Here is a 47,702-nt window from a genome sequence, read left to right on the forward strand (position 1 = left end):
TGGAGCGGGTGAAGGGAATCGAACCCTCATCATCAGCTTGGAAGGCTGAGGTTTTACCACTAAACTACACCCGCATATAGAATTGTTATTTCCCGAATGGTCGGGAAGACAGGATTCGAACCTGCGACCCCTTGGTCCCAAACCAAGTGCTCTACCAAGCTGAGCTACTCCCCGTATAATGGCGCGCCCGAGAGGAGTCGAACCCCTAACCTTTTGATCCGTAGTCAAACGCTCTATCCAATTGAGCTACGGGCGCATCTATTAAAGCAACTCTTATATTATAACGATCTTAAATTCAAATGTCAATAACTTTTTTGGTGCGGCCGAGAGGACTTGAACCTCCACGGGGTTGCCCCCACTAGGCCCTCAACCTAGCGCGTCTGCCATTCCGCCACGACCGCTTAATAAAGCGACAAGTAACATCATACCAAAACGAGATGCTTAATTCAATGGTAATTAATGGTGCGGGTGAAGGGAGTCGAACCCCCACGCCTTGCGGCGCCAGATCCTAAGTCTGGTGCGTCTGCCAATTCCGCCACACCCGCATATAAAATTTAAGATGGTGAGCCATGAAGGACTCGAACCTTCGACCCTCTGATTAAAAGTCAGATGCTCTACCGACTGAGCTAATGGCTCATTAAAAATGGCTGGGCTAGCAGGATTCGAACCTGCGAGTGACGGAGTCAAAGTCCGGTGCCTTACCGCTTGGCTATAGCCCAATAACAAATGGCGGTCCCGACGGGAATCGAACCCGCGATCTCCTGCGTGACAGGCAGGCATGTTAACCGCTACACCACGGGACCATCCATAAAAACCGTCGGAAATAAAAAAAGTGACCCGTACGGGATTCGAACCCGTGTTACCGCCGTGAAAGGGCGGTGTCTTAACCGCTTGACCAACGGGCCATTGTTAGAATTTTCTGGCGGAGAAGGAGGGATTTGAACCCTCGCGCCGCTTACGCGACCTACACCCTTAGCAGGGGCGCCTCTTCAGCCACTTGAGTACTTCCCCAAATATGGCTCCGCAGGCAGGATTCGAACCTGCGACCGTTCGGTTAACAGCCGAATGCTCTACCACTGAGCTACTGCGGAATAATAATAAACTGATCAATAAAACAGTTAACATCTTATCGACTCTTCATATTATAAAGACGCGGACTATAAAAGTCAAGAATCTTTTTAGAAGAATTTATTAGCCGCTTGTCCTGTATTGACCTGCGACAATTATTAAATATAAAGCGTACTTAATCTAATGTCAATTCTTTTTTGAACACTAATTTTCCTTTGCATTTACCGCAGACATATTTCTTCGTATCAACTTTTCTTTTTCTCTGATAAATTTGGCAGCATTCTTTGCACACATAAACAAGAATCTTAACGGATTTTTTTGTTTTAGGGCGATCAGGCAAAGCTGAACAAAATCGGGGTGCTCCCACTTTCTTCATTAGCAGTCTGAAATCCTGATCACGATGTTTATATCCTTTTCCCTCTAAGTGCAAATGATAATGACAGAGCTCGTGCTTAATAATTCCCACTAATTCTTCAGGTCCAAGCTGCTCATAATACTTTTTGTTAATTTCAACATGATGTGAATTCAGCATATATCTTCCGCCAGTCGATTTTAGGCGTGAATTAAAATATGCCTGGTGGCAAAAGGGCTTGCCGAAGCTTTCTAATGATATCTTTTCAACAAGTTTCTGAAGCTCCTGGTCATTCATCTCAATGTTTTCCTCTCTTATCGTAAACATGACAACCTATTATAGCATACATTATATATACCTTTTACAGCTCTGAACTCCTTGCAGAAAGAGGGAGCCATTTTCAGATTCCAATCAACGGGAGGTAAATTGTATGCCTGTATGGTTTCAAAATCAAATCCAGCGTGCTTTTTATGAAAAAGACCGCTATCAGATCAAACTGCTGAATCAGTGCTGGTTTTTCTATAGAAAGAAGCATTGCTCATAAAGGCACTAATGCCCGCCGAACAATCCAGTCCCAATGCTGAAAATCCTTAGTCAAGCGAACTCATCATTAGTTATAAAAAGCATAAGCCAAATCACGCCAGAAATAGTGATTTCCGGTGTGATTTAGCTTATGACGACTCGAAAACTGTGAAATTATTAGCTTCTATTAATTAGAATGGCCCAGCATTGTTAAAGCGACTCTTCCCTTGTGTTTATCAACAGAGTCCACCCAGACTGTTACCACATCACCAACGGAAACGACGTCCAGCGGGTGTTTAACAAATTGGCGGCTGAGCTTGGATATATGAACAAGACCATCCTGTTTGACTCCAATATCGACAAAGGCTCCGAAATCTACAACATTCCGCACTGTCCCTTGCAATTCCATTCCTTCCTGCAGGTCTTCAAGCTTTAGAACTTCTTTTTTCAAAAGAGGCTTCGGCAGCTCATCACGCGGATCTCTTTCAGGTCTCATTAAAGCGTCAATGATATCCTTCAATGTCAGCTCACCGATTTCAAGCTCCCGGGCTGTCCGGCTGATATCTATGCCTTTGAGCGCCTCCCTTAGCGATGGTGAGCCAAGGTCATTTGATTTAAAGTCGAGATTAGCCAGCAATTTATTTACTTCTGCATATGTTTCCGGATGAATTCCCGTCCGGTCCAGAGGCTCTTTTCCATCGATAATCCGCAGGAAGCCTATTGCCTGTTCATAGGTTTTGGCACCAAGTCGGGGGATTTTTTTCAATTGCTTGCGGTCCGTGAACTTCCCTTCGTCTTCCCGTTTTTTAATTATATTTACGGCAACTGTTTTTGACAGGCCGGCTACATGCTGCAGCAATGAAGATGAAGCGGTGTTCACATTTACGCCTACCTGGTTTACTGCTGTCTCTACAACAAAGGAAAGGGATTCGGACAGCTTTTTCTGGGATACGTCATGCTGATATTGACCAACCCCAACTGACTTTGGATCAATCTTAACCAATTCTGCAAGAGGATCCTGGAGGCGTCGGGCGATTGATACAGCACTTCTTTCTTCCACCTGAAAATCAGGAAACTCTTCTCTGGCAAGATCCGAGGCAGAGTAGACGCTCGCCCCCGCTTCATTGACAATCAGGTAGAATATTTCCTCTTTCATGTCCTTTAATATATCTGCGATGAACTGTTCGGTTTCCCTTGAAGCAGTCCCATTTCCGATGGCAACCATTTTTACTTTATAGGTTTTTAGAATTTGAATTACTTTCTCCCGTGCCTGATTCGTTTTGGAAACAGGCGGGTGCGGATATATGACTCCGATATCAAGTACTTTTCCAGTTTCATCTACAACAGCCAGCTTGCAGCCTGTTCTGTAGGCAGGGTCTACCCCAAGTACGATCTTTCCTTTCAACGGGGGCTGAAGCAGCAGTTTTCTTAGATTTTCAGAAAAAATCATAATAGCCTGTTCTTCTGCTTTTTCAGTCAGTTCATTGCGTATTTCGCGTTCAATCGATGGCATGATCAGACGCTTGTAGCCATCATCAATGGCTTCCCTTACAATCGTGCCTGCAGGAGAACGTTCATCCTTTACCCACTTTTTATATAAGTACTTTAAAATAAATTCGGTATTTGGCTTAATGTTAATCTTTAATACTTCCTCTTTTTCACCGCGGTTCAATGCAAGTGTGCGGTGTGGAACAATCTTGCTCACCGGTTCCTCATACTCGTAATACATTTCATAAACGCCTTTTTCGTCATTCTCTTTATTTCTCACAGTGGACTCAATAGTCCCCTTTTTGGCTGTTTCCATACGGATCCATTTTCTGCTCTCCGCTTCATCTGATACCCACTCTGCGATAATATCTTTTGCACCAGCGATTGCTTCTTCCGTTGTGGTTACTTCCTTTTCATCAGATAAGAATTCTTTGGCTTTTGCAGCAGGGGTTTCATTTAGCGAAAAAGTGAGAAGCCACTCAGCAAAGGGCTCAAGCCCTTTTTCTTTTGCCGCAGTTGCTTTTGTCCGTCGCTTTTGCTTATATGGCCGGTATAAGTCTTCTACTTCCTGCAGCTTCACCGCTTTGGTAATTTTGGTTTTTAGCTCTTCGGTCAATTTGCCTTGTTCTTCAATTAAGCGGATTACCTCTTCTTTACGCTGATTAAGGTTCTGTATGTATTGCCAGCGCTCCATAATATCGCGGATTTGAACTTCATCCAGCGCGCCTGTCTGTTCTTTTCTGTATCGGGCGATAAACGGGACTGTGTTTCCTTCTTCCAGTAAGCTGATTGTGTTTTTTACTTGTTTGATGGCTATCGATAGTTCCCCAGCGATTAAATTTAGTGTTTGATCTTGTCTATCCAATGTTTTCTCCAAGTTCATTCCTCCATCATAGAGTCTCAATATTCATTTTATCAAAAGAATAAACAAAAAGCTTACCCTGTCTAGAGTAAGCTTCCAAGTATGAAAGTAGCATCATCTGAAGTAGATGGATACTGCTTCTTTATATCTTCCGAGATAAGTTCAATAGGGAGAAATGCTTTCAGCAAAGATTTAACCCCATGGATATTAAAGCCATCTGAGTATATCAAAAATTTAGACTCCGCTTCATACGTAAACCGCTGGGTATGAAACACCTGCGGCCTTCCTGACAGATATCCTGTTACAGGCAGGGGATAAGTGAGTTTTCCTGCAGATGAATAAAGGAAAAACCGGATATTCCCTACACAGCTGTATACAAATTCCCTGGAAGCAAAGTGTACTTTAAACAGCGCGACTGCTGCTCCTCTTTTTTGCAAAAGAATTTCGTTGCAGAGCTTCATAAGCGTATCTACATCTTTCTCATGATGCTGCTCTACAACGGAAACAACAGCAGAAGAAGCCTCATACGCATATTCCCCGCTTCCAAGGCCATCTGCCAGCACACATACAAAGTATTCATCCGTTGCGGTAAAATAATAGCCATCACCGCAGAATGATTTGCCTTCTTTAGCTGTCTGGTGTGCAATCACTTCGATGTTATCTCTAACCAATTTGGTCATGAAAGGCACTCCGAGTTATTTGTTTCAGAGTGGATTGCTTCCTGAAGCTTTTTGATCGCACGGCGCTGAAGTCTTGATACATGCATCTGGGAAATCCCCAGTTTATCTCCAGCTTCCTTTTGGCTCAAATTCTCAAGATATGTGTATTGAATAATTAATTTCTCTCTCTCTGACAGAACATGCAGGACTTTTTCAAGCACCAGCATTTGGTTTACTTTTTCAAAGCCCTCGTCCACATTTCCAACGATATCCAAAAGGGTGACCGTTCCGCCATCAGAATCAGCTTCGATTGAATGGTCAACAGAAAGAGCCTGATAACTTTTCCCCATTTCCATCGCTTCCAGCACTTCTTCTTCAGAAACCCCAAGCATATCGGCTATTTCGTCTACTCTTGGCGACCTATGAAGCTCTGTTGTAAGCTCTTCAACGGCAGCTTTAATTTTCGGACCCAATTCCTTTATGCGACGCGGAACATGAACACTCCAAGTTTTATCCCTTAAGAAGCGCTTAATTTCCCCGATAATAGTAGGAACAGCAAAGGCCTCAAATGTTTTGCCGAAAGACTCATCATAGCGGCGGATTGCACCCAATAAGCCGATAATGCCTACCTGGACAATATCCTCATGATAGGATCTCCCTTTTGAGTACTTGCGGGCAATGGCTTCTACTAAATTCTGATATTGAAGAACCAGGGTATTTTGAGCATCTTCATCCTGGTGAAGCTGGTAGGCTTTGATTAAAGCATTTGTTTCTTCTTTGGATTTTTGGTTAGGTTGAGATTGTTTTTGCATCCCTCTCCACCTGCTCTCCTTCTAGGTATTTGGTCATAAAGACCGTAACACCCTCTTTGTGATGAATTCTTACTTCATCCATCAATGTTTCAATCAGGTATAGACCCAAGCCTCCTTCACGCAAAAATTCCACAGAATCAGTCTGGTCATATGGCCCAATGCCTTGTCTCGCAGATTGGAAATCAAAGCTTTTTCCGCTGTCTGCGACCATTACCTCAAGACGGTCAGTATATAAACCGAACCCGATGACTACTTCCCCTTGCTCATTCTGTTTGTATGCGTGTTGAACTGCATTGGTGCAAGCTTCACTTGTAGCGATCTTAAGATCTTCAATTTCTTCATATGCAAATCCCATTCTGCTGGCAATCCCTGATAATGTCAGGCGGATTACCCCAACAAACTCCGGCTTGGCCGGAATTTTCACCTCTATATAATCAAATGGCTCGTTCATTGTACTCCACCTTCAATCCCGCTGTTAATATCGATAATATCCGCCAGGCCTGTAATTTCGAAAAGTCTCTTTAAACGGTCCGACAAGCCAACAATCTGGAATTTTCCGTTATTGGCACGGACATTTTTAAACACACCAACAAATACGCCTAAGCCGGTACTATCCATATAAGAGACTTCTGATAGGTTGACCACCATTTCTACGCCTTCCTTTTCTGTTAAAGGAAAAAGCTCTTCGCGGAGTTTAGGTGCTGTATACGCATCAATTTCTCCACTTATCATTGCTTCAATCAGCATATCATTTTCTTTTACATCTATAGTAATATTCATAACTGACCCACCTCTTTACATGTCAACTGCTTTTTACTAGTTACCCGCTTTTAAAACCCATTAAACATTTCTTTTTAAAATAATTAAGGTAAAATCATCCCGCAATTGAAAATGCTGAAGTTTTTCAAGTTCTTTATATACGCTATTAACTATTTCCTGTGCATTTAAATGAATGTATTTCTTGATTAATTCCAGCAATGATTCCTTTTCTATAAACCCTTCTTCTGTACGGCATTCAGTAACCCCGTCTGACATTAATATAATCATATCTCCGGGATTTACTCCTTTTTCGTACTGGCGGTATTTAGTTTTTTTATCAATACCAAGAAGCAGGCCCTTCGCAGTCAGCTCAGTAAATTGCCCATTTCCGGCATTATAGAACAGGCCCGGTTCATGTCCTGCAGAACCATAAGAGAACATGTGGCTGTTTGTATCATATATTCCATAAAACATGGTAATGAACATGGTTAAATCTACGTTCTGTTCCACTACCCGATTAAGATTTTCAAGGACCGTTTTAGGGTCATTGCGGTTTTCAGGCACACTGTCCATGGCATATTTAATCATGGACATACAAAGGGCTGCAGGAAGACCTTTACCGATTACATCAGCAATGGCGATGCTGATTGTGCTGTTCTCATCCTGAACAAAATGGAAATAATCACCGTTCATATGTTTGGCAGGAACACTTATTGCGCCGATATCCAGTCCTTCAACAGAAGGAACCTGCGTTCCCAGCAAGGTTTGCTGAACGTTCGCAGCTATTTCCATCTCTGTCCTGAGTTCCTGCTGAATATGTTTTAAGCTCTGATGTTCTCTATAGGCAAAACCATAGCCTATCATGACTTCCAGAAGGATATCAAAAGAATGGTGAACATATTCAGGCAAGTCCGGATAAAGTTCACCCATCAGACTTTTATGAACACTGATAATCTCTTCAGGTGAGATTTTGTGCTCGATCGACTTCCTGCTGAACTTCTGGCCCTGATACAAAGCCTGTTCAGATTGTTCCTTAATATAATTCTCAAGAATATCCCGATACTTTGATTCCATCATTTCTCGGAAATCCATAACGCTTCCCCCTAACGAAGCCACTTAGTTGCTTTTATATCTGTACCGGTCCCGGGATTGGAGTCAATTAAGAACTCATCCATTAACCGCTTCACACCTGGCAGGCCGGCTCCTAATCCTCCTGATGTCGAGTATCCATCTTCCATTACTTGGCGTAAATCACTGATTCCAGGGCCGCTGTCTACCGCAACTATACGCAATCCCGCTTTTCCGCCGTCATATATTTTCTCAATACAGATTTGCCCTTGTCCGGCGTATAAATAAATATTCCGGGCAAGCTCACTAATGGCTGTAGTGATTCTAGCCTGGTCAACTGTACCAAAACCAAGCTCTTTAGCAACATTCCGCCCAAGCTGGCGGGCTGCAACGATGTCCCATTCGTTTATGATTTTAACGCAGGATTGGTTTTCCATACAGTTACTCCCCCAATTCCTGTTGTAATTTCTCCAAACCTTTTTCTAAATCTAATGCAGTAAGGACATCATCTAACCCAATACCTAACTCAATAAGCGTAATTGCTACGGCAGGCTGTATCCCGGTTATGACTACTTTTGCACCCATCAGTTTGGACATATTTATTACGTCGCCTAGAACTTTAGCGATGAATGAATCAATAAAGTCAATGGATGTTAAATCGATCACGACTCCATTTGCGCTCGTCTCATGGATTTTATGGAGCAGATCCTCCTGAAACTGAAGAGCAGTCTGATCATCTAATTCCCACTGGATGGAGACTAATAGGCAATCGTTCAGCTTTAAAATTGGGATTCTCACTCTCATTCCTCTCCCTCCACCTTCACAATTTTGCGGCTGGTTAACTCAAGAGCCGCTTCTACACCCTTTTTCAAGGTGTTTTTTGTGGTGAACTGATTTAAATCAATTCCCAGGTTTACAATCGTCTGAGCAATCTCAGGGCGTATGCCAACAAGCATGCATTTTGCACCAACAAGTCTTACAGCATCTGCTGCCTGTATAATATGATGGGCTACCATTGTATCAACAACCGGCACTCCTGTTATATCTATAAGGACCACTTCTGAACGGTGTTTAACCACTCCATTTAAGAGGTTCTCCATGATCTGCTTTGCACGCTCGGTATCAATTGTACCTACAAGCGGCATGACCGTAATTCCTTCGAAAACAGGGATCAGCGGCGCAGATAGTTCCTGAAGGGCAATTTTTTGCAGGGACACAGTTCTTTCCCAAGTGGCCGAATACATATTTACCACTTCATTAACCATGGGAGTCATCCAGCCATCGAACTCGTAAATGACTTTCATTTGGTTTTCCTGGTTGACAATTCCGGCTTCCTGCATGCCCTCGAACACAATTTTTCCGAATGTTTGAAGCCCTTTTGTCACGAAACTGAGCGGCCAGCCCAATCGAACAATTTTCTCAGAGAAATCACTCAATTTTGAAGTGAATTCCTCATTTGAACTTTTTATATTTGAAATAATCAGGTCAATGAATTCCCGGCTTGTCCCGATAAATACCTGATCGGAAACTACCTTTGTAACCCTTTCATCCGCGTTTTCTTTTGTAGCCTCCAGCCAATGATTGAAAATAGAATCTTTATTATTTTGTATATAATTCAATATTGTCGAATTCATTTGTTCCTCCCTATTTTATCATGTATCTATTATTAGCCTTCCAATTCCCCTTTATTGTAAAGAAGCAAAAAAATCTTCCTGTTTCGTATATACCAATTAAATGATAACAATGAATTCGAGTCAAATGATACCTATAGGGTCTGAAATTAATAATTCCCATCTTTAGGTTAATTCGACAATTTCTTAAGAAAACCCTTTTTCCAGTGCGCTGATTTCCCATTGAACAGGAGGTTACTGCCAGCTGGAAACGGGTATATCTACAAAACCGGACAATTTTATATATTAAATGACTCTCTTTTTTACCCTATCGAAAAGAAACTAAACCTTTTTTGGCTGCAAAAAAATAAAAAACGCCCTTCAAAAGAGCGTTTGCTAAAATTCGATGAGGCCTAAGCTGATTTGCACGGCTTCATCCACTTTTTCCATCATTTCGTCATCGAGATGGGTTATTTTATCGGTTAAGCGTTGTTTATCAATTGTACGAATCTGTTCTAATAAGATGACCGAATCCCTTTCAAAACCATAACGCTTCGCATCAATTTCAACGTGAGTAGGCAGCTTTGCTTTTTGAATCTGAGCTGTGATTGCTGCAACAATTACTGTGGGACTAAACCGATTCCCGATGTCGTTTTGGATGACAAGCACTGGACGGACGCCGCCTTGTTCTGAACCAACAACTGGGGATAGGTCTGCAAAATAAACGTCACCACGTTTGACAATCAAAGGATTATCCTCCGCTAACTAGACGTTCAACTGTGTGTTCTGCCTCGTATTCCGCTTGAAATGCTTCAGATGCAATCGTCAAATTTATTTTCGCCATCTCCATGTAACCACGTCTCATGGACTCGCGAATTTGTCTCTTTTTGCGTTCACGCAAATACATTTTGGTTGCTTGATAAATGAATTCGCTCCGGTTAACGTTTTCCTGTTTAGCAAATCCGTCTAACTCGGTTAAAAGATGCTGCGGTAATTTCACCATTATCTCTGTTGTTGTGCTGGACTCAGACACAAACATACACCTCCACCATCACTACACACCATTTTTATATCTACCATTTTCAATATTACCATTAATAAAGCCCAATGCAAAGGGGATTCTTTAATTCTTTTGTATTATCGGCCAAAAAAATAGTATTTTATGCATGATTTTAGAAAAGCGGAAGCGCCTTGCCCACCCCCGACAAGCACAAGACGAGCCTCCCGGAAAGGCGCTCTTTGCCTTTTTGGGAGGCTAGCCCGAAATGTGGAGGCGACTGCTTAGGGACGACAGGCATAAGACGGTTCCTGTAAGAAGGCGTTTTTCCTTCTGAAAGGAAACGGCTTATGACCCCAGTCCCTAGGAGCCGAAACAAGACAAGCTTGTGACCTCGAGGGGGTAGGCGCTGGAGCTAGACAGTTAACTAACTTCAAAATTTATCATTGTTATCTTTTTAGAAAAGCGGAAGCGCTTCTTAACAACAATTAATTTTTTCCGATTATAACAGATAATTAATTCCCCCGATAATTTTACCATCTCTTTTATATATGCGCGGAACCCGGGAAGATACCATGCAGGTAACTTCATAGTTGATGGTTTCAAGCTTTTCCGCGATTTCGTCCACCGAAATTTTTTCTTTCCCCTGCTCGCCGATCAGGGTTACCTTTGTTCCTACGGGCATTTGATGAGGTATCTTAATCATGCATTGATCCATGCATATCCTTCCAACAATTGGTACTCTCGATCCATCAGCAAGTACCTCCTGTCCCTGAAGCTTTCGGATCCAGCCATCCGCATAGCCAATCGGCAATGTCGCAATCCATTCATCTTCTTGCGCTTCATAAGTCGCCCCATAACTGACTTTCTCGCCTTTATGAAGTTTTTTCACATGAACAATAGTGGTGTGAAGAGAAAAAGCCTCTTTCAGCTCGAATGGAAGTACATGCTTAATTTCCATGGATGGAGTCAGTCCGTACATGCTGATCCCCATTCTGACAGCATTTAAATGCGCTTTTGGAAACCTGAGGCCTGCCGCACTGTTGCTGGTATGGACATACTTCGGCAATACCTGCAGCCAGCCGATCATTTCTTCAAACCTGTTCAGTTGCGTTTCGAAGTAGGCATTGTCTAATGAATCCGCTGTGGCAAAATGCGTAAATACCCCTTCAAGCAGAAAACGCTTGTCCTTTTTGATAACGCTCTCAATTCCCGCAAGCTCATCCCGGCTCCGAATCCCCAGGCGTCCCATCCCGGTATCAAGCTTTAAATGAATATTTAGTGTTCCATCTTCTACATATTCAGCTGCTTTTACCAGCCATTCCTGCTGAAAAACAGTGAGGGAGATATTATTTGATGCTGCCTCGCCTGCGTGCTCCGGACGGCTCGCTCCCATTACTAAAATTGGCGCTTCAATTTTTTTCATTCTCAATGCGATTGCCTCATCCAGGGTCGCAACCGCCAGGGAGGATGCGCCGGCTTCAAGTGCTGCCTTTGCTACAGCTGCATCTCCATGCCCATACCCATTTGCCTTTACAACCGCAATGATTTTTGCCCCTTCTTTTACATGTTTTTTCATAGACTCTACATTATATGAAATATGGTCCAGATTTATTTCTGCCCAAGTGTCCCGATACATTTTTGTCTGTTCATTCATCGATGTATTCACGTCCTTTAGCCATTGCTTTATACATGTCGATTATCAAACTCGGCAGATGGTTTGTCAAATGGATATTTTTTAGTTTGGGTATACTTACTTCGGTATCGGGTCCGAGAGCCTGGGCTTTCTTCGGACTCAGATTGCGGAAAACCATGGTACTGGGTCCGAATCTGGATCTACTTCGGACTTGAATTGGCGGAAATTCCGGGAGTTGAGTCCGAACATAGACCTTCTTCGGACTTGAATTTCGGAAATTCCGGGAGTTGAGTCCGAACATAGACCTTCTTCGGACTCAGATTGCGGAAATCCCAGGCGTTGAGTCCGAACATAAACCTTCTTCGGACTCAAATTGCAAAAATCCAAGAGGTTGAGTCCGAACCTTGGCCTACTTCGGACTCAGAATTCGTAAACCTGTGGAGCTGAGTCCGAACCCTGATGTACTTCGGACTCAACTTGCGAAAATCCCTCTCCTAGTGTCCGGACCCGAATCCTGCTTCAAACTCACGATGCTTTAAACCCGAGATTGTGAGCCCGAACTTCCAAACACAAAAAACAGGCCCCATATGAGACCTGCTTTAGTCAATAATTTATTTCACCATTTCTCCTTGAACAGAACGGGCAATATCGGACATTTCTTCAGGTGATAAATCGTTGGAGGCGATCATATAATCCACGCCTTGGTAGGTCCAGGAGATAGTGTTGTCAGAAAGTGCACCAATGGTGAAGCCAAGGTCCACCGGCTCGCCTTTAACAGATGTAACAACGGATGATGTCGGCATGACAGCAGCCTTTTCCTGTACAAGCGTGAATGACTTTTCTCCATCATATGTTAATACAACGCGCTTGCCGTCTTCTGTTTTCATGTCCTGTTCATCAACCAGCTTTACATCCGCCATGTCCATCTGCGGATATTTAACTGTGAATTCCTGATCCTCCACCTCGGCCATGACCGGCACTTCGAGCTGGGCGCCTGTCATGTTCTTCTGCATGTCAAAGTCTTTCTTATCGAAACTTGCATTGAACTTTACATTTGAAAATTCTACTGTTACAAGTGCATTTTTATCAGGGTCCATAACTTTCACACTGACTGGGGATAAATCGGATTTCTTCAGCTTGATTTCCTGTACAGGAAGCATCTGATTATTTTGATAGCGTGTTTTTGTTTCAAACACATAATGCTCTTTTGTAGCGGAGAACTTAGCTTCTTTATCCTCCATAATGTCCTTGACTAATGATTCATATAAATAAGCCTGGCTGCTGTTCTGCGGCCAATCACTCTGGAAACGGAAGCTTTTGTTCAGTGCAGGAGTGAGGACAAATACACCGTCATTGTTTCGCAGAATCATCTGGCTTTGTTCCTTTTGGGCGTTTTTCAGGTTTACCCGGTAAAAATCCGGATCTTTATGCCACACTTCTATTTCATATGTCTGCGGGTCTGTTCCCATCTGCAGAGTCATTTTTGCCTCTGCCTTGTATCCCTTAACGTCTTCGAGCTTTTTATCAAGATCCTTCACAACATCCTCCTGTGTTTTAGAACCACAGGCAGACAATGCAAGAACAACCAAAAGCCCGGCAAGCAGCATGAACCACTTTTTCTTCATTCCTTCAGCCCCTTTGTCTCATTTCAGTGAGATTGGCCGAACTTCCGGCCTGTCTCTCCTATCGCATTATGAATATATGAGACAACCTTAAGGAATATGCTAGGAGGAATGACAAGCTTTTGAAATTCTTCCCGCAGTAAAAAGTCATTTTTTTTCTATAACCACCTGAGCCACAGCATACTCCCTGCTATGGGAAATCGACAAGTGAACCCCATCTTTAAATGGTTTCGAAATAAACGGCTTACCCTTTTCATCCTTTTCAATTTCAATATCCTGAAAGGAAAGTTCTTCCCCAATTCCGGTTCCCAATGCTTTTGAAAAAGCTTCTTTGGCCGCAAATCTTCCTGCAAGAAACTCTGCGCGCCTTTTTTCCGGCAATTGCTGATAGCCATTCAGCTCTTTTGGGGTCAGAATCCGATCAGGAAACCGCTCCTGCCTGGCAATAATTTTTCCTATCCGCTCCAGGTCTGCAATATCAATCCCAATACCGGAAATCATCTCTCATCTTCCTTCTATTTATATTATTCGCTGCATAAAGAATACAGTAGAAGCAGGATTATGTACACATGATCCGCCAAATAAGTGTTATGGCATGCTGAAAACCCGCTTTTCAGGCTATGATGTAGATAACTATTAAAGCACGGAGGAGAGCCATGTTTACGAGAACGGAAAGCTTTAAGGAATTTATCCGCTATTACCCTGTTGTTACTGCTATCATTTGTATCCATATTATCATCTATCTATTAACCGTCATTCCCCTTTTCCCAAATTCACTTATTTTTGAAAAGCTGGCTGGTGTCAATTTATATATTGTGGAGGGTGAATACTGGCGGCTGCTGAGCCCAATCATCCTGCACAGCGGCTTCTCCCATGTTTTATTTAACAGCTTTTCACTCGTTCTATTCGGTCCTGTCCTGGAAAGGCTCCTCGGGAAAACCAGATTCATTCTGCTTTATATCACTGCGGGGGCAGCCGCCAATATTGCTACCCTCATCCTTGAGCCATTAACGTATATTCACGCTGGAGCCAGCGGTGCGATCTTTGGTCTGTTCGGCTACTTTGCAGCAATTCTGGTCTTTCGAAAAGAACTTTTATCCAGGGAAAACTCACAAATCATCCTGACCATCACGATCATCGGGGTCATTATGACCTTCCTGCAGCCAAACATCAATGTGACGGCACATATATTCGGCCTGTTTGCAGGCTTCCTGATTGGCGCAGCCTCTCTGGCCAAAGGCCGCTCATCATCTTCATCCGGCAGCATAAGGTCAGGCGGACTTCCCGGCATCAGGACTTCTTTAAAAGGAGTACCTGCATCAAGGCTTGCGGTTTGGGGAGTTATCGTTATTTTAGCCATAGTGGGGTTTTTAGCCAGATAATGGCCCACAGCTGAACAGTTAAACAAAAAAAGCGCTCACGGGCGCTTTTCTTTTTGCTTCAGTCCGGTATAAGAATACCATTTATAAATTGCATATACTTCTTTCCTGTCGAGATCACGAACGGTTCCGCCTGTCCCGCCTGCCCCGGACATGGCCGCAGCTTCTATGGTAGCCAAACTGCGTTTTTTCTGAAAATAGCTTTCTTTCATAGATATGGACTGGATTCGATTTCTTCTCATAAAAACAGTTGTCCTCACTATACCGCGATATCTGAGGGCAAGCTGCTGTGAGCTGATATCCCAGCCTGCATCCCTGTATTTGAGATGCGACCATCCCAGCGCAAGAATCAGCAGCACCAAAGAAAAGTATCCCCACGGCCTGAAAAAGAGGAGCGGCACAGCCACAAAAGGCAGGATCCACAGAAACCCTCTCCACAAATAGCGATTGAGCGCTCTTTTCGGAGCTTTAAAGAAACCCGGCTGCAGTTCATACTGTGGCAAGTGCGGCTTTAACAAACCGGCAATCCTTGTTTTTTTCACGATCGGCAGGATCATTAAGCGGGCGCTTTCATTGTCTTCAATGGAACCTCCCGCACTTTCGATATAGACAGTCGCCAGTCCAAATGGCTGCCTAAGCAGGTTTTCCCTTATCTGAATAGCTTGTATGCGGTTTAGCGGAATCGTCATCTGCCGCTTTTCGAGCAAGCCTCTGGTAACCATCAATTCCTTCTCACTTTTTATTAATGTAAAACCGGCATATTTCAGCATGCTCCCAATAAGAGCAATCAGCCATGCCATTAGAAAAACGATGAATATCAGAATACTTACAAAGATCATTCCATTGGCAATAAATCCTTCGAGCCCGGTAAACACCTTTTCATAGGGAATGATTTCTTCAAATTGAAATACAAAAGCAAAGACAGCTGAAATAACGACGCCTGCCCCGCCTGAAGTTGATGCCAGCAGGAACAATTCGCCAGGCGTAATTTTATAAATCACTTCCCGGTTCTGCTCAGTTGTTTCCGGTTCTGAAGGATTATTTTTGGCAGCTGAAAATGCCTGCTGAATGAAATCTGCATCTTCTTTGGAAATAGCCGTCAATACCGCTTCTGCCTCACCCGCACCGCTTGAGCCCGCTGTCTCCACCTTCATTTTCACAAGTCCAAAGGGTCTTTGAAGCAAGCCTTCCGATAAGTCGAGACTTTGGATTCTTTCAAGCGGAATATATCTTTTCTTCCTTACAAGAACACCATACTCGATTCGAAGCTCGCCTTCCTCCAGTCTATAGGTATATCTCCACCAGGTAAGAATCCCGATTATAAAAACCGCGATTATGACCCCTATAGACAGGACAAGCTGAACAATTTCCCCATTTCCTCCTCTGCTTCCAAAGACGACAAAAATAAGAAAAGGCACCAGCATTTCCTTAAGGTGTTTCAGGAAATTGACTGCCGCGGATATTGGGTGCAGCCGTTTCGGATTAGACATCATTTTCTGCAGCCCTTGCCAGCTGAGATATGAAAAAGCGCAGTTCCTCGGCTTCATCCACATCCAATGCCGGTATTTCATGAACGGTAGCAGCTGTCGAGATAGTGACAGTAGCCAGGCGATATTTACGCAATATCGGCCCTTGCCTCGTATCCACATGCTGCACCCGAATCATGGGAACAAGCGTCCTTTTTATCACAAACAGTCCATTTTTAAGCTCTATTTCATTTTCCCGGACCTCATACCTCCATCTTTTCCACCTTAAAGCTGGGAAAGTCATAATAACCAGGTAGGCATAGGAGGAAAAAAACATTAAAGAAGCTCCAATAACCCAAATTGGCCAATTAAACAGGATGGCAGCAGCAATAGCGCCCCCTGACAACACAAAAGGAAAAACAGAATGGAGCGTGCCGGAGATTCTCCAGGCAAGCAGTCCCCTTGCCGGAATCCTTTTATGCGGCTCTGTAATCATGCAGTACCCCCCGCAATTCCATTAAATTGATAGCTTTAAATCCGCTCTTTCACTTCTATAAGTATACATGACAGAAAAAAGAAGTGTCTCCCTTTTATGAAAAAAATGGGGGGTACTAGTTATATTTCAAAGCTGGATGAATCAATAAAAGTCAGATTAGGGTTCATTTTCAAATCTTCAGCAAGCTTAAACAGGGCGCTGTCCTTCATTTTCGCTTCAATCATGCAATGAATTTCAGGCACTGAACCTTTAATGTTCTGCAGAAACTCCATAAACATATCCGCATCAATATAATCCGCATGTGCTCTGAAGTCTTTGTCTGATTTGGGGCTGGAAATATGCATTTTCACAGGCAGTTCAGAATGGTCCCATGTTGCTGCTGCCCTTTCCCATTGCTCGATCCAGTCATCATTCTTGAAATTGGCAAGGTGGTGATGGTAATCAAAAACCAGCGGAATCCCAAGCTTTTCACAAAGGTAGAGCGTATCATCAAGTGTAAAAGTGGTATCGTCATTCTCGAGAATAATCATCTGCTGGATTCCTGAAGGAGTAAAGCCCCAATTATGGATAAATTGTTCGAGAGCTTTTTCTTTATCATCATATCCTCCGCCAACATGCAGAACACATCGGTGAGCCGGATTCAGACGCATGCCTTTCAGCAGGGCTTCATGCATAGCCAGCGTTTTGATGGACATATTCAATGTGTCAACTTTCGGTGTATTAAGAAGCACAAAATGGTCAGGGTGAAAATCCACACGCATGGGATGTTCCTCCAGAAAGTCGCCGATGTCCGACAGAATTTCTTTAAGTGGACGCATATACTTCCAATCAGAAAGTTCCTCATGATTAGCAAGGGGAATCAGCCGTGAGCTGAAGCGGAAAAAATGGATATCATGGGCTGCATTGTGCTTTAGCAGCCTCAGGCAATTCTCCAAATTGGAAACGGCAATTCGCTCCAGTCTTGCAATAGCCGCCTCACGGTTTTTAAGACTTGAGAATTGTTTGAACGTCATCGTTTGTGATGGCGATGCGTTTTTCAGATTCATACTCATCGCAACATATCCGAGGCGTACAATCGTCATGTCGATTCCTCCTTACAGCTTTTCCCTTAGTATGTACGGCAGCTGCTGAGAAATTGCATGTGTGGATGGCTCCGACTGCAGAACCAAATAAAAAAGAGAGCAGAATATCTGCTCTCCGAATTTCTTATCTATAGCTGTTGCTGTTTGAACGGTTGTTATTTTGGCTTGGGCGTTTTCCAGTGTGGCCTTGGCGGGATTTGTATGATCCTTTTTGGCCGCCCTGTCTGCCTCTTCCATTGTATCCTCCGCGGCTGCGGTCATTTGGCTTTCTGTCGCGCTTAGATGGCAGCGGCTTTTCCTCTGTTAATTTAACAGGCGTAGTATCCGGTTCCTTTGTCAGCATCTTCAGCACAGCTTGAACAACTGTTGAAGCGTCCTTTTGTGCCAGAAGCTCATCTGCCGCTTCTTTATAGCTTTCAAGATTGTTTTCCTCGATGGTTTGCATGATCTTTTCCATTACAGCTTTTTGCTGGCCTTCAAGCGCCTCATCCAGTGTTGGAGCATCCATGCGTTCCATTTTTTTCTTAGTTGTACGTTCCACCACATGCAGGTACGATTTCTCGCGCGGATTGATGAATGTCATTGCAACACCCGTTTTTCCAGCACGTCCGGTCCGGCCGATGCGGTGAACATAGCTTTCAGGATCCTGAGGGATGTCAAAATTGTAGACATGTGTTACGCCGGAAATATCTAATCCGCGCGCTGCCACATCTGTTGCCACAAGGACGTCGATGCTCCCCTCTTTGAACTTCCTTAGAACAGAAATCCGTTTAGCCTGGCTTAGGTCACCATGGATTCCTTCAGCCATGTATCCGCGAAGATTCAAGGCTTCAGCCAATTCATCAACACGGCGCTTGGTGCGTCCGAAAACGATCGCCAATTCCGGTGATTGAATATCAAGAAGTCTTGTCAGCACATCAAATTTATTTTTTTCATGCACTTCAACATAGAATTGTTCAATAGATGAAACAGTCATTTCCTTAGCTTTTACGCGGACAATCTGAGGGTCCTTCATAAAGCGTTCTGCCATTCTGCGGATTGGCGCAGGCATTGTAGCAGAGAAGAGCAGTGTTTGGCGCTCTTCAGGAATTTGTGCAAGAATCGCTTCAATATCGTCAATGAATCCCATGTTAAGCATTTCATCCGCTTCGTCAAGGATGGCCGTATGGACATGGTCCAGACGCAAAGTTTTGCGGTTGATGTGGTCCAGAATACGTCCCGGCGTTCCAACGATGATATGCGGTTTGTTCTTTAAAGCACGGATTTGGCGGTTAATATCCTGGCCGCCATAAATGGAAAGGACTTTCGTTCTTTTTCCGTAGCCGATTTTATACAGTTCTTCCGATACTTGAATCGCCAGCTCACGTGTTGGGGCAATAACAATTCCCTGAATAAAATCTTTCGTGTTGTCGATTTTATCAATCATCGGGATTCCGAATGCAGCCGTTTTTCCTGTTCCTGTCTGCGCCTGCCCGATGAGGTCTTTATTCTCCAAACTTAACGGAATGGTCTGTGTCTGAATAGGAGTCGCTTCTTCAAATCCCATTCGTTTCAGTGATTTCATTGTCTCCGGGCTGATGCCCAAGTCTTGAAACTTTGTCAATGTATTCATTCTCCTTCTAATCATAGAAAAATTTTGTCCCTGCAAACCTGCAGGCAGGAGTTCTCCTGAAAAATTGGCCTATGAGTCACTCTTCCGGACGATTATAAGAAATGTTATGACACCCTGTAAGGAGCCTTTTTACCGGCGTACCCGGCATCTAGATGCTGTAACTTCTCATTTTTATAAAAAGTGCGGTTATGTTTCGTTAAGAAGAGTCCCACTCACTATGAAACCCGCTTGAGGAAAGGATGAGGGTAAGTTCTATCCAAATTGTTCAAGGACAATCAGGTCTCTTAAGATAAGTGCATTTAAGCACCCATCTATTTATGGCCTTACTGAAGTATGCTTTTTCAGCAATACCTCTGTATTTAATGAAAAAAGACATTCTCCTGCTGGAGTATGTCCGGGTTCTCAAAAGAAGTTCCTGTTGGCACTTTGGTGTTTATATTACCATTTTCAAGTAAGCATTGCAAACGTGAAGGCTGGCTGAAAACCTTATCATTCTGGCTTTTTTTGCAGAAAGCCAAGGATCTCCTGAAAGAGGCGGTCCCCTTCCCCGCAATGGCAGATAAGATGCTTAGAATCTTTTATAAATATTAACTTTTTGGCTGATGAACCAATATTATTATATAAATATCGGGCGCTTCTCGGAGGCACAACTCCATCACTTTCACCCTGCGCAATTAATGTCGGCACGGTGATCTGATTTAAAATAGGCCTGATAGAAGCCACAAGCCTGCGGAATTGTAGTGTTGCCGTAATCGGTGTCGCACTGATTTTCCGCTTATATCTGACGAACATTTCATTGTCAGCCAGGTTCCCCCTGAAAGCATCTCTTACCATCTCTTTAATATCAAAGAATAGCTGCTTCGGGTTCACGTAATAGGCAGCAGCACTGAGCAGAACCAATTTATCTACAGGGTAATGTACAGTTAAATAACTGGCAATCAGGCCGCCCATTGAAAAACCGATGACATATACTTTCTCACAGCGGCTGATCAGCCTCTTCAGTTCTTCCTCTGCATGCTCAATCCACTTGTTGTAGGCGATTCCTTTCAGCTTTAACTCATCACCATGACCCGGCAATGTCGGCACGGAAATCTCCCAGTCTGTATGCTCTTTTAAATACTCTGCCAAAGGTTCTACTTCAAATGGAGCTCCTGTAAAACCATGTATGCACATGCAGCCAATCATTCACGAGTCACCGCCATTTTTTAAAATTTAAGTTCATTTTATTTTACACTTTTTCCTTTTTGCCATACTAATCAAACCTGCTGGAAGATAAAATTTACAACGAAGGAACTATATATAGTGAAACTACAATCAGTGGGGGGCTTTTTCCCACTGATTATTAGATGAGGCCCACAGGAGGCTTCGTCAGCATGAGCATCGCACGACCGAAAGTGGCAGCTTTTGGGAGGATGTGGCGTTTTTAGTCTTTGTTCTTCATTTCGGGCCTTTACATTATAAAGCGATGCGACTTGCCCAGGGGTGCCAAACATAAGACGAGCCCTAGGAGCCGCAGCTAGATTAGGCAGTTTGACCCCCGCTTATCCTACTTTGATTCCTCTGAGTCTTGAAGTGGGGGGTCCTGCTGTCCGTTAGACTGCGATAAGAATAGTAAAACCCCTGTTCCACGTGAAACAGGGGTTTATTTCCTATAATAACAGTTATATACAGTTATTTATTTTTCAAAATCTTCTTGCTGAAAATCTTTTTGCTGTATTAGTTCTGCATCCCTTCTGTTAAAGCTAAAAGGCTGTCAAAGAAACTATTGAAGAGCTGATACAACTTCTTCAAGCTTCATGCCACGGGATGCCTTAACCAGCACAATGGTTTCCTGGTCGACATGTTTCTTCAGTTCTTGAATGAGATTCTGTTTGTCAGTAAAGGCTGCCACCCGTTCATTAGGCAGGACTTCCTTCGCCCCCTTGGCGATAAATTCGCCAAGCTTGCCGAAAGTAAACACATAATCAACCTTTTTTGCATCCACAGATTTTCCAGTGGAGTAATGGAAATCCTCCTCCTGCGGACCAAGCTCCAGCATATCGCCAAGAACGAGAACTTTCTTTTTATAGCCAGGCAGATTGGCGACCAGTTCAATGGCTGCATTCATAGATGTCGGACTGGCATTATAGGCATCATTAATAATTTTTTCACCCATTTTGCCCTCGAGCAGCTCCATTCTCATATTCGTCAGCTTTAAGCTTGCAAAGCCTTCGTTCATCTTTTCGTACGGAACGCCGAAATGGGATGCTGCAATCATCGCTGCCAGGGCATTCAGAACATTATGGGTGCCCAGTACAGGCAGATAAAATTTCTCGCTGGATCCATTGATCCCAAATGTGCTGCCCTTGTCATTCTGCTTGATATCCACCGGATACACATCGTTTTCCCCGGTTCTCCCAAAGGTTCTTAATGCAGCCGAACCATTGTAGGTTTTCAGCTTTTCATCAAGAAGAGGCTCATCACCGTAATAAATAACCAGGCCATTTTCCTGAAGGCCATTTATGATCTCCAGCTTCGCTTCTGCAATTCCTTCTCTGGAACCTAAATCCTGCAGATGGGATTCGCCTATATTGGTAATGATCACGGCGTCCGGACGGGCGAGCTTCGTAAGAAAATCGATTTCTCCCCTTCCGCTCATTCCCATTTCCAGTACAGCGATTTCCGTATCTTCCTCAAGTGCCAGAATGGTTAGCGGAAGACCGATATGATTGTTATAATTGCCTTCCGTTTTTTGAACCTTATAGTTTAGTGACAGAAGGTTTGCGGTCATATCCTTGGTCGTTGTTTTGCCGTTGCTTCCTGTGATTCCTGCGACCTTTACCTTTAATTCATTACGATAGCTTCTCGCCAGTTCCTGAAGAGCCGTCAGTGTATCTTCAACAATCAGAATGGGAAGATGCAGTGGAGGATTGGGAACATCCTTTTGCCAAAAGGCTGCAGCTGCCCCCTTTTCAATGGCATCTTCTACAAATCGGTGGCCATCCGAATTTTCCCCTTTGAAAGGAACAAATAAATTGCCCTTCCCGATTTTTCTGGAGTCAATGCTGACGCCCTGTATGGATGTGTCATTAAAAGAAGATACGTCATTATCTACTTTAATCATCTGTGTAATTTCTTGAAGTGTTTTTTTAATCATATGGCGCCTCCTATTGGGCAATATCAGAAAACTGCAGATAATCCTGATTTTGCCAATTATGTATGAACAAAAGGAACACGACAAAAATGCCGTGTTTCCTTTCAACAGTTATGCCCTTTTACATAGTGTGTTTGATGCTTTGTTTCTCAGCATGGCGTTCGATGGCCAGATTGACAAGCTTTTCAATCAGCTGAGGATATTCTACTCCCGTATGCTTCCACAGAAGCGGGAACATACTGAAAGGTGTAAAGCCCGGCATGGTGTTGACTTCATTAATGTATAGCTTACCCTCTCTTGTTAAGAAGAAATCAGCCCGGACAAGACCTGAACAGTCAAGGGCTTTAAATGCCTTAATGGCCATGTCGCTCAGTTCGCTGTACTCACTCTCGGAGATTTCAGCAGGAATGATTAATGCTGTGTCTCCATCCTCATATTTCGCTTTATAGTCATAGAATTCAACCTTCGGCACAATCTCACCGGCAACAGAGCATTCCGGATTATCATTGCCCAGCACGCCAGCTTCAATTTCTCTTGCAGTGACGCCTTCTTCGATAATGATTTTACGGTCAAATTGGAAAGCTTCTTTAAATGCTCCTTCAAGCTCTGAGCGGTTCATGCACTTGCTGATGCCCACACTGGAACCCAGGTTGGCCGGTTTTACGAAACACGGGTAGCCTAGTTCTTTTTCCACTTTTTCATATGCTGCCTCAGTTCCATTTTCCCACTCACTGCGGATAAACCAGACATACTTCACCTGCGGCAGGCCTGCCTGTGCAAATATATTTTTCATGATGACCTTATCCATACCCGCTGATGAAGCCAATACTCCATTCCCCACATATGGCAGGTTTAAGAGCTCAAGCAGCCCCTGAACTGTGCCGTCTTCTCCGTTCGGACCGTGAAGCAGCGGGAAGATGACATCAAATGGGCCTTTCTCCTGAGCATCCTGGAAAAGGGTCGGTGCCAATGCTGTTGGAGGAAGTGCTTCCCCCTGGGAGAATTCCAGCTCCTTTACATTGGAAACAGGACCTTGCAATTGAGGGCCCTTCACCCATCGGCCTTCTTCAGATATATAAATAGGATGAATTTCAAATTTCTCTAAATCCAATGCTTTAATGACAGCCATTGCAGTCTGCATAGAAACTTTATGCTCTGCAGATTTCCCGCCGTATAAAAGGCCAACCTTTGTTTTCATAAAAAGAACCTCCAATATTCAATCATGGACTAACCGGCTTCTAATGCCGCTTTATTTTTCTTAAGCTGATTTATAAGTTCATTCAAGCTACTCTATATTGTAACACTTTCACATTTAAGATAGGGAGTGATTACATAGTCAATTCTTCAGGAATTTTTTTCTGCACCTGCGCCCATATTTCTATATGTATGACAGAGCGCTTAAAAAGGAAACTTCAACAAAATAATTTCCTTTTCTGGGATTAATTATTTCAGGAAAACGTTTACCCGCCTTCCATAGAGCAATACCCTTAATCTAATAGTAATAATCAGAGTTTTTTTATTATTAAAACAAAAGTTTTAGCTATTAACTTTTACAGCAAAACAGGATATAATCCTCCTATCAAAAACAATTGTATTCTTTAGGAGGACAAAAAACATGAAGTTCGGTTTGCTTCCCAGAATTATTGCAGCTATTGCATTGGGTATTTTAATAGGTTCTTTTTCCCCCCAATGGCTTATTCAGCTATTTGCTACTTTTAATGGACTGTTCGGAAACTTTCTTGGTTTCGCAATTCCGCTAATTATTATCGGCTTCATCGCGCCGGGAATCGGCAGCATGGGAAAAGGCGCAGGGAAACTGCTTGGGATTACAACCGGTTTTGCTTATGCTTCTACAATTACTGCCGGTTTAATTGCCTATTTTTCTGCGACAGTGTTATATCCTATCCTATTAAAAAACCAAAGCTTCAAAGAGTTTGAGAATCCTGAGGATGCATTGCTTTCACCCTTTTTCCAGGTGGACATGCCTCCGGTAATGGGTGTCATGACGGCACTGCTGATTTCATTCACTTTAGGCCTGGGATTGGCCGCAATTAAAGGAAACACTCTGCAAAATGCGATGAATGATTTCCGTGATATTATTGAAAAACTGATTGAAAAGGTCATCATTCCATTGCTTCCTGTCCATATTTTCGGGATTTTTGCCAATATGACGCAAGGCGGACAGGTTGGCGCCATTATTTCTGTATTTGCCAAAGTATTTGTCATGATTATTGCTCTTCATCTTTTATTTTTACTGCTTCAATATTCAGCGGCCGGCAGCCTGATGAAAGCCAATCCGCTTAGACTCATGAAAAATATGATGCCTGCTTACTTTACGGCGCTTGGAACCCAGTCATCCGCCTCCACGATTCCTGTTACGCTTAAACAGGTTAAAAAGCTTGGTGCACGCGAAAAAGTTGCGGATTTCTCTGTTCCATTACTGGCAACAATTCATCTCTCCGGAAGCACAATCACCATTGTGAGCTGTGCCATCGCCGTGATGATGCTGCAGGGTCAAACGGCATCATTTGCAGAAATTCTGCCTTTTATATTAATGCTTGGAATCACAATGATCGCGGCTCCAGGTGTTCCTGGAGGAGCTGTCATGGCCGCATTGGGTCTGCTTGAAAGTATGCTCGGATTCAATGAAACTATGCTTGCGCTAATGATTGCCCTATACCTTGCCCAGGACAGCTTTGGAACTGCGTGCAATGTAACAGGGGACGGTGCTCTGACGTTGCTGTCTGATAAGGCAAGCGGCAAAGATAAGAAGCTTCAGCCTCAATCTGCTGTGAAAGCCGGCTGATTGAAAAAAAGATGTCCCTGTTGGGGCATCTTTTTTTGGGTTTAATGAGCTTCCTGCTGAGATTTGCAGCAAGTAGACGATTTATCAGTTACTTGAACAAGTTTATCGGTCAGAATTAATTTTTATCAGTCACTTTCTAAATATATCGGTCAGAACGGACAAGATATCGGTCACATTTTTTATATATCGGCTACTTGGCGCTGCATCAGCTTTACACGACCCAGATAGTGAAAAGTGCACCTTTGAACTCTACTTAACAATCAAAACAGGCGCTTTCACACGTTTGGCTATTTTATGGCTGACACTTCCGAGCACCATTTCCTGAAGTGTATTCAAACCACGGCTGCCGACTACAGCAACATCAAAATCCATTTTGTTGGCAAACTCCACAATGGCTGGTCCAGGCTCTCCCTGCAGTATTTTTATTTCATATGAAATGCCCTTCTCTTTTAATAAGCTTTCTATTGGCTCTAAACGTTTTTTCCTCACCTGGTCCACTATACTCTTATCAAAATGGTGAAGGATATCTCCTTTGAGGTCTGGCCATCAACGGCATACACTACAGTTATCTCAGAATCACGATTCTGTTCAGCCAGTTGAATGGCTTTAGCGGCTGCCCGAATGGAATGATCAGATCCATCTGCAGCCATCAATATTTTTTTAAACACAGAGCCTCACCCCTAAAATATTCTTATAAAGAAAATACCACAGTCAGAGCTGACTGTGGTATTTATTATAATATTATTAATGGCCGGATAATTTCGCACCCGGTTTGCGGTGAACGGCCAAACGCTCAATCAAGTTCGAGCTTGGCGCGTTTAACCCTGATAGGCGGACCAGCACACCATTGTCCCGAAGCTTTAATACAACCTTATCGATGGCAGCGACACCGGAGTCATCCCAGACATGCGCCTGTGAAAAGTCGATTTCTACTTCTTTTAATTCCTCATTAAAGTCGAATGCCGCTACAAGTTCATCTACAGAGGCAAAGAAAACCTGGCCTGTTACAGCGTATATTTTCTTATCTCCTTCAACTCGTGATGCAACATGCATTTTCGAAATTTTAGCCACAAAGAAGATCGCACTCAGGATGATCCCCGCAAAAACTCCTTTGGATAGGTCATGGGTGAAAACAGTTGTAACAGTCGTTACAATCATAACAATCGAATCTGTGACAGGAGTTTTAGCAAGGCTTTTAATGGATGACCAGTCAAATGTTCCGATCGATACCATGATCATAACACCAACTAGGGCAGCCATCGGTATTTGCACGACAATATTGCCTAATACTAAAATCAGAAACATCAGGAATGCGCCGGCTACTATCGTTGACAGCCTGCCTCTTCCGCCTGATTTCACATTTATGACGGACTGTCCAATCATCGCACAGCCTGCCATTCCGCCGAATAGACCTGCTACGATATTCGCAATTCCCTGTCCGCGGCTTTCCATATTCTTATCACTGGCCGTATCGGTCATGTCATCAACTATAGATGCAGTCAGCAAGGATTCAAGCAAGCCCACGATCGCAAGGGCAATAGAGTACGGGAAAATAATCTTCAGAGTCTCAAGGTTAAATGGAACATCCGGTATAAAGAATGCCGGAAGAGCTGATGTGATAGCCCCCATGTCGCCAACAGTGCGCACATCACTCTTTGTCATGATGGCAATGATCGTAATAACAATAATAGCCACCAGAGGTGATGGCACTGCTTTAGTGAATCTCGGGAAAATATAAATAATCGCCAATGCCCCGGCAACCATTGCATACATTACCCAAGTAGCATCTACGAATTGCTCCAGCTGAGCCATAAAAATTAAAATCGCCAATGCGTTAACAAACCCAATCATCACCGCACGCGGAATGAATTTCATAAAGCGGGCCAGCTTAAGCACACCAAATAAAATCTGCAGAACTCCCGTCAAAATAGTCGCAGCAAATAAATACTGCAGCCCGTGATCAGCTACTAAAGTAACCATCAATAACGCCATCGCACCGGTTGCCGCGGAAATCATACCAGGCCTTCCGCCTACTATAGCAATGGTCACAGCAATACAGAACGAAGCATACAATCCAATCATCGGATCTACACCTGCAATAATGGAGAAAGCAATCGCCTCTGGAATCAGGGCCAATGCCACTACGATTCCAGCCAGGATGTCTCCCTTCACATTGCCAAGCCATTGTTCTTTTTTTGATAAAACTTTCAAATAAACACCTCTTTATTAATAGATTTATAGTAATGACTTTGAACTCTCATCAAAGTCGAGCCGACAAAAACATATAAAATCATAACACATTTACTTATATTTACAAGCCCGCATGTAAGCGCAAATAACCCTTATAATCTCAGTTTTTCTTTTGAAATCTCACGATTACTATGTATCCAACAAAAAAATGACCCTGAAACAGAGTCATTTTTAACCGATAGGTGAACAAATCTCAATATAATGCCCATCCGGATCTTCCACATATGCCACTTTCTGTCCCCAGGGCTTTTCAACAGGCTCGAGAAGGACTGGCACCCCTGAGGTCTTGAGCTTTTCAACAACAGCTTCCACTTCTTCCGTTACAAAACCAAGCTCGAATGTCTGCTCCTTCCTCACTCCATCCGGTATCGGCAGCCCGGTGACTTCCCGTCCGCCTTCTCTCGTATTAAAGGAAAGAATGGTGCTGCCTGTATCATACTCGATGTAAGTTCCAAATTCATTCCTCAGCTTCAGGCCCAGCAATTCACCATAAAAATGCTTCGTTCTTTCCAGGCTTTCCGCATATAAAATGACATAACCCAGCTTCAAGTCCAATTATGTTCACCTCTTCAGAATTTCTATTCATGATATGATTTCAATATAGGAGGTATTTTCTCCTTTTAAAAGAATGTATAAACTTTGGAATTATGATTAATAGAGGTGCAGCAATGAACTGGAAAGAAATCGAACATCAAATGTACACGATGTGCATGGTAGCAGATGAAGATCAGGTTCTTCTCATTAAAAGGCCAGACCACAAAGGCTTCCCCGGATATCTTGCTCCGGGCGGAAAGGTTGATTTTCCCGAGAGCATAACGGACGCTGCAAAACGCGAAGTGCTTGAGGAGACGGGTTTGCACGTCAGGAATATTATTTTTAAGGGTTGGGATGAGTACGTCAACCCGCAGACGAATGTCCGCTACATGGTATTTAATTATCTGGCGGACTCTTTTGAAGGCTGCCTGCTTGAAGATCCTCCTGAAGGAGAACTGCATTGGGTTCCAAGAAATGAGGCACTTGCACTTCCTATGCAGTCTTGGTTTAAACGAAAATTTCCGCTGTTTTTTGAAGAAGGGACTTTTGAGATCCATTCAGTTTGGGATGAAGAGCACGACACAGAAGGAGCAAGCAAGACAAGAATATTTACCAAGGAGAAATAATGGAGGGTTAAGTATAATGGCAGAGGATACAGCTCAGGCTCGTTTTTAAACGAGCCTTCTTCATGACTTTCTATTCAATATATGATAATAACGTCCTGCCAGCTTCATGATTTCACCCAACTTTGCTTCGGGACAAACGGCTATAAAGCAAGTGGATGGACCTGCTGATTTTACCAGATCCACTTCTGATTCAAGATCCTTAATCTCAAACCTCCTATTGGAGAACAACCCGTTCAGCTCGGTCAAAACGCCTTTTGAACCTACAGGAAGGGTCATAATATCTTCAATGGAGTTAATTGTTTTAAATAGGTTTAGGGGTGCTGCCTCCTCCTCCCTTTCAATCAGCTCCTGGCCAACCAAAGGAGAACCGATAACAGCTATTCTTGTATCCTCTGTATAGATTAGGGTATCAGCAGGAAGCTCTCCCTTCCTTTTGCCAAGTACAGATAATCCTACCGCAGATTGAAGCAGGTTAAAGTTGCTTTCTGTACTGCCGGTGATTTGCAGTTCCGTAAGTCCTAATTCATCAGCACCCTTTTTAATGCCCCCTATAAGCTGATCCCAGGCATCATCTCCGCAGAAATTCTGAATGGCAGCAGCAAATGGCTGAGCACCAGCAGACATACATTCCATGACAGCGACACGGAAGGAATAATACGAAACAATCTCGTAAGGAACCTGGACAGCGTCCTGTTCTTTCTCGCCGATTGCTCCGCTGTTATCACTGGCTACAACAATGGTTTCTTCAGAATTAAAAGGGAAGCTTAAGACATCCCTCACTGCTCAGCACCCGCTTTGGCCATAGCCGGTCCCACAAGCTTGACAAGCCTTGGAATCGCTATATAAGCAATAACAGCATTAATCACAGAACCTATAAAAAGGGAAGGCACAATTGCCAGGTAAAAGGCCTGGCCCATTAAAAAGATAAATGGAAGCGGGGCTGCAAAGGCATTGCCGAGCACAAAAAGAATCCCTGCAAGAAAGCGCCGGCCTCTCTGGTACAATGAGCTGAAAACAAAGACTAGAAATGCCATTTCAACAGCAATCAGGAGATGAAGGGGCCCTAAAGGCAATCCGCCCAATAATGCTGACAGCAGATGCCCGGCGGCAGCAACGGCCGCCCCGCCATAGCCGCCAAGCAGCACGGCTGCGAGCAAGGCAGGAAATGCATCCAGTGCCACGCTTCCGATAACGGCAGGAACTTTAATCGCTGCACCGATTGCTGTCAGTGCAATCAGCATAGCGGCCATGCCCAATCGCATGCTTTTCATCACTTATCCTCCTTGCGCTTTCCTTCACGGAATACATTCGCACTGCGCACATATTCCACATCCTTCTGATTCAGACGGAAATTAATCACCCTTGCCAGGGCAAAGAAGTAATCCGATAAGCGATTCAGAAATTTCAGTGCCACTGCAGAGGTGTCCGGATCCGCTTTTTTTAGTGAGACCACAAGACGCTCCGCTCTCCGGGTTACTGTCCTGGCAATATGAATGGATGCAGATGCAGGTGCTCCCCCAGGCAGAATAAACCTTTCCAGCTTTGGCGCTTCTTCGATCAATCTATCAATCTTAGTCTCCAAATAATCAACAGAATCCTTCGTCAATTTAAGCTCCCGCTTTTTCGTAACATTTGCAAGGTCGCCGCCACAGTCAAAAAGCTCATGTTGAATCTTCTCCAGATCCTCCAGGACATCCTGAAAAATGGCCGGATCCAGCTGTGTCATGGCCTGCCCGACAAAACAGTTGACTTCATCCACTGTTCCGTATGCTTCAACCCTTACATCATCCTTCTCCACTCTGCCCCCGATAATGCTTGTTTTTCCCTCATCACCAGTTCGTGTATAAAGTTTCATCAGCAATTCCCCATTTCATTTTATTTTTTGATTGATGCCATACCAAATCAAATCGACTCTATCTGCAGCAGCAGCGGCATCCTGAAAGGCCCACCCGGACGCATCCCGCCACTTTCGGTCAAGCGCTTCCATCGGAACAATCCCTTTTGAAATATCAGATCCGATTAAAACAACTTTCCGGTTAACATCTGCATTTTCCCATTGGAGCCACTTTTCCAGCATCTCCTGCCACTTTTCCCGAATCTCTTCAAACTCCAGTGCTTGTGACCACTCCCGAATCATTAGCTCAATTCCCTCAAAGACAATCAGGTTTCGATCAAGATCGCCGGACGACTCACCATGATAAGCTGAAATCCATTTATGAGGAGTGTCTGCCAATTGATAAAAATTCTTCACCCATTCGGACTTCCCGTTAAACCTGCCTCCTGTAATGAAGTGCATCGTTCTCCCCTCCTAAACTTTTCCCGTGTCCATCTAAGCTCATAGCCTCTTCCAAACGGAATTTGCCATTCCCAGAATTCTTTTTGCTCCGGTGCATACTTTCCAAGAAGGTACCTTATGACTCCGCCATGTGTAATAACAGCAGCATCACTGTTATTTCCCTGAAGCAATTGATGAGTTAAATTTTTCCACCCTTTATCCACTCTTGCTGTAAATGCTGCAAAGGATTCCCCTCCAGGAGCCGCTTGTGCAAATGGTTCTTCAAGCCACTTTAGATAATCCGGATTATCTTTCAGCTCTTGATATGTCTTGCCTTCCCACTCACCAAAATGCATTTCTCGCCATTCGGAATATGATTCAATAGAATGATCCGGAAAAAGAATAGCTGCCGTCTTCATGCATCTGCCTAAATCACTTGCAAAGATTCTTCTGTAGCCTTGAGGGGCCGGGGCAAGCTTATTCTTATGTTCCGGACACAGAGGAGAATCTGTCCACCCCAGGTAAGCATGGGACTTATTGGCTTCTGTCAGCCCATGACGAAATAATGCAACAGCCACAGTATCATCCATAAAAGCACCTCCGTCCCTTCCACACTGGCCCCAAGGACATCCCCTGTCATTCCGCCAAACCAGGCAATGACTTTTCTTGATAATAATACGAAAAACAATATTGAAAAAAGAACCATGAAAAGAAATCCAACAATAGCCGGGTAACCAGCCAGCCAGGCAGCTGCCGCGGCGGCCAGAAGGAAGACAGGGTAAATAGACAGGGTGGTTTTAGCAGCAGCCTGCTGAAATAATGAGCCCAGCCCCACTTTTTTGGCCCCCTTAACTTTTATCAGCAATGTCCCCATTACCATCTTGCTTAAAAATGGAATCATGGCTATTAAAAAATAGGAAGCTGGATTTGATAAAAGCACAATTTCATAGATAAATAGAAATCGGGCACCCAGCAGGACAATAACAGACAGCACCCCGAACGCTCCCACCCGGGGATCACTCATGATTTCAAGCCGCCTCTCCTGATCGCGATAGGAGAAGAACGCATCGCTCGCATCCATCCACCCATCGAGATGAATCCCGCCGGTCAGCAAAATGCCGGCCAGCCAGACGGTAAAGGCCGCTGCCAATAGAGAAAAAGGAGTCCATTCAAGAAAAGCATAGAGTATAAATGCATATATCCCACCCTGGATGAGGCCGGCTATAGGGAAGGTTCTGATTGCCTTCTCCAGATGAGGCTTATCCATTGGCAGGGATATCGGAATGGGAATGCTTGTGAAAAATTGAAGATTGATCAATAATCCTTTAAGCCATTTCATTTTGTTTTCTCCAGCTAAAGACAATTTCCTTTAATTTTTCCCAATCAAGATGCTGCATCATATTTTCCGCCAGTTCGCTGTATTTCCTATCCTTCAGGGCTTTTATTCGGACAGGCTCCTTACTTGGAATGCCTTTTTGTTTGCGCAGAGAATTAAGCCACGCACCCCTCCATTCATCATTATGGAAGATGTGGTGCATATAAGTCCCTACCAGACGGCCATCATTCCCATAAAATCCATCTTCTTCGCCATTTTGAAGCAGCAGAAGGCGATTGCCATCAAAATCATTTTCAAGAACTGTTTCACCTAAATGGATTTCATATCCATCCAAGATTTCTTTAACGGGAAGGTTCGTGCTTGAATGCAGACTGCCCTTCACCTGCACGGTCTTCTTTCGTTCATGAAAAATGGTATCTGCCGGTATCAAATTCAAGCCTTTTTCCTTTTCATACGGATTCCCGGTATCAGAACCTGCCATATCGATTAATCTCCTGCCGAGCATCTGGTATCCTCCGCAAATGCCGGCAATAGAACCTCCATCGGCAGCATAGCGCACAATCCAGTCCGCCAGACCTTTTTCCTTGAAATAGCGCAAATCGCGAATCGTGCTCTTTGTGCCGGGAATGATCACCGCATCAGGTGAGCCAGCCTCCGATAGATGTCTTACCCACCTAATGTTCACGTCATCTTCATAGTAAAACGGATCGATGTCACTGAAGTTTGAAATAAATGGCGGCCGCAGCACTGCAATATCCAGAATACCCTCACCAGCTCTTGGGACAGCAGCCTGAATGGATAGGGAATCCTCTGCATCGATCATATGGTCTTCCAAGTAAGGCAGAACGCCAAGGACAGGGACACCCGTCTTTTCTTCGATCCAGCGGATGCCATCCTCAAACAGCGTGATATCTCCGCGGAATTTATTAATGATAATGCCCGCAACCCGCTGTCTTTCCTGTTTGGTGAAAAGCTCCAGAGTTCCAACAATGCTTGCAAAAACACCGCCCCTGTCAATATCGGCAACCAGGATGACTGGCACATCCGCCATTTCGGCGACCTTCATATTCACTAGCTCTTTATCTTTTAAATTAATTTCAACAGGACTGCCAGCTCCCTCTATCACAAGCAGCTCGTATTGAGCATCAAGCAGACTCAGTGCCTCTCTGATGGTCTCCAGCCCCTTTTCATAAAAGGATTCCCGATAGCTCCTTCCTGATAGGGAATTGACTGCTTTTCCAAGGAGAATAACCTCAGCATTCTGAGCGGATTGAGGCTTAAGGAGGATGGGGTTCATCCAGACAGCAGCTTCCGTTCTTGCCGCTTCAGCCTGAATGCCCTGTGCCCTGCCAATTTCATTCCCATCCTTTGTCACGTATGAATTATTGGACATATTCTGGGATTTAAAAGGAGCCGTGCGGAAACCTTCATTGGAGAATGCGCGGCAAAGAGCCGTAGCAATAAGGCTTTTACCTGCGTCGGATGAAGTCCCCTGAATCATGATCCCTTTCATGCCGGTTCTCCTTTCATTTGTATGGGGATGCCTGCTTCAACAAGATAGGCTTCATCAGCCATATCTACTATATTCCTATGAAGCGTCCCAAGTATTTTTGAATAGGTAATCACCAGTTCATTTTTGTAAATTGGCTCATTCAAGACCTCGTTGCTGACAACGATCAAGGTCCTGCAATTTTTGCGTATTTCAGTGATGGCCACGAGAATATCGGATGACAGATTTTCCTGATATTCTCTTTTCCGCCAAAGGTCTTCCGCTCTAAAAAGTTCATTATTCAAGAGAGTGGTCAAGCAATCGAATAGAATAATATCCTGATGGTTAAAGTTTCCCGAGATCTCTTCAAGTGCGCAAGGCTTCTCCCAGGTTGTCCAGCCCAAGCCGCTCTTATCCCGGTCATCCTGGTGCCTCTGAATCCGTGCTTCCATCTCGGGATCGTATGCTTTTCCTGCAGCAATATAATGAAGCTTTCCTTCCGTCTTCATTGCCAGCACGGCAGCAGTTCTCTCTGCAAAGGAGCTTTTTCCGCTCCGCACTCCACCGGAGATAAAAATCAGCGATCCTTCCGCCATTGCCGCATCGCCTCCATCAGCACATCGTTGTCTTTCGGCCCTTTAATCGCAAAGCGCAGCCATTTCCCTTCCAGGCCAGGAAAATTCATTGTATGCCTCGGAATAATTCCTTTCTCAAGCAAAAATCGAAAAAGAGGCAGCTGCACATCAATGCTTGGATCTCTTAACAAATAGAAATTAACTGAAGAAGGGGAAACCTCAAAATCCAATTGCTGATAAAATTGAACAAGCCTAGCCCTCTCCTGCCGGATCAAATTCTTTGTCAGCCTGACATGCTCTTCACTGTCCAGACACCATTCACCTGCTTTTAACGCAAGAACATTCACGCTCCAGTGCGGTTTCAGCGCATTTGCCCTTTCAATTAACCCCTCACTTGCCATCATGTATCCAAGGCGCAGGCCTGGTATCGAAAACATCTTTGTCATGGAGCGCAGCACCACAACATTTGAATCCTTTCCTATGAAAGGAACGATAGATTGATAGTCGCAGGCAAAGTCATAAAAAGCTTCATCCATAATAAGGAGGCAGCTATGGATATGACACTTCTTAATCATTTCCTCTACAATGGCAGATGGGTAATAAACACCTGTCGGGTTATTTGGGTTGCAGAAGAAAACAACATCAGCGGCTTTTAGCTTTTCAGATAGCGCTTCCAAATTAAGATCCCAGTCGCCGGGCACCAGCTGATGATAGGAGACAGTACAATGATTAACGCGGCAGGCCTCTTCATATTCCGAAAAAGCCGGCTGAATAATCAGCACACTTTTCCCGGCTATCATCCGGCCAATCAGTGTGATTAGCTCGGCGCCTCCATTTCCCACCAGAATCTGTGTTTCTTTTATTCCCTCTGTTGCCGCCAGTTTGCTTTTTAAAAGAGCAGCATGGGGATCCGGATAATCGCTAATATATTGGAATAGGCTTCCCCACCTGTCTTTTAATCCACGGGGAGGGCCAAGGGGATTGATATTGGCACTGAAATCAATCCGCTCCTCAGGCATTTGCTTATCCATCGCTTCATATAAATATTGCGGATTAGATCCGTGTGAAGGCCAAATCAAGGAACATCCCTCCTGTCCATAATAAAAGCAAGAATAAGAAAACCGTCTTGTTCATGATCGAAATACTTTTTATAATATGTTCTTTTTCAAGCTGCACCAGGGGCTTCCCCATCGTGGCACGGTTTGAGATTACACCCTTATAAAAATTGATTCCTCCCAGCTGAACCCCCAGAAGGGCTGCAACAGCCGCTTCGCCCCAGCCGCTATTCGGGCTCGGATGTTTAGGTGCATCTCTTAAAAGGATTCCCCATGCTTCCTCATATGGAGAATGCTCCGGCTTTTGCGTGAGCATGATGCAAAGTGATGTCAGCCGGCTCGGGATCCAGTTTGCGATATCATCCACTTTGGCAGAAGCCCATCCAAAATCCATATATCGTTCATTCATGTGGCCAACCATCGAATCACATGTATTAATAGCCCGGTAGATAAGGGCCAGCGGTGCACCGCCGATCATGGCCCAAAATAATGGAGCAGTAATGCCATCACTGGTGTTTTCAGCCACTGTCTCCACGGCAGCCCGGACAATGCCTGGTTCATCCAGCCGATCTGTATCCCTGCCGACAATGTAAGAAAGCTTTACTCTTGCTGCTTCCATATCACCTTTTGCCAGAGGCTCATACACCTCCAGTGCTGCCTCTTTTAAGCTCTTTTGAGCAATGGCTGTGAATATAAGAAATCCTTCTGCCAAGATGCCGGCGATCGGATGAATTTCATAGAAGAGCCGGGTAATAAAAAAGGTGATGCCACCTGCTGCCAGCAGTACGATCAATAGCATGAGGCTCCCTTTTAATTTTCTAAAGCGGGCTTTATTCAGAGCTTGTTCAAGTTTATGTATCAGGGCACCCATCCACCTGACCGGATGCGGCCAGTTTGGCGGATCTCCTATCAGCTTATCCAGTAACCAGGCAAAGGTTAGCGCGAACAGGTGATATAAAATCATCTTTTTATCCTGCTTTGCGATTTTTTTATCGCCTCAACGGTACATTCGTAGACACCCTTGCCAATCACTTTGCCAAGCGGTGTAATGGTACCCGCATACTCCAGGTTTTCTCCCTGCTGTGCGGCGGCAATCAAAATACTGTCAGTTGATGTTCCGGTCGCTATCGTCCCTGTGACGGCATCTATAACTTCCTGATCATATAGTGCTCTGGTCTTGGCCTCGGTTGCGGTCATAATGGATTGGATAAAGGCTTCCTCTGTCAGATGGCCATTAACAAAAATCCAAGTATTGATTGTACCTGGAGTCAGATGATAAGAATGCTCTTCACTTTTCGAAGCATCAACCGCATTGCCGACACCAGCTGTCACGACCACAAACACAGAGAATGTATCTTCTTCATAAAATTGACTGCTGTAATCCTCAATATATACAGCGGTCATCATCCCCACAGTTTCCCCGGGTTCAAAGCCGATTTCCCGGACAAATTCCGCCATCTCTGCCCGATGATCACTGCAGTCATAATTCTTGCTCACATGCCGGTTAAGAAAAATCCGATTCCAGCCAGTCCCCGATCCGGTTACACCTGAAGACATGGTTTTAAGCGGAAATGGCGAGCGCAGGACCAGCAAGTCTTCCTTTACCTCCAGGCTGGCTGGATCAATTCGCTTCTCTAATTGGCTTTCTGCCTGTGAGCGCTCAGGCACCAGCACCATCTGAGGGGCCGCCACTCTTGGATGCGGCAGCTTCTCGATCTTCGTTCTGTAAACCTCGCGTATCCGCCCTTCTTTTAATACTTCGTTAGGAACATGGTTAATATTCACTTCGCCATTCTCCAGCAGCAATAGGCGGTCACAGTACAGGCCGGCCAGATTTAAATCATGGAAGATAGAAATAACCGTCAGCCCGCAGTCCTTTGACCATACAGAAAGGAGATCAAGCAGCTCTTTTTGATAGGATAAATCAAGATGGTTAGTCGGCTCATCCAGCAATAATATTTCCGGCTCCTGGGCAAGGGCCTGAGCTAAAAACACCCTCTGTCTTTCACCGCCGGATAATTGCTGAATATCATCATCCTGAAATCGGGAGATGCCCGTCTGCTCCATGACCCGATTGACCGCTTCTTCATCTTTGCCGGACCAGCTCTGGAACCAGCCCTTTTGATGAGCATACCGGCCAAGGGAAACGGTTTCCTTTACAGTATATGAAAAGGCCTGAGAGGAATGCTGGGGCAGAACAGCAATGATTTTCGCCAGCTCTTTCGGTGTATATTCTGAAAGGTTCTTACCTTTGATCACAATATCACCTGATGTATGAGGCAAAATGCCGCTCAGCATCTTCAGAATCGTCGTTTTCCCGCTTCCATTCGGCCCCAATATACCGAAAAGCTCCCCTTTTTCCACTTCAAAGCTGATATTTTTTACAACCGGCGCACCGGCATACCCGCCAGTGATTTGCTGGACTCTTAGCATGATTAATCACTTCTTTCTGAACAGAAAAGCGCAAGCGACTTTATGCGCTTAAAGTTTATTCTTTCTTTTCATTAAAATAACCCCAAAAGCAGGTGCACCGATTAAAGCTGTAATCACACCGATTGGAAGCTCGGTAGGTGCAATGATCGTCCGTGAAACCAGATCGGCAATAATAAGAAAACCTGCACCCATAAGAATCGATAGCGGCAATAGGTGCCTATGATCCGGCCCCCATAACAGCCTGGTCAGATGCGGGATCACAAGCCCGACAAACCCTATCGTTCCAGACACAGCTACAGCCGCACCCGTTAAGATGGAGCCAGCTACCAGGACCATCATCTTCCTCTTCTGAACGTCCACCCCAATATGCTGGGCCTTTTCTTCCCCAAAGCTCATAGCATTCAGCTCTTTACTGTTCACTAACAGAAGGATGGCACCAATTACAAAAAACGGAAAGATAATGTTAATATACGCCCAGCCTCTCATGGATACACTGCCAAGAAGCCATCCAATAATCTGTCTAAGCTCCTCACCGGTCAGAGCAATCATCAGAGAAATTAGAGCGCCAAGAAAAGAACTGAAGATAATGCCCGTTAAAATAATCGTTTCCACTTTCATGGATCTTTCAATTTTTCTGGCAAATAGCAAAACGGCAAAAATGGTTAAAAAGGAAAATAAGATGCTGAATAAAGGCAGTGTAAACATTCCTGCAAACGGAATGGATAATCCCAAGAACAGGGTTAAAACAGCACCGAGTGAAGCCCCGGAAGAAACTCCAATGGTATATGGATCTGCCAGCGGGTTTCTTAATAAACCTTGAAAGGCGGCTCCCGCAATTGCAAGAGACGCCCCTACTAAGCCAGCCAGCAAAACGCGCGGCAGGCGAATGTTCATAATGATATTTGCATGCATAGCATCCGTGTTTCCCAATGAAATAAAAGGGAAAACCTCAGCGCTTATTACTCTGATAATTGTGATGGGGTGAACAGACACTGTACCAATTGAAATCCCCATCAGCATAGCACAGAGCAGGAAAGCTGCTGCTGTTAGATAAGCCAGAAATTTATTATTTAAATACGTCCGGATATACTGCTTTTGCAAGTTCCTCGACTCCTTCAATAATACGAGGGCCAGAGCGGGTTACCATATCGGAATCAACATCGGCAACCTGCTTATTTTTCACTGCTGTTATATCCTGCCAGCCATCCCTTTTCATTACATTGCCAGCAGCATCTTCAGTATAATAGCCATGAGTTGTGATGATTACATCCGGATTCCGTTCGATAATCGCTTCCGGATCCATTTTCGGCCATCCTTCTTCCGTAATGATATTTTCTGCATTAATCGCACTGAGCATTTCGTCCATAAAGGTTTTTGCACCAGCTGTATAGATTTCAGGAGCTGGTGAAACTTCCACGAATACCGATTTGCGGTCTTCTTCTTTTATATCCTGAGCTTTTGTCTTAATTTCCTCAAGCTTGCTCTTCATATCTGAAATGATCTGCTCTGCTTTATCTTTCTCCCCTGCTGCGGTTCCAACCATTACAATGGATTCAAAAACCTGGTCAAAGCTCTTCGCATCATTGACAACAAGGACGGCCACGCCTGCATCCCTTAATTGCTGAAGGCCTGCTTCGGAATTATGTGCGCTTGACGCGTGAGCAAGAACTAGATCCGGGTTTAAAGAAATAATTTTCTCGACATTAAATTCCATGCCGCCAATCTTTTCTTTTTCTGTGGCTTCGGGCGGGTAGTTATCAAAATCGGAGACTCCGACTACCTCTTCTCCAAGCCCCAATTCAAAGGCAATTTCGGTATTGCTTGGAATCATGGAAACGATTCTTTCAGGCTTGGATTCAATGACCACTTCATTATCCAGCGCGTCTTTTATCGTTACAGGAAAAGCAGCATTCTGCCCTTCCTCAACCTTTTTCTCTTCTTTTGGCTGTTCAGCACTCTCGCCGCAGCCTGCAAGCACTCCTGCAGCAAGCAGCATAGTTAATAAAAATGCATAAAACTTCTTCATACTCAGCAATCCTCCATTACTTTCGACAAAATTCGGGTGGTGCCTGTCACCACCGTTTAAAATAAAAAAACATCCCCTCGAACGGCAAGGAGATGTTGGTATGGTCATTTATCAATCAGTGCAAAAGGGATGGCCGGACCAAACACCTCCCTATCCTCGTAGGTTTATGGGTGCTTAAGAATCAGGCAGGTCTCCTGGCTCATGGTCAATGCGTTCTGCTCCTTCCCATACTTGTGTGTACAGTGGATTTGCGACAGCTACCATTTACAGTGGCGGGACCGCGCTGGAATTTCACCAGCTTCCCTATTAAGTCTTCAAAAGAGCTTGCTTTAAAGCCCTTTTGAAAAGACACCTGTTCTATTGCGGATATAAAATTTTCTATTTCCGATTATACACCATCCCGCAGAAAAAGTAATAGAAAATTGCTGAATGTTGTAAAAAAGTTCAGAATTCTAACGCGAGTATATTTTCCATTCCCTTGTCTTCTTATCGAACACAATCTTCGCCTCACATGGCTCTTTCACTATGGCTTCATACTCATCATACATATCATCCATATTCGCAAAATCGCCAATAATCCAAATTGGAATCTCGATCCTGACCCGATTCTGTTCAATATCCTTAATGGAAAGGACCGCTCCTTCTTTCATGAGAGGCTTTAATGAAAGCAGGACATCTCTGGTGATTGGAGGATATGTCTTTTTCTTTTTAATGCCAAGGAGCGTTTTTTCTACCTTCATCTGTCCCATTTTCCCGGGGATCACTTCCCCAAGCATCCGGTAAAAATCGTTCAGATCGCGGTAATATGTGCGGTTAAACCAGCCATCATCATGGGCAAGGTACACATACCGGTTGCTCAGATAATTGTAAAAAGGCAGCTTAAGATGCTCTTTAATATGGCCGAGATAAAGAAGCTCCGCAATTGTCTGGCCGGGAAGCTCATTCACCGCTTCCTCTTCTTCGAAGTCGATCCAGCAAAAATCGCCATAGCCATATACATCATCCTCAACCAACCTGCCCAGCTTGTCCCTTGACACATAATCGAACATCGTGTGGCTATTAAAGTCCCCATGTTCATAACGGTGCTTTAACAGCAGCAAATTATTAATAGAATCTGAAAGAGTCTGGGCAAACTCTGCAAACTCAATTCCATAAGTCATCACATATTGATCCTGTTCATTAAGATGGATGTAGATGAGATCACGAATAGTTTGATTCCTTCTTTTCAATGACGAAACCTCCGAACCGTAGCCAAATTGATAAAAAGACAGCTTCTTATGAAACTGCCTGCCAAACTTCCAGTATTTTATTCTCTTATTGTAGCAAAAATATCTGGAAATATCTTTGCCGATGAGAAAAAATTTTAAACCCGTTTTTTTGAAAACACAGGAAACCATCATAGTGATTTTTTCGTCTAACTCAATGAAATATCTTTCTCCATTGTAAGGTTAATTTTTCTCTGATAGGATAAAAATGTAAAAAGGTAAAGAAACCAGGTGTATATAATGAACCAGAATAGTAGATTCTCAGACCGATTCGATTGGACATTATGTTTTCTTCTGCTGCTGTTTTTTCTCATCAGCTGCATTGCGATTTACAGCGGACAATCCTCCAATCAATATGAAGGGAATTTTGTTATCTCACAAATCAAAAATTATATTGTTGGTGCCGTCATTGTAGGGATTGTCATGTATTTTGACAGCGAGCAAATCCGGAGACTCACATGGCTGCTATACGGTTTAGGCATCCTATTGCTTGTTGGGCTATTCATTGCACCGGAAAGCATCGCACCAGAGCGCAAAGGGGCTACATTGTGGTACATCATTCCCGGACTCGGTTCAGTGCAGCCTTCAGAATTCGTAAAGGTGTTCCTTATTATCGCCCTCAGCAAAATCATCGCTGACCATCATCTGAAGTATCAGGCTAAGACAGCCGGAACGGACTTTTTTCTCCTAATCAAACTAGGGGCAGCCACATTGCTTCCATTAGGATTGATTATTATCGAAGACTTGGGTACCGCCCTTGTCATCATCGCGATATTAGCAGGAATCATCCTGGTATCCGGAATCACCTGGAAAATCCTTGTTCCGATTTATGGAGTCCTCGGTGCTTTAGCAGGAACGGTTCTATATCTGGTGATCATAGCACCGGAGATTTTAGAGAAATACCTTGGGATTGACCCCTATCAGTTCAGCAGAATTTATTCCTGGCTTGATCCGGTCAATCATAAGCAGGGGGCCGGTATGCAGCTGTATAATTCCATGCTCGCTATCGGCTCGGGATTAATTTCAGGTAAAGGCTTTACCGACAGGCAGGTATATGTGCCAGATGCCCACACTGATTTTATCTTTAGCGTCATTGGCGAGGAATATGGCTTCTTCGGCGCCAGTGTAGTAATTAGCCTTTTCTTTCTGCTTATCTATCACTTAACGAAGACCGGCCTTGAGACGACTGATCCTTTTAATACCTATATTTGCGTCGGGGTCATCAGCATGATCACCTTCCATGTATTCCAAAATATTGGAATGACGATACAGGTCCTGCCAATCACCGGCATTCCGCTTCCATTTATCAGCTATGGCGGAAGCTCACTTATGGGAAATATGATGGCAATGGGACTGATTTTCAGCATTCACTACCATCACAAAAACTATATGTTTTCAACCGATTCAAATTATGTTGCAAAATAATTCCAACCGCGTATAATAACAGTAATATATTTAGTGTCTATGATGAAGAGAGTAGCAAAGGGCTCTTTCCTAAAAGCGAGACAGGGCCGGTGCAAGCCTGTCGGAAACCCTATTTGTGAAGCGCACTTCGGAGATGCATAGCTGAAAGAAAAGTAGGCTGTGCCGGGTTGGGAGTCCCGTTACCAAACCCCTAAAGGAATGTGTTCAATAAAATGAAACGTCCTTTCGCAAGAGGTCCTTTGGACAATCAGAGTGGTACCGCGGGCAGATCCAGCTCGTCTCTATTTTTATATAGAGGCGGGCTTTTTTATTTTTCAGGGGGTGTGTGTTTAAAATGATCGATTTCAAAGCTATATTCGCAGCTCAGCTGGCATCTGTGCTGAATGTGCAGCTTTCTGAGGAAGCCATATCAGATTTAATCGAAACACCAAAGAATCCGGTACATGGTGATCTTGCTTTTCCTTGTTTTACACTGGCAAAAGCATTCAGGAAATCACCTGCCTCCATTGCTGAAGAGGCTGCTTTCCTGATAAAAGGACCGTACATTGAAAAAGCGAAAGCTGCCGGGCCCTATATTAATATCTTTTTTTCCAAAGGAGCTGCTGGTGCTGACATACTGGAAGTAATCTTGAAAAAAGGAAAAGAATATGGGCTGCTGAAGGATGGTTCAGGAAAAACCGCCGTGCTTGATTTCTCTTCGCCCAACATCGCAAAGCCTTTTTCCATGGGTCATCTGCGATCAACCGTCATTGGAAATGCCCTTGGAAACCTAGCCGAAAAATGCGGTTACACAGCGGTCAGAATCAACCACTTAGGCGATTGGGGCACTCAATTCGGCAAACTGATCACCTCTTATAAAAAGTGGGGCAATCCGGATAAAGTGAAGGAACATCCGATCAAGGAGCTGCTCAGCCTATATATACGGTTCCATGAAGAAGCAGAGGCAGATCCATCCCTTGAAGATGAAGCACGTTCCTGGTTCAAAGAGCTTGAAAACGGAAATAAAGAAGCACAAGCCCTCTGGAATTGGTTTAGAGATGAATCATTGAAGGAATTTCAGCGGGTTTATGACAGGCTTGGCATCCATTTCAACTCATACAATGGGGAAGCTTTTTATAACGATAAAATGACACCCGTCATAGAGGAGCTGATGGCAAAAGATCTGCTGGCTGAGTCTGATGGTGCAAAGGTCGTTCTGCTGCCTGATGAAGACCTGCCTCCATGTCTGATCAAAAAATCCGACGGAGCAACTCTTTATGCAACACGGGATCTGGCTGCAGCTTTTTATAGAAGGGAAAACTATCAATTTGATCACTCCTTATATATTGTCGGCCAGGAACAAAGCATCCATTTCAGGCAGGTCAAAAGCGTGATCAAAAAGATGGGGTATGAGTGGGCAGACAGTATGAAGCATGTCCCGTTCGGCCTCTACTTAAAAGATGGAAAAAAGATGTCGACCAGAAAAGGCAGAGTCATCCTTTTAGAGGAGGTTCTGGATGAAGCAGTTCTTCTCGCAAAGAACAGCATTGAGGCTAAAAATCCCGGCCTGGAAAATAAAGATGAAGTCGCTGAAGCAGTCGGCATCGGAGCCATTTTATTCCATGACCTGAAAAATGACCGCATGAACAATATTGAATTTTCCCTTGAAGATATGCTGACATTTGAAGGAGAAACAGGTCCCTATCTGCAATATACCAATGCCCGGGCCTATTCCCTGCTCCGCAAGGCAGATGATATACCATCTGCTGTAAATGGGCTATCCGATCCTTACAGCTGGGAAATTATTAAGCTGCTCTATCAATATCCTGAGAAAATCAGAAAATCTTATAGGCAGCTTTCCCCTTCCGTTCTCGCTAAATTTCTGATTGATGTGGCCCAGGCCTTCAACAAATATTACGGGCAGGTAGTAATACTGGAGAAGGATGCCGGCATACAGGCAAGACTTGCCCTCGTCAAAGCAGTCACCATAGTTCTTACAGATGGAATGCAGACACTCGGCATGAAGGTGCCCCGCCAAATGTAAAAGGAGAAGCCGTTATGGCGTCTCCCTTTTTGCCTTTATTCGGGCTTTTGCTTTCTGCATTTTCACAAGACTTCTTACTAGAAATCCGCCGACAAAAATGGCCATCAGCACTAAACCGGCATAATTCAAATGTATTAATTTCAGAATCACACTTGCGACTGTTGCCATATATAAGGCTCCGAGCATATAGGTGATTTCTTCGTTCTCAAAATAGGAGGTAAGTTTTGCACCAAACTGTGAGCCAATAAGCCCTCCTCCTACGAGTGAAAATCCAATCCAATAATCAATGCTGACAGTGGAAACGTAGGACAGGAAACCTGCGGATACGATTAACATGACAGCAAACAAGCTGGTTCCTACCGCATTTTTCGGCATCAATCCTAAATAGGCGACCGATAAAGGCACCATAATAAAACCGCCGCCCACCCCTAATGTTGTAGAAACAAATCCTGCAAAAAAACCAATCAGCACCATCTTTAAAATGGAAGGCGAATGTTCAGAAGAGTGAACAGCACTGGCTGACTTTTCCCTTCTTTTCAGCATGCTCAAAGCAAAATAAGACAGCAAAATGATATAAAAAACAGGCACGGCCCATGTGTCCCAGCCTTTATTCTCAAGAAACAGAACAAATGGGTGGGCGGCCTGAGTAGCTGCCATTCCGCTTAATCCAAGTATCAGCCCCTGCTTAAGCTTTATATTCTTCAGCCTGATATGAGCGGAGATGCCTGAAAGGGACGTTCCAATCGAAAACAGCAAACTCGTGGTGATCGCTTCTACTGGAGAAAAACCAAAAAGCATAAGCGTTGGAGTAAGAATGAATCCTCCGCCTACCCCAAAAAAACCCGAGAGCACACTGATAAGCGCTCCGAGAATAATAAAGAAAACATATTCCATTTATATTCCTCACTAACTGTTTCTGCTATTAATCCGTACTATATCACTTTACCATAATTGGCAACGGTTATACTGACGTTCCTTATTTATAATAATTATAAATAAGTATTGATTATAAATTAATATTTGTTATAATGAATATATAAATTACTTAGGAGGAATCATGATGGAAAAATTACATGAGTCATTAAACGTACAAATTGCTAACTGGAGTGTCCTATATACGAAATTGCACCGCTACCACTGGTTTGTAAAAGGCCCTCTTTTCTTTACCCTTCATGAAAAGTTCGAAGAATTATATAATGAAGCAGCTGAAGTTGTCGATGAGGCAGCGGAACGCCTGCTTGCAATCGGCGGTTCACCTGGAGCAAGCTTAAAGGAATTCCTAAGCATTACGACTCTTGAAGAATCTAATGGGGAAAAGAAAGCAGAAGAAATGGTTACAGCTCTTGCTTCGGATTATAAACATATTAAGGAACAATTAATCACTTTAGCCCAGCTTGCCGAGGAACAGGAAGATCAAGTGACAGCCGACTTCGCCATCGGGTTAATGGAAAAATTGGATACGCATATTTGGATGCTGCAAGCCTACTTAGGAGAATAATCAATTTTGGCAAGAGAGTCAGTGAGAATGATCACTGGCTCTTATTTTTGTGCCGAAAATTTTTTTGCCCTTTGGACACTCTAAGGTGTTATGATTGACCTGATTGCTTCATTTCTATTTTCGGAAAGGAGTCTCCATAATGGCAAACTTAAAATATTCATTCTTTATTTTTCTGGGCGCATGCAGTTACGGCATTCTGGCATCCATTGTTAAACTGGGACTTCATGCCGGCCACACTGTTCCCGAACTGACCGGAAGCCAATATTTAATTGGGCTCCTTTTGTTATTGCTTTCTTTCCCATTTATCAAAAGAACGAAAATCACCCTTAAACAAGCGGCAGCTTTGTTATTGACCGGCGCCTCCCTAAGCTTAACAGGCATTCTGTATGGAATGAGCCTTGACCGGAACCCGGCCTCCATCGCTGTTGTTCTTTTATTTCAGTTCACCTGGATTGGAATTCTTTTTGAAGCATTATATGAAAGAAAGATGCCCAGCAAAGCAAAAATCATTTCTTCGATCCTGCTTATTATAGGAACAGTATTTGCAAGCAACCTGATTAATTCCGGGTCACATGCTATTCAAGCGGATGGCCTGATTTATGGCTTATTATCTGCGGTTACATTTGCCGTGTTCATCTTTGCAAGCGGCAAGGCAGGCAAAGGAATTCCAACCATCCAGAGGAGCATCTTCATCACATTTGGCGGACTTCTGCTGGTTGCAGCTGTTTCAGGTCCCGTGTTAATAAGCGGCGGCATTCAGCTTGGGGGCCTATGGAAATTCGGCCTCTTGATGGCATTGTTCGGCGCTATTTTCCCTATTGTCTTCTTTGCAATCGGTTCACCCCACTTAGATTCAGGGCTTGCCACGATTGTTGGCTCTGCCGAACTTCCGGCCGCTGTTGCTGCCGCTATGCTGATCCTTGGGGAAAGGATATCAGAAGCACAGACTTTCGGGATTGTGCTGATCCTGATTGGTATCAGCATACCGCAGTTTTCATTTAAAAAAGCGGCAAAAAAGCGATTAAGCACGTAGGATTTTTTATGGCGGGATTCGCTGAGTACCGCCAGGGCCGGCGATCCGCTTGACGAAAGGAGGCTTTGGATGTCATTCCAGTGCCTTTTTTCTTTGTCTGCTGGTGTTTGTTTTGCGGGACTTTTATTGGAAGTGCAGCTTGGTTCGGACTTTGGATTAGTCTTTTCTGCTTTCTGTGTCTGAAGTTGGCGTGGGTTCTGACTCTGGCGCTCCTCTTTCTCCTTTCTGTGTCCGAAGTTGGACCAGGTTCCGACTCTGACTGGCTCTTTTCTCCACTCTGTGTCCGAAGTTGGACCAGGTTCCGACTCTGTCGCCCCTTTTTCTCCTTTCTGTGTCTGAAGTTGGCGCGGGTTCCGACTCTAACTGGCTCTTTTCTCCTTTCTGTGTCCGAAGTTGACCCTAGTTCCGACTCTAACTGGCTCTTTTCTCC

47 protein-coding genes, 11 tRNA genes, 1 pseudogene, 1 riboswitch and 1 other annotated feature are annotated in these 47,702 nt (G+C 44.1%); of the genes and pseudogenes, 8 read left to right on the forward strand and 51 right to left on the reverse strand.

Annotated features, from left to right (window positions below):
• The 12 genes from AC3WTL_RS19915 to AC3WTL_RS19970 form a co-directional block, all read right to left on the reverse strand.
• A tRNA-Gly gene (locus tag AC3WTL_RS19915) sits at window positions 1-74 on the reverse strand.
• A 23-nt stretch (window positions 75-97) separates the two neighbouring features.
• Window positions 98-174, reverse strand: a tRNA-Pro gene (locus AC3WTL_RS19920).
• Window positions 175-179: 5 nt separating this feature from the next.
• Window positions 180-256, reverse strand: a tRNA-Arg gene (locus AC3WTL_RS19925).
• Between the two features lie 59 nt (window positions 257-315).
• Window positions 316-401: transfer RNA gene (locus AC3WTL_RS19930), tRNA-Leu, on the reverse strand.
• A gap of 59 nt (window positions 402-460) precedes the next feature.
• Window positions 461-545, reverse strand: a tRNA-Leu gene (locus tag AC3WTL_RS19935).
• Window positions 546-560: 15 nt separating this feature from the next.
• A tRNA-Lys gene (locus AC3WTL_RS19940) sits at window positions 561-636 on the reverse strand.
• Between the two features lie 8 nt (window positions 637-644).
• A tRNA-Gln gene (locus tag AC3WTL_RS19945) sits at window positions 645-719 on the reverse strand.
• 8 nt (window positions 720-727) lie between these two features.
• A tRNA-Asp gene (locus AC3WTL_RS19950) sits at window positions 728-803 on the reverse strand.
• Window positions 804-833: 30 nt separating this feature from the next.
• Window positions 834-905, reverse strand: a tRNA-Glu gene (locus tag AC3WTL_RS19955).
• 15 nt (window positions 906-920) lie between these two features.
• Window positions 921-1,011 (reverse strand) — tRNA-Ser (locus AC3WTL_RS19960).
• Between the two features lie 5 nt (window positions 1,012-1,016).
• A tRNA-Asn gene (locus AC3WTL_RS19965) sits at window positions 1,017-1,091 on the reverse strand.
• Window positions 1,092-1,243: 152 nt separating this feature from the next.
• Window positions 1,244-1,717 (reverse strand): SprT family protein, encoded by a 474-nt coding sequence (locus AC3WTL_RS19970; RefSeq protein ID WP_248346551.1) that lies wholly within the window; start codon window positions 1,715-1,717, stop codon window positions 1,244-1,246.
• Between the two features lie 133 nt (window positions 1,718-1,850).
• Here AC3WTL_RS19970 and cmpA point away from each other — a divergent pair, with 133 nt between their 5' ends.
• Entirely contained in the window at window positions 1,851-1,964 is a 114-nt protein-coding gene (gene cmpA, locus AC3WTL_RS19975) for a cortex morphogenetic protein CmpA (protein ID WP_009336300.1), read from the forward strand.
• A gap of 165 nt (window positions 1,965-2,129) precedes the next feature.
• Here cmpA and AC3WTL_RS19980 read toward each other — a convergent pair whose 3' ends face one another.
• From AC3WTL_RS19980 to acpS, 14 genes are all read right to left on the reverse strand, one after another.
• Complete coding sequence (locus AC3WTL_RS19980; RefSeq protein WP_241746643.1) at window positions 2,130-4,307, reverse strand: Tex family protein; 2,178 nt, start codon at window positions 4,305-4,307, stop codon at window positions 2,130-2,132.
• A gap of 68 nt (window positions 4,308-4,375) precedes the next feature.
• Window positions 4,376-4,972, reverse strand: coding sequence for a PP2C family serine/threonine-protein phosphatase (locus tag AC3WTL_RS19985; RefSeq protein WP_048008775.1), 597 nt, complete (start codon window positions 4,970-4,972; stop codon window positions 4,376-4,378).
• Entirely contained in the window at window positions 4,969-5,763 is a 795-nt protein-coding gene (sigB, locus tag AC3WTL_RS19990) for an RNA polymerase sigma factor SigB (protein WP_222501768.1), read from the reverse strand. Before sigB ends, AC3WTL_RS19985 begins: the two co-directional genes overlap by 4 nt.
• On the reverse strand, window positions 5,741-6,214 hold the full coding sequence (gene rsbW / locus AC3WTL_RS19995; RefSeq protein ID WP_009336304.1) for an anti-sigma B factor RsbW: 474 nt from the start codon (window positions 6,212-6,214) through the stop codon (window positions 5,741-5,743). The genes sigB and rsbW overlap by 23 nt, the downstream gene beginning before the upstream one ends.
• Window positions 6,211-6,543, reverse strand: a complete 333-nt coding sequence (locus AC3WTL_RS20000; protein ID WP_035331808.1) for an anti-sigma factor antagonist — start codon at window positions 6,541-6,543, stop codon at window positions 6,211-6,213. The genes rsbW and AC3WTL_RS20000 overlap by 4 nt, the downstream gene beginning before the upstream one ends.
• A gap of 60 nt (window positions 6,544-6,603) precedes the next feature.
• Entirely contained in the window at window positions 6,604-7,614 is a 1,011-nt protein-coding gene (locus AC3WTL_RS20005; RefSeq protein WP_048008773.1) for a PP2C family protein-serine/threonine phosphatase, read from the reverse strand.
• 11 nt (window positions 7,615-7,625) lie between these two features.
• A complete protein-coding gene (locus AC3WTL_RS20010) occupies window positions 7,626-8,027 on the reverse strand; it encodes an anti-sigma regulatory factor (protein ID WP_048008772.1) in 402 nt (133 codons plus the stop codon).
• A 4-nt stretch (window positions 8,028-8,031) separates the two neighbouring features.
• Window positions 8,032-8,394: an STAS domain-containing protein gene (locus AC3WTL_RS20015; protein ID WP_009336309.1), complete on the reverse strand. Its 363-nt coding sequence runs from the start codon at window positions 8,392-8,394 to the stop codon at window positions 8,032-8,034.
• Window positions 8,391-9,224: an RsbT co-antagonist protein RsbRA gene (locus AC3WTL_RS20020; RefSeq protein ID WP_163144748.1), complete on the reverse strand. Its 834-nt coding sequence runs from the start codon at window positions 9,222-9,224 to the stop codon at window positions 8,391-8,393. Before AC3WTL_RS20020 ends, AC3WTL_RS20015 begins: the two co-directional genes overlap by 4 nt.
• A gap of 372 nt (window positions 9,225-9,596) precedes the next feature.
• On the reverse strand, window positions 9,597-9,947 hold the full coding sequence (ndoA, locus tag AC3WTL_RS20025; protein ID WP_009336311.1) for a type II toxin-antitoxin system endoribonuclease NdoA: 351 nt from the start codon (window positions 9,945-9,947) through the stop codon (window positions 9,597-9,599).
• A gap of 4 nt (window positions 9,948-9,951) precedes the next feature.
• Window positions 9,952-10,233 carry a CopG family ribbon-helix-helix protein gene (locus AC3WTL_RS20030; RefSeq protein WP_035331931.1) on the reverse strand — a complete coding sequence of 94 codons (282 nt, stop codon included), beginning with the start codon at window positions 10,231-10,233 and terminating at the stop codon, window positions 9,952-9,954.
• A gap of 466 nt (window positions 10,234-10,699) precedes the next feature.
• On the reverse strand, window positions 10,700-11,854 hold the full coding sequence (gene alr / locus AC3WTL_RS20035) for an alanine racemase (RefSeq protein ID WP_252220618.1): 1,155 nt from the start codon (window positions 11,852-11,854) through the stop codon (window positions 10,700-10,702).
• Window positions 11,855-12,444: 590 nt separating this feature from the next.
• Window positions 12,445-13,458, reverse strand: a complete 1,014-nt coding sequence (locus AC3WTL_RS20040; protein ID WP_197212719.1) for a LolA family protein — start codon at window positions 13,456-13,458, stop codon at window positions 12,445-12,447.
• A 144-nt stretch (window positions 13,459-13,602) separates the two neighbouring features.
• A complete protein-coding gene (acpS, locus tag AC3WTL_RS20045; RefSeq protein ID WP_222501764.1) occupies window positions 13,603-13,956 on the reverse strand; it encodes a holo-ACP synthase in 354 nt (117 codons plus the stop codon).
• 155 nt (window positions 13,957-14,111) lie between these two features.
• On the opposite strand from acpS, the gene AC3WTL_RS20050 reads away from it, so the two are divergent.
• A complete protein-coding gene (locus AC3WTL_RS20050) occupies window positions 14,112-14,837 on the forward strand; it encodes a rhomboid family protein (protein WP_248346518.1) in 726 nt (241 codons plus the stop codon).
• Window positions 14,838-14,872: 35 nt separating this feature from the next.
• On the opposite strand, the gene AC3WTL_RS20055 is transcribed toward AC3WTL_RS20050, so the two are convergent.
• The 7 genes from AC3WTL_RS20055 to AC3WTL_RS20085 form a co-directional block, all read right to left on the reverse strand.
• Window positions 14,873-16,327, reverse strand: coding sequence for a PH domain-containing protein (locus AC3WTL_RS20055; protein ID WP_315900460.1), 1,455 nt, complete (start codon window positions 16,325-16,327; stop codon window positions 14,873-14,875).
• Window positions 16,317-16,796: a PH domain-containing protein gene (locus AC3WTL_RS20060; protein WP_248346519.1), complete on the reverse strand. Its 480-nt coding sequence runs from the start codon at window positions 16,794-16,796 to the stop codon at window positions 16,317-16,319. Before AC3WTL_RS20060 ends, AC3WTL_RS20055 begins: the two co-directional genes overlap by 11 nt.
• A 119-nt stretch (window positions 16,797-16,915) precedes the next feature.
• Window positions 16,916-17,878, reverse strand: a complete 963-nt coding sequence (uvsE, locus tag AC3WTL_RS20065; RefSeq protein WP_248346520.1) for a UV DNA damage repair endonuclease UvsE — start codon at window positions 17,876-17,878, stop codon at window positions 16,916-16,918.
• Between the two features lie 124 nt (window positions 17,879-18,002).
• A complete protein-coding gene (gene cshA, locus AC3WTL_RS20070) occupies window positions 18,003-19,481 on the reverse strand; it encodes a degradosome RNA helicase CshA (RefSeq protein ID WP_252220616.1) in 1,479 nt (492 codons plus the stop codon).
• A 498-nt stretch (window positions 19,482-19,979) separates the two neighbouring features.
• Window positions 19,980-20,675, reverse strand: a complete 696-nt coding sequence (locus AC3WTL_RS20075; RefSeq protein WP_163144737.1) for an alpha/beta hydrolase — start codon at window positions 20,673-20,675, stop codon at window positions 19,980-19,982.
• A gap of 577 nt (window positions 20,676-21,252) precedes the next feature.
• Window positions 21,253-22,626, reverse strand: coding sequence for a UDP-N-acetylmuramoyl-tripeptide--D-alanyl-D-alanine ligase (locus AC3WTL_RS20080; protein ID WP_248346521.1), 1,374 nt, complete (start codon window positions 22,624-22,626; stop codon window positions 21,253-21,255).
• 118 nt (window positions 22,627-22,744) lie between these two features.
• Complete coding sequence (locus AC3WTL_RS20085) at window positions 22,745-23,821, reverse strand: D-alanine--D-alanine ligase (RefSeq protein ID WP_248346522.1); 1,077 nt, start codon at window positions 23,819-23,821, stop codon at window positions 22,745-22,747.
• A gap of 417 nt (window positions 23,822-24,238) precedes the next feature.
• Between AC3WTL_RS20085 and AC3WTL_RS20090 the strand changes: the two genes are divergently transcribed.
• Window positions 24,239-25,429, forward strand: coding sequence for a dicarboxylate/amino acid:cation symporter (locus AC3WTL_RS20090; protein ID WP_048008759.1), 1,191 nt, complete (start codon window positions 24,239-24,241; stop codon window positions 25,427-25,429).
• 249 nt (window positions 25,430-25,678) lie between these two features.
• On the opposite strand, the pseudogene AC3WTL_RS20095 reads toward AC3WTL_RS20090, so the two are convergent.
• The 3 genes and pseudogenes from AC3WTL_RS20095 to AC3WTL_RS20105 form a co-directional block, all read right to left on the reverse strand.
• Window positions 25,679-26,097: pseudogene (locus AC3WTL_RS20095) on the reverse strand (universal stress protein).
• A 76-nt stretch (window positions 26,098-26,173) separates the two neighbouring features.
• Complete coding sequence (locus AC3WTL_RS20100; RefSeq protein ID WP_222501751.1) at window positions 26,174-27,640, reverse strand: SulP family inorganic anion transporter; 1,467 nt, start codon at window positions 27,638-27,640, stop codon at window positions 26,174-26,176.
• A gap of 210 nt (window positions 27,641-27,850) precedes the next feature.
• Window positions 27,851-28,234: a VOC family protein gene (locus tag AC3WTL_RS20105; protein ID WP_048008756.1), complete on the reverse strand. Its 384-nt coding sequence runs from the start codon at window positions 28,232-28,234 to the stop codon at window positions 27,851-27,853.
• Window positions 28,235-28,347: 113 nt separating this feature from the next.
• On the opposite strand from AC3WTL_RS20105, the gene AC3WTL_RS20110 reads away from it, so the two are divergent.
• Window positions 28,348-28,839, forward strand: coding sequence for an 8-oxo-dGTP diphosphatase (locus AC3WTL_RS20110; RefSeq protein ID WP_222501749.1), 492 nt, complete (start codon window positions 28,348-28,350; stop codon window positions 28,837-28,839).
• Between the two features lie 60 nt (window positions 28,840-28,899).
• Here the strand turns inward: AC3WTL_RS20110 and AC3WTL_RS20115 are convergent, their stop codons facing one another.
• The 14 genes from AC3WTL_RS20115 to AC3WTL_RS20180 all read right to left on the reverse strand — a co-directional run bounded on the left by AC3WTL_RS20115 (window position 28,900) and on the right by AC3WTL_RS20180 (window position 41,257).
• Window positions 28,900-29,619: an ATP-binding protein gene (locus AC3WTL_RS20115; protein WP_252220610.1), complete on the reverse strand. Its 720-nt coding sequence runs from the start codon at window positions 29,617-29,619 to the stop codon at window positions 28,900-28,902.
• The gene (locus AC3WTL_RS20120) at window positions 29,616-30,110 is read right to left on the reverse strand and encodes an ECF transporter S component (protein ID WP_263599125.1); all 495 of its coding nucleotides are present in this window, start codon (window positions 30,108-30,110) and stop codon (window positions 29,616-29,618) included. The genes AC3WTL_RS20115 and AC3WTL_RS20120 overlap by 4 nt, the downstream gene beginning before the upstream one ends.
• Entirely contained in the window at window positions 30,110-30,694 is a 585-nt protein-coding gene (locus AC3WTL_RS20125; RefSeq protein ID WP_061792735.1) for a cob(I)yrinic acid a,c-diamide adenosyltransferase, read from the reverse strand. The genes AC3WTL_RS20120 and AC3WTL_RS20125 overlap by 1 nt, the downstream gene beginning before the upstream one ends.
• 15 nt (window positions 30,695-30,709) lie before the next feature.
• Complete coding sequence (locus AC3WTL_RS20130; protein ID WP_048008778.1) at window positions 30,710-31,135, reverse strand: bifunctional adenosylcobinamide kinase/adenosylcobinamide-phosphate guanylyltransferase; 426 nt, start codon at window positions 31,133-31,135, stop codon at window positions 30,710-30,712.
• Window positions 31,087-31,704: a histidine phosphatase family protein gene (locus AC3WTL_RS20135; RefSeq protein WP_252220606.1), complete on the reverse strand. Its 618-nt coding sequence runs from the start codon at window positions 31,702-31,704 to the stop codon at window positions 31,087-31,089. Before AC3WTL_RS20135 ends, AC3WTL_RS20130 begins: the two co-directional genes overlap by 49 nt.
• Window positions 31,662-32,453: an adenosylcobinamide-GDP ribazoletransferase gene (gene cobS / locus AC3WTL_RS20140; RefSeq protein WP_252220604.1), complete on the reverse strand. Its 792-nt coding sequence runs from the start codon at window positions 32,451-32,453 to the stop codon at window positions 31,662-31,664. The genes AC3WTL_RS20135 and cobS overlap by 43 nt, the downstream gene beginning before the upstream one ends.
• Complete coding sequence (locus tag AC3WTL_RS20145) at window positions 32,440-33,963, reverse strand: cobyric acid synthase (protein WP_252220602.1); 1,524 nt, start codon at window positions 33,961-33,963, stop codon at window positions 32,440-32,442. The genes cobS and AC3WTL_RS20145 overlap by 14 nt, the downstream gene beginning before the upstream one ends.
• Window positions 33,960-34,535 (reverse strand): bifunctional adenosylcobinamide kinase/adenosylcobinamide-phosphate guanylyltransferase, encoded by a 576-nt coding sequence (locus tag AC3WTL_RS20150; protein ID WP_159345028.1) that lies wholly within the window; start codon window positions 34,533-34,535, stop codon window positions 33,960-33,962. The genes AC3WTL_RS20145 and AC3WTL_RS20150 overlap by 4 nt, the downstream gene beginning before the upstream one ends.
• On the reverse strand, window positions 34,517-35,593 hold the full coding sequence (cobD, locus tag AC3WTL_RS20155; protein ID WP_252220600.1) for a threonine-phosphate decarboxylase CobD: 1,077 nt from the start codon (window positions 35,591-35,593) through the stop codon (window positions 34,517-34,519). The genes AC3WTL_RS20150 and cobD overlap by 19 nt, the downstream gene beginning before the upstream one ends.
• Window positions 35,568-36,533 carry an adenosylcobinamide-phosphate synthase CbiB gene (cbiB, locus tag AC3WTL_RS20160; protein WP_252220598.1) on the reverse strand — a complete coding sequence of 322 codons (966 nt, stop codon included), beginning with the start codon at window positions 36,531-36,533 and terminating at the stop codon, window positions 35,568-35,570. Before cbiB ends, cobD begins: the two co-directional genes overlap by 26 nt.
• Window positions 36,530-38,002 carry an adenosylcobinamide amidohydrolase gene (locus AC3WTL_RS20165; RefSeq protein ID WP_252220597.1) on the reverse strand — a complete coding sequence of 491 codons (1,473 nt, stop codon included), beginning with the start codon at window positions 38,000-38,002 and terminating at the stop codon, window positions 36,530-36,532. The genes cbiB and AC3WTL_RS20165 overlap by 4 nt, the downstream gene beginning before the upstream one ends.
• 48 nt (window positions 38,003-38,050) lie before the next feature.
• Complete coding sequence (locus tag AC3WTL_RS20170; protein ID WP_222501731.1) at window positions 38,051-39,103, reverse strand: FecCD family ABC transporter permease; 1,053 nt, start codon at window positions 39,101-39,103, stop codon at window positions 38,051-38,053.
• A complete protein-coding gene (locus AC3WTL_RS20175) occupies window positions 39,069-40,028 on the reverse strand; it encodes an ABC transporter substrate-binding protein (protein ID WP_222501729.1) in 960 nt (319 codons plus the stop codon). Before AC3WTL_RS20175 ends, AC3WTL_RS20170 begins: the two co-directional genes overlap by 35 nt.
• Window positions 40,029-40,195: 167 nt before the next feature.
• Window positions 40,196-40,399: riboswitch (cobalamin riboswitch) on the reverse strand.
• Window positions 40,400-40,480: 81 nt separating this feature from the next.
• On the reverse strand, window positions 40,481-41,257 hold the full coding sequence (locus AC3WTL_RS20180; RefSeq protein WP_048008743.1) for a hypothetical protein: 777 nt from the start codon (window positions 41,255-41,257) through the stop codon (window positions 40,481-40,483).
• Between the two features lie 276 nt (window positions 41,258-41,533).
• Between AC3WTL_RS20180 and AC3WTL_RS20185 the strand changes: the two genes are divergently transcribed.
• Window positions 41,534-42,718 carry an FtsW/RodA/SpoVE family cell cycle protein gene (locus tag AC3WTL_RS20185; protein ID WP_222501727.1) on the forward strand — a complete coding sequence of 395 codons (1,185 nt, stop codon included), beginning with the start codon at window positions 41,534-41,536 and terminating at the stop codon, window positions 42,716-42,718.
• 30 nt (window positions 42,719-42,748) lie between these two features.
• Window positions 42,749-43,004: a binding site (T-box leader), on the forward strand.
• A gap of 51 nt (window positions 43,005-43,055) precedes the next feature.
• A complete protein-coding gene (gene argS / locus AC3WTL_RS20190) occupies window positions 43,056-44,741 on the forward strand; it encodes an arginine--tRNA ligase (protein WP_492369941.1) in 1,686 nt (561 codons plus the stop codon).
• 12 nt (window positions 44,742-44,753) lie between these two features.
• Here the strand turns inward: argS and AC3WTL_RS20195 are convergent, their stop codons facing one another.
• The gene (locus AC3WTL_RS20195) at window positions 44,754-45,635 is read right to left on the reverse strand and encodes a sulfite exporter TauE/SafE family protein (RefSeq protein WP_222501725.1); all 882 of its coding nucleotides are present in this window, start codon (window positions 45,633-45,635) and stop codon (window positions 44,754-44,756) included.
• Between the two features lie 166 nt (window positions 45,636-45,801).
• On the opposite strand from AC3WTL_RS20195, the gene AC3WTL_RS20200 reads away from it, so the two are divergent.
• Both AC3WTL_RS20200 and AC3WTL_RS20205 read left to right on the forward strand, forming a co-directional pair.
• Window positions 45,802-46,239 carry a Dps family protein gene (locus AC3WTL_RS20200; protein ID WP_263600122.1) on the forward strand — a complete coding sequence of 146 codons (438 nt, stop codon included), beginning with the start codon at window positions 45,802-45,804 and terminating at the stop codon, window positions 46,237-46,239.
• Between the two features lie 139 nt (window positions 46,240-46,378).
• Entirely contained in the window at window positions 46,379-47,272 is an 894-nt protein-coding gene (locus tag AC3WTL_RS20205; RefSeq protein WP_252220593.1) for an EamA family transporter, read from the forward strand.
• Window positions 47,273-47,702 lie beyond the last annotated feature (430 nt).

This window comes from Cytobacillus sp. EB106-05-05-XG126 (assembly GCF_058791715.1).

Bases quoted from the DNA above. Each gene is read 5' to 3' on its own strand.
- AC3WTL_RS19970 (WP_248346551.1), bottom strand. From the start codon at position 1,717: ATGAATGACCAGGAGCTTCAGAAACTTGTTGAAAAGATATCATTAGAA.
- cmpA (WP_009336300.1), top strand. From the start codon at position 1,851: ATGCCTGTATGGTTTCAAAATCAAATCCAGCGTGCTTTTTATGAAAAA.
- AC3WTL_RS19985 (WP_048008775.1), bottom strand. From the start codon at position 4,972: ATGACCAAATTGGTTAGAGATAACATCGAAGTGATTGCACACCAGACA.
- sigB (WP_222501768.1), bottom strand. From the start codon at position 5,763: ATGCAAAAACAATCTCAACCTAACCAAAAATCCAAAGAAGAAACAAAT.
- rsbW (WP_009336304.1), bottom strand. From the start codon at position 6,214: ATGAACGAGCCATTTGATTATATAGAGGTGAAAATTCCGGCCAAGCCG.
- AC3WTL_RS20000 (WP_035331808.1), bottom strand. From the start codon at position 6,543: ATGAATATTACTATAGATGTAAAAGAAAATGATATGCTGATTGAAGCA.
- AC3WTL_RS20005 (WP_048008773.1), bottom strand. From the start codon at position 7,614: ATGGATTTCCGAGAAATGATGGAATCAAAGTATCGGGATATTCTTGAG.
- AC3WTL_RS20010 (WP_048008772.1), bottom strand. From the start codon at position 8,027: ATGGAAAACCAATCCTGCGTTAAAATCATAAACGAATGGGACATCGTT.
- AC3WTL_RS20015 (WP_009336309.1), bottom strand. From the start codon at position 8,394: ATGAGAGTGAGAATCCCAATTTTAAAGCTGAACGATTGCCTATTAGTC.
- AC3WTL_RS20020 (WP_163144748.1), bottom strand. From the start codon at position 9,224: ATGAATTCGACAATATTGAATTATATACAAAATAATAAAGATTCTATT.
- alr (WP_252220618.1), bottom strand. From the start codon at position 11,854: ATGAATGAACAGACAAAAATGTATCGGGACACTTGGGCAGAAATAAAT.
- AC3WTL_RS20040 (WP_197212719.1), bottom strand. From the start codon at position 13,458: ATGAAGAAAAAGTGGTTCATGCTGCTTGCCGGGCTTTTGGTTGTTCTT.
- acpS (WP_222501764.1), bottom strand. From the start codon at position 13,956: ATGATTTCCGGTATTGGGATTGATATTGCAGACCTGGAGCGGATAGGA.
- AC3WTL_RS20050 (WP_248346518.1), top strand. From the start codon at position 14,112: ATGTTTACGAGAACGGAAAGCTTTAAGGAATTTATCCGCTATTACCCT.
- AC3WTL_RS20055 (WP_315900460.1), bottom strand. From the start codon at position 16,327: ATGATGTCTAATCCGAAACGGCTGCACCCAATATCCGCGGCAGTCAAT.
- AC3WTL_RS20060 (WP_248346519.1), bottom strand. From the start codon at position 16,796: ATGATTACAGAGCCGCATAAAAGGATTCCGGCAAGGGGACTGCTTGCC.
- uvsE (WP_248346520.1), bottom strand. From the start codon at position 17,878: ATGACGATTGTACGCCTCGGATATGTTGCGATGAGTATGAATCTGAAA.
- AC3WTL_RS20075 (WP_163144737.1), bottom strand. From the start codon at position 20,675: ATGATTGGCTGCATGTGCATACATGGTTTTACAGGAGCTCCATTTGAA.
- AC3WTL_RS20080 (WP_248346521.1), bottom strand. From the start codon at position 22,626: ATGATTAAAAAAACACTTCAAGAAATTACACAGATGATTAAAGTAGAT.
- AC3WTL_RS20085 (WP_248346522.1), bottom strand. From the start codon at position 23,821: ATGAAAACAAAGGTTGGCCTTTTATACGGCGGGAAATCTGCAGAGCAT.
- AC3WTL_RS20090 (WP_048008759.1), top strand. From the start codon at position 24,239: ATGAAGTTCGGTTTGCTTCCCAGAATTATTGCAGCTATTGCATTGGGT.
- AC3WTL_RS20110 (WP_222501749.1), top strand. From the start codon at position 28,348: ATGAACTGGAAAGAAATCGAACATCAAATGTACACGATGTGCATGGTA.
- AC3WTL_RS20120 (WP_263599125.1), bottom strand. From the start codon at position 30,110: ATGAAAAGCATGCGATTGGGCATGGCCGCTATGCTGATTGCACTGACA.
- AC3WTL_RS20125 (WP_061792735.1), bottom strand. From the start codon at position 30,694: ATGAAACTTTATACACGAACTGGTGATGAGGGAAAAACAAGCATTATC.
- AC3WTL_RS20130 (WP_048008778.1), bottom strand. From the start codon at position 31,135: ATGCACTTCATTACAGGAGGCAGGTTTAACGGGAAGTCCGAATGGGTG.
- AC3WTL_RS20135 (WP_252220606.1), bottom strand. From the start codon at position 31,704: ATGGATGATACTGTGGCTGTTGCATTATTTCGTCATGGGCTGACAGAA.
- cobS (WP_252220604.1), bottom strand. From the start codon at position 32,453: ATGAAATGGCTTAAAGGATTATTGATCAATCTTCAATTTTTCACAAGC.
- AC3WTL_RS20145 (WP_252220602.1), bottom strand. From the start codon at position 33,963: ATGAAAGGGATCATGATTCAGGGGACTTCATCCGACGCAGGTAAAAGC.
- AC3WTL_RS20150 (WP_159345028.1), bottom strand. From the start codon at position 34,535: ATGGCGGAAGGATCGCTGATTTTTATCTCCGGTGGAGTGCGGAGCGGA.
- cbiB (WP_252220598.1), bottom strand. From the start codon at position 36,533: ATGATTTTATATCACCTGTTCGCGCTAACCTTTGCCTGGTTACTGGAT.
- AC3WTL_RS20165 (WP_252220597.1), bottom strand. From the start codon at position 38,002: ATGCTAAGAGTCCAGCAAATCACTGGCGGGTATGCCGGTGCGCCGGTT.
- AC3WTL_RS20175 (WP_222501729.1), bottom strand. From the start codon at position 40,028: ATGAAGAAGTTTTATGCATTTTTATTAACTATGCTGCTTGCTGCAGGA.
- AC3WTL_RS20185 (WP_222501727.1), top strand. From the start codon at position 41,534: ATGAACCAGAATAGTAGATTCTCAGACCGATTCGATTGGACATTATGT.
- AC3WTL_RS20195 (WP_222501725.1), bottom strand. From the start codon at position 45,635: ATGGAATATGTTTTCTTTATTATTCTCGGAGCGCTTATCAGTGTGCTC.
- AC3WTL_RS20200 (WP_263600122.1), top strand. From the start codon at position 45,802: ATGGAAAAATTACATGAGTCATTAAACGTACAAATTGCTAACTGGAGT.
- AC3WTL_RS20205 (WP_252220593.1), top strand. From the start codon at position 46,379: ATGGCAAACTTAAAATATTCATTCTTTATTTTTCTGGGCGCATGCAGT.